General features: G+C 74.8%; 54 protein-coding genes and 2 pseudogenes. 39 read left to right on the top strand and 17 right to left on the bottom strand.

Annotated elements, in window-relative coordinates:
- Nucleotides 1–329: transposase (locus Ae331Ps2_RS07160; protein WP_139319239.1), on the top strand; the 329-nt coding region annotated here is incomplete at its 5' end.
- Nucleotides 330–452: 123 nt separating this feature from the next.
- Here the strand turns inward: Ae331Ps2_RS07160 and Ae331Ps2_RS07155 are convergent.
- The gene (locus Ae331Ps2_RS07155) at nt 453–890 is read right to left on the bottom strand and encodes an SMI1/KNR4 family protein (protein ID WP_075309950.1); all 438 of its coding nucleotides are present in this window, start codon (nt 888–890) and stop codon (nt 453–455) included.
- A gap of 30 nt (nt 891–920) precedes the next feature.
- On the bottom strand, nt 921–1,907 hold the full coding sequence (locus Ae331Ps2_RS07150) for an AraC family transcriptional regulator (RefSeq protein ID WP_075333925.1): 987 nt from the start codon (nt 1,905–1,907) through the stop codon (nt 921–923).
- 113 nt (nt 1,908–2,020) lie between these two features.
- Here Ae331Ps2_RS07150 and Ae331Ps2_RS07145 point away from each other — a divergent pair, with 113 nt between their 5' ends.
- Complete coding sequence (locus Ae331Ps2_RS07145; protein WP_075309954.1) at nt 2,021–2,464, top strand: VOC family protein; 444 nt, start codon at nt 2,021–2,023, stop codon at nt 2,462–2,464.
- Nucleotides 2,465–2,583: 119 nt separating this feature from the next.
- Here Ae331Ps2_RS07145 and Ae331Ps2_RS07140 read toward each other — a convergent pair whose 3' ends face one another.
- Nucleotides 2,584–3,543: an FAD-dependent oxidoreductase gene (locus tag Ae331Ps2_RS07140; protein WP_075309956.1), complete on the bottom strand. Its 960-nt coding sequence runs from the start codon at nt 3,541–3,543 to the stop codon at nt 2,584–2,586.
- Between the two features lie 83 nt (nt 3,544–3,626).
- On the opposite strand from Ae331Ps2_RS07140, the gene Ae331Ps2_RS07135 reads away from it, so the two are divergent.
- Nucleotides 3,627–4,061 carry a hypothetical protein gene (locus Ae331Ps2_RS07135; protein ID WP_075309958.1) on the top strand — a complete coding sequence of 145 codons (435 nt, stop codon included), beginning with the start codon at nt 3,627–3,629 and terminating at the stop codon, nt 4,059–4,061.
- Here the strand turns inward: Ae331Ps2_RS07135 and Ae331Ps2_RS07130 are convergent.
- Nucleotides 4,049–4,681 (bottom strand): TenA family protein, encoded by a 633-nt coding sequence (locus tag Ae331Ps2_RS07130; protein ID WP_020626639.1) that lies wholly within the window; start codon nt 4,679–4,681, stop codon nt 4,049–4,051. The two genes, Ae331Ps2_RS07135 and Ae331Ps2_RS07130, sit on opposite strands and share 13 nt — an antisense overlap.
- A gap of 123 nt (nt 4,682–4,804) precedes the next feature.
- On the opposite strand from Ae331Ps2_RS07130, the gene gabP reads away from it, so the two are divergent.
- Together gabP and Ae331Ps2_RS07120 are read left to right on the top strand one after the other, a co-directional pair.
- Nucleotides 4,805–6,208, top strand: a complete 1,404-nt coding sequence (gabP, locus tag Ae331Ps2_RS07125) for a GABA permease (protein ID WP_075309960.1) — start codon at nt 4,805–4,807, stop codon at nt 6,206–6,208.
- Between the two features lie 46 nt (nt 6,209–6,254).
- Complete coding sequence (locus tag Ae331Ps2_RS07120) at nt 6,255–7,019, top strand: GntR family transcriptional regulator (protein WP_060710434.1); 765 nt, start codon at nt 6,255–6,257, stop codon at nt 7,017–7,019.
- 114 nt (nt 7,020–7,133) lie between these two features.
- Here Ae331Ps2_RS07120 and Ae331Ps2_RS07115 read toward each other — a convergent pair whose 3' ends face one another.
- Both Ae331Ps2_RS07115 and Ae331Ps2_RS07110 read right to left on the bottom strand, forming a co-directional pair.
- Nucleotides 7,134–7,646 carry a VOC family protein gene (locus Ae331Ps2_RS07115; RefSeq protein WP_075312749.1) on the bottom strand — a complete coding sequence of 171 codons (513 nt, stop codon included), beginning with the start codon at nt 7,644–7,646 and terminating at the stop codon, nt 7,134–7,136.
- Between the two features lie 63 nt (nt 7,647–7,709).
- Nucleotides 7,710–8,150: an Lrp/AsnC family transcriptional regulator gene (locus Ae331Ps2_RS07110; protein WP_020624976.1), complete on the bottom strand. Its 441-nt coding sequence runs from the start codon at nt 8,148–8,150 to the stop codon at nt 7,710–7,712.
- 29 nt (nt 8,151–8,179) lie between these two features.
- Here Ae331Ps2_RS07110 and ddaH point away from each other — a divergent pair, with 29 nt between their 5' ends.
- The 15 genes from ddaH (at nt 8,180) to Ae331Ps2_RS07035 (ending at nt 21,718) form a co-directional block, all read left to right on the top strand.
- Nucleotides 8,180–9,064 (top strand): dimethylargininase, encoded by an 885-nt coding sequence (gene ddaH, locus Ae331Ps2_RS07105; RefSeq protein WP_369804882.1) that lies wholly within the window; start codon nt 8,180–8,182, stop codon nt 9,062–9,064.
- On the top strand, nt 9,061–10,281 hold the full coding sequence (rocD, locus tag Ae331Ps2_RS07100; RefSeq protein WP_075309962.1) for an ornithine--oxo-acid transaminase: 1,221 nt from the start codon (nt 9,061–9,063) through the stop codon (nt 10,279–10,281). Before ddaH ends, rocD begins: the two co-directional genes overlap by 4 nt.
- 17 nt (nt 10,282–10,298) lie before the next feature.
- The gene (locus tag Ae331Ps2_RS07095) at nt 10,299–11,033 is read left to right on the top strand and encodes a phosphoglyceromutase (RefSeq protein ID WP_075309964.1); all 735 of its coding nucleotides are present in this window, start codon (nt 10,299–10,301) and stop codon (nt 11,031–11,033) included.
- A 199-nt stretch (nt 11,034–11,232) separates the two neighbouring features.
- On the top strand, nt 11,233–12,495 hold the full coding sequence (locus tag Ae331Ps2_RS07090) for a cell wall metabolism sensor histidine kinase WalK (RefSeq protein WP_060710437.1): 1,263 nt from the start codon (nt 11,233–11,235) through the stop codon (nt 12,493–12,495).
- 1 nt (nt 12,496) lies between these two features.
- On the top strand, nt 12,497–13,186 hold the full coding sequence (locus tag Ae331Ps2_RS07085) for a response regulator transcription factor (RefSeq protein WP_075309966.1): 690 nt from the start codon (nt 12,497–12,499) through the stop codon (nt 13,184–13,186).
- 46 nt (nt 13,187–13,232) lie between these two features.
- On the top strand, nt 13,233–14,240 hold the full coding sequence (locus tag Ae331Ps2_RS07080; protein ID WP_075309968.1) for a Ppx/GppA phosphatase family protein: 1,008 nt from the start codon (nt 13,233–13,235) through the stop codon (nt 14,238–14,240).
- Nucleotides 14,240–15,784 (top strand): hypothetical protein, encoded by a 1,545-nt coding sequence (locus Ae331Ps2_RS07075; protein WP_139318913.1) that lies wholly within the window; start codon nt 14,240–14,242, stop codon nt 15,782–15,784. Before Ae331Ps2_RS07080 ends, Ae331Ps2_RS07075 begins: the two co-directional genes overlap by 1 nt.
- 2 nt (nt 15,785–15,786) lie before the next feature.
- The gene (locus Ae331Ps2_RS07070) at nt 15,787–16,671 is read left to right on the top strand and encodes a sugar phosphate isomerase/epimerase (protein WP_139318914.1); all 885 of its coding nucleotides are present in this window, start codon (nt 15,787–15,789) and stop codon (nt 16,669–16,671) included.
- 9 nt (nt 16,672–16,680) lie between these two features.
- Nucleotides 16,681–17,526 carry a thioesterase family protein gene (locus Ae331Ps2_RS07065; protein WP_075309972.1) on the top strand — a complete coding sequence of 282 codons (846 nt, stop codon included), beginning with the start codon at nt 16,681–16,683 and terminating at the stop codon, nt 17,524–17,526.
- A gap of 20 nt (nt 17,527–17,546) precedes the next feature.
- A complete protein-coding gene (proC, locus tag Ae331Ps2_RS07060) occupies nt 17,547–18,347 on the top strand; it encodes a pyrroline-5-carboxylate reductase (RefSeq protein WP_075309974.1) in 801 nt (266 codons plus the stop codon).
- A 186-nt stretch (nt 18,348–18,533) separates the two neighbouring features.
- Nucleotides 18,534–18,746, top strand: a complete 213-nt coding sequence (locus Ae331Ps2_RS07055) for a helix-turn-helix domain-containing protein (protein WP_020625776.1) — start codon at nt 18,534–18,536, stop codon at nt 18,744–18,746.
- Between the two features lie 210 nt (nt 18,747–18,956).
- Nucleotides 18,957–19,058 carry a 30S ribosomal protein bS22 gene (locus Ae331Ps2_RS07050; protein ID WP_010241351.1) on the top strand — a complete coding sequence of 34 codons (102 nt, stop codon included), beginning with the start codon at nt 18,957–18,959 and terminating at the stop codon, nt 19,056–19,058.
- A gap of 175 nt (nt 19,059–19,233) precedes the next feature.
- Entirely contained in the window at nt 19,234–20,280 is a 1,047-nt protein-coding gene (locus tag Ae331Ps2_RS07045; protein WP_060710443.1) for an NAD-dependent epimerase/dehydratase family protein, read from the top strand.
- A 77-nt stretch (nt 20,281–20,357) separates the two neighbouring features.
- Nucleotides 20,358–21,323, top strand: a complete 966-nt coding sequence (locus Ae331Ps2_RS07040; RefSeq protein WP_020625774.1) for a lysophospholipid acyltransferase family protein — start codon at nt 20,358–20,360, stop codon at nt 21,321–21,323.
- On the top strand, nt 21,320–21,718 hold the full coding sequence (locus Ae331Ps2_RS07035; protein ID WP_075309976.1) for a DUF5313 family protein: 399 nt from the start codon (nt 21,320–21,322) through the stop codon (nt 21,716–21,718). The genes Ae331Ps2_RS07040 and Ae331Ps2_RS07035 overlap by 4 nt, the downstream gene beginning before the upstream one ends.
- Before the next feature lie 13 nt (nt 21,719–21,731).
- On the opposite strand, the gene Ae331Ps2_RS07030 is transcribed toward Ae331Ps2_RS07035, so the two are convergent.
- The 3 genes from Ae331Ps2_RS07030 to Ae331Ps2_RS07020 all read right to left on the bottom strand — a co-directional run bounded on the left by Ae331Ps2_RS07030 (nt 21,732) and on the right by Ae331Ps2_RS07020 (nt 25,121).
- Complete coding sequence (locus Ae331Ps2_RS07030; RefSeq protein WP_139319081.1) at nt 21,732–22,652, bottom strand: HAD family phosphatase; 921 nt, start codon at nt 22,650–22,652, stop codon at nt 21,732–21,734.
- A 221-nt stretch (nt 22,653–22,873) separates the two neighbouring features.
- A complete protein-coding gene (locus Ae331Ps2_RS07025; protein WP_075329705.1) occupies nt 22,874–24,292 on the bottom strand; it encodes a DUF5667 domain-containing protein in 1,419 nt (472 codons plus the stop codon).
- 190 nt (nt 24,293–24,482) lie between these two features.
- On the bottom strand, nt 24,483–25,121 hold the full coding sequence (locus Ae331Ps2_RS07020) for a sigma-70 family RNA polymerase sigma factor (protein WP_043280249.1): 639 nt from the start codon (nt 25,119–25,121) through the stop codon (nt 24,483–24,485).
- A gap of 728 nt (nt 25,122–25,849) precedes the next feature.
- Here Ae331Ps2_RS07020 and Ae331Ps2_RS07015 point away from each other — a divergent pair.
- The 16 genes and pseudogenes from Ae331Ps2_RS07015 to Ae331Ps2_RS34170 all read left to right on the top strand — a co-directional run.
- Entirely contained in the window at nt 25,850–27,451 is a 1,602-nt protein-coding gene (locus Ae331Ps2_RS07015; RefSeq protein WP_337819450.1) for an AMP-binding protein, read from the top strand.
- 1 nt (nt 27,452) lies between these two features.
- Nucleotides 27,453–27,689 carry a glutaredoxin family protein gene (locus Ae331Ps2_RS07010; RefSeq protein WP_060710448.1) on the top strand — a complete coding sequence of 79 codons (237 nt, stop codon included), beginning with the start codon at nt 27,453–27,455 and terminating at the stop codon, nt 27,687–27,689.
- Nucleotides 27,686–29,380 (top strand): molybdopterin-dependent oxidoreductase, encoded by a 1,695-nt coding sequence (locus Ae331Ps2_RS07005; protein ID WP_083695305.1) that lies wholly within the window; start codon nt 27,686–27,688, stop codon nt 29,378–29,380. Before Ae331Ps2_RS07010 ends, Ae331Ps2_RS07005 begins: the two co-directional genes overlap by 4 nt.
- 494 nt (nt 29,381–29,874) lie before the next feature.
- On the top strand, nt 29,875–30,603 hold the full coding sequence (locus Ae331Ps2_RS07000) for a redox-sensing transcriptional repressor Rex (RefSeq protein WP_075309984.1): 729 nt from the start codon (nt 29,875–29,877) through the stop codon (nt 30,601–30,603).
- 4 nt (nt 30,604–30,607) lie between these two features.
- Nucleotides 30,608–32,044 carry a glutamyl-tRNA reductase gene (locus tag Ae331Ps2_RS06995; protein WP_075309986.1) on the top strand — a complete coding sequence of 479 codons (1,437 nt, stop codon included), beginning with the start codon at nt 30,608–30,610 and terminating at the stop codon, nt 32,042–32,044.
- Nucleotides 32,041–32,997 (top strand): hydroxymethylbilane synthase, encoded by a 957-nt coding sequence (gene hemC / locus Ae331Ps2_RS06990; protein ID WP_020626099.1) that lies wholly within the window; start codon nt 32,041–32,043, stop codon nt 32,995–32,997. Before Ae331Ps2_RS06995 ends, hemC begins: the two co-directional genes overlap by 4 nt.
- A gap of 16 nt (nt 32,998–33,013) precedes the next feature.
- Nucleotides 33,014–34,555: a uroporphyrinogen-III synthase gene (locus Ae331Ps2_RS06985; RefSeq protein WP_075309988.1), complete on the top strand. Its 1,542-nt coding sequence runs from the start codon at nt 33,014–33,016 to the stop codon at nt 34,553–34,555.
- A 114-nt stretch (nt 34,556–34,669) separates the two neighbouring features.
- The gene (gene hemB, locus Ae331Ps2_RS06980) at nt 34,670–35,650 is read left to right on the top strand and encodes a porphobilinogen synthase (protein WP_075309990.1); all 981 of its coding nucleotides are present in this window, start codon (nt 34,670–34,672) and stop codon (nt 35,648–35,650) included.
- Nucleotides 35,651–35,894: 244 nt separating this feature from the next.
- On the top strand, nt 35,895–36,584 hold the full coding sequence (locus tag Ae331Ps2_RS06975) for a hypothetical protein (protein ID WP_139318915.1): 690 nt from the start codon (nt 35,895–35,897) through the stop codon (nt 36,582–36,584).
- 49 nt (nt 36,585–36,633) lie between these two features.
- A complete protein-coding gene (gene hemL, locus Ae331Ps2_RS06970) occupies nt 36,634–37,947 on the top strand; it encodes a glutamate-1-semialdehyde 2,1-aminomutase (protein ID WP_075309994.1) in 1,314 nt (437 codons plus the stop codon).
- Nucleotides 37,948–37,949: 2 nt separating this feature from the next.
- The gene (locus Ae331Ps2_RS06965; protein ID WP_075309996.1) at nt 37,950–38,609 is read left to right on the top strand and encodes a histidine phosphatase family protein; all 660 of its coding nucleotides are present in this window, start codon (nt 37,950–37,952) and stop codon (nt 38,607–38,609) included.
- On the top strand, nt 38,606–39,205 hold the full coding sequence (locus Ae331Ps2_RS06960; RefSeq protein ID WP_075309998.1) for a TlpA disulfide reductase family protein: 600 nt from the start codon (nt 38,606–38,608) through the stop codon (nt 39,203–39,205). The genes Ae331Ps2_RS06965 and Ae331Ps2_RS06960 overlap by 4 nt, the downstream gene beginning before the upstream one ends.
- 96 nt (nt 39,206–39,301) lie before the next feature.
- Nucleotides 39,302–40,165, top strand: coding sequence for a cytochrome c biogenesis CcdA family protein (locus Ae331Ps2_RS06955; protein WP_075310000.1), 864 nt, complete (start codon nt 39,302–39,304; stop codon nt 40,163–40,165).
- On the top strand, nt 40,165–41,811 hold the full coding sequence (locus Ae331Ps2_RS06950; protein WP_075310002.1) for a cytochrome c biogenesis protein ResB: 1,647 nt from the start codon (nt 40,165–40,167) through the stop codon (nt 41,809–41,811). Before Ae331Ps2_RS06955 ends, Ae331Ps2_RS06950 begins: the two co-directional genes overlap by 1 nt.
- Nucleotides 41,812–41,817: 6 nt before the next feature.
- The gene (gene ccsB, locus Ae331Ps2_RS06945; protein ID WP_075310004.1) at nt 41,818–42,774 is read left to right on the top strand and encodes a c-type cytochrome biogenesis protein CcsB; all 957 of its coding nucleotides are present in this window, start codon (nt 41,818–41,820) and stop codon (nt 42,772–42,774) included.
- Between the two features lie 1,432 nt (nt 42,775–44,206).
- Nucleotides 44,207–45,082: pseudogene (locus Ae331Ps2_RS34170) on the top strand (MinD/ParA family protein); the annotation flags it as partial.
- Between the two features lie 129 nt (nt 45,083–45,211).
- On the opposite strand, the gene Ae331Ps2_RS06935 reads toward Ae331Ps2_RS34170, so the two are convergent.
- Nucleotides 45,212–45,445, bottom strand: a complete 234-nt coding sequence (locus tag Ae331Ps2_RS06935; protein ID WP_020622554.1) for a hypothetical protein — start codon at nt 45,443–45,445, stop codon at nt 45,212–45,214.
- Nucleotides 45,446–45,530: 85 nt separating this feature from the next.
- The gene (locus Ae331Ps2_RS06930) at nt 45,531–45,743 is read right to left on the bottom strand and encodes a BldC family transcriptional regulator (RefSeq protein ID WP_043276768.1); all 213 of its coding nucleotides are present in this window, start codon (nt 45,741–45,743) and stop codon (nt 45,531–45,533) included.
- A 300-nt stretch (nt 45,744–46,043) separates the two neighbouring features.
- Between Ae331Ps2_RS06930 and Ae331Ps2_RS06925 the strand changes: the two genes are divergently transcribed.
- A complete protein-coding gene (locus tag Ae331Ps2_RS06925) occupies nt 46,044–46,571 on the top strand; it encodes a DUF4229 domain-containing protein (protein WP_075310006.1) in 528 nt (175 codons plus the stop codon).
- Between the two features lie 163 nt (nt 46,572–46,734).
- Here the strand turns inward: Ae331Ps2_RS06925 and Ae331Ps2_RS06920 are convergent, their stop codons facing one another.
- The 3 genes from Ae331Ps2_RS06920 to menE form a co-directional block, all read right to left on the bottom strand.
- A complete protein-coding gene (locus tag Ae331Ps2_RS06920) occupies nt 46,735–47,607 on the bottom strand; it encodes a 1,4-dihydroxy-2-naphthoate polyprenyltransferase (RefSeq protein ID WP_075310008.1) in 873 nt (290 codons plus the stop codon).
- Nucleotides 47,608–47,742: 135 nt separating this feature from the next.
- Nucleotides 47,743–49,497, bottom strand: coding sequence for a hypothetical protein (locus tag Ae331Ps2_RS06915; RefSeq protein ID WP_075310010.1), 1,755 nt, complete (start codon nt 49,495–49,497; stop codon nt 47,743–47,745).
- A gap of 226 nt (nt 49,498–49,723) precedes the next feature.
- On the bottom strand, nt 49,724–50,947 hold the full coding sequence (menE, locus tag Ae331Ps2_RS06910) for an o-succinylbenzoate--CoA ligase (RefSeq protein WP_170917009.1): 1,224 nt from the start codon (nt 50,945–50,947) through the stop codon (nt 49,724–49,726).
- 176 nt (nt 50,948–51,123) lie between these two features.
- Here menE and Ae331Ps2_RS06905 point away from each other — a divergent pair, with 176 nt between their 5' ends.
- Nucleotides 51,124–51,405 carry a hypothetical protein gene (locus Ae331Ps2_RS06905; protein WP_075310014.1) on the top strand — a complete coding sequence of 94 codons (282 nt, stop codon included), beginning with the start codon at nt 51,124–51,126 and terminating at the stop codon, nt 51,403–51,405.
- Nucleotides 51,406–51,409: 4 nt separating this feature from the next.
- Here Ae331Ps2_RS06905 and Ae331Ps2_RS06900 read toward each other — a convergent pair whose 3' ends face one another.
- Both Ae331Ps2_RS06900 and Ae331Ps2_RS06895 read right to left on the bottom strand, forming a co-directional pair.
- The gene (locus tag Ae331Ps2_RS06900; RefSeq protein WP_075329704.1) at nt 51,410–52,312 is read right to left on the bottom strand and encodes a 1,4-dihydroxy-2-naphthoyl-CoA synthase; all 903 of its coding nucleotides are present in this window, start codon (nt 52,310–52,312) and stop codon (nt 51,410–51,412) included.
- A 17-nt stretch (nt 52,313–52,329) separates the two neighbouring features.
- Nucleotides 52,330–53,223 carry an aminoglycoside phosphotransferase family protein gene (locus Ae331Ps2_RS06895; protein ID WP_075329703.1) on the bottom strand — a complete coding sequence of 298 codons (894 nt, stop codon included), beginning with the start codon at nt 53,221–53,223 and terminating at the stop codon, nt 52,330–52,332.
- 155 nt (nt 53,224–53,378) lie between these two features.
- On the opposite strand from Ae331Ps2_RS06895, the gene Ae331Ps2_RS06890 reads away from it, so the two are divergent.
- On the top strand, nt 53,379–54,218 hold the full coding sequence (locus Ae331Ps2_RS06890) for a helix-turn-helix domain-containing protein (protein WP_083695302.1): 840 nt from the start codon (nt 53,379–53,381) through the stop codon (nt 54,216–54,218).
- Here the strand turns inward: Ae331Ps2_RS06890 and Ae331Ps2_RS30275 are convergent.
- Nucleotides 54,219–54,422 (bottom strand): annotated as a pseudogene (locus tag Ae331Ps2_RS30275) (IS5/IS1182 family transposase); the annotation flags it as partial. It abuts the gene before it with no gap.

Raw genomic sequence — 54,422 nt, 5'->3', positions numbered from 1 at the left:
TCGGCCCGCTGCCCGACGACATCACCGTGCACCTCGACGCCGGCTATGACTCCGGTAAGACCCGCGACACACTCACCGAACGGGGCCTGCACAGCGAGATCGCGCGCAAGGGCGAGAAAGCACCGATCCAGGCCACCCAACGCTGGCACATCGAGCGCACCAACGCCTGGCACAACAGCTTCAACCGGCTGCAGCGCTGCTACGAACGCCGCGAAACCGTCGTCGACGCGTTCTTCGACCTCGCCGACACCATCATCACACTCCGTAGCCTGATCCGGCAGGCCTGGACCACGCACCGCTGGGACAGCCGACCACACCGCCGCCCATGATCATCCATCAATCCGCGCGACCTCTTAGTGCTGTCGAGGGCTGCCCGGACAGCGCTCATGTACTGATCGACGTCGTCCGGGCGGTCGGGGCGGCGGGTGACCACTTCTCCGAGGGGTGGTGGGTCAGCGGCGGTACCAGTCGTCGCCGTCGCCGCCCGCCCGACGGGTGAGGTAGTCCCGCAGCGATCCGGCGACCCGGTGGCGCGAGTCGGTCTCGTGGTCCCACACGACCACCTCCGGGCGGTTCGGCAGTGCCGGGAAGCCGAACAGGTCGCCCCCGCCGTTGTCGGCGAAGAAGATCAGCTGGTCGAAGGGCAGGTAGAGTTCGGCGAGGCCGGGGTCGCGGCGCAGGGCCAGGTTGTCGTCGACGATCCGACGGGCCGGATGGACCAGGGCGGCGCCGTGGCGGCCGTGCAGTCCGTCGGTCTCGAGGAGCAGTGCCCGCAGGTCCGGGGGCACCTCGTGGCCCAGCTCGGTGCCGATGGCATCGACGTCGTCCGGGGAGGCCGGCCGGGCAGGCTCGACGACGTCGAACAGCCGCTGCGCCAGCTCGATCCACACCCGGCGACCGTACCGGTGCGACGGGGCGGGTCAGCGGCCCGCGGTCTCCTCCGGGGTCTCGCCGAAGGCGCGGGTGTATGCCACCCGGAACCCGCCGGGCCGGACGAAGCCCCACCGGCCCGCGATGCGCTCCACCGCCGTCGCGTCGCCCGTCGCGCGCAGGTCGTCGCGCACGCCGTGGAGCCGGGCGCGCCACAGCACGGTGGCCGGGTCGGTCCCGGCCCGGCGCAGCCCGGCCAGCACGGTCCGGGCCGGGGCCCCGGTCAGCCGGGCCAGCTCCGTCGGGTCGACGGGACGGTGCGCGTGCGCGCGCAGGTGCTCGGTGACGCGGCGGACCAGGCGGGCGGGCAGCGCCGGGGTGCGGGCCGGCCCGCGGCGGGTGACCTCGTCGAGCACGGTGTTCGGGAACGTCTCCAGGAACCGGGACGCCAGCAGTCCGAACGCCTCGTCCAGCGCGACGGACCCGTCCAGCAGCATCGGGTTGCCGAGCACCCGGTCCCGCACGTGCACCACGGTGGCGGCCCAGCGGCGCGCGTGTTCCTCACTCAGCGGGGTGATCCCGGTCAGCCGCACCCGGTCGGTCGCGACGCCGTGCACCTGCCCCGCCCAGCGGGCCAGGGCCGCCGGGTCGAGGCCCACGACGTCGAGGTCGATGTCCTCGGCGAGGTCGCGGAAACGGCCCTCGGGCGGGAGCACCCCGACGTCACCGGGCTGCAGCAGCACGGTGCCGTACGCCTCGGTGTCCAGGCGCATGCGTCCGCCCTGCACCAGATCGACGACGAACTCGTTCTCGACCGGGTCGACCATCGCGTCGATCTCGGCGGTGACCCACAGGTCGCTCAGTGAGAACCCCGGGGCGGCGACGGTCTCGTTCCCCACCTCGAAGTCGCGGCCGTCGCCCGCCGGCAGCACCACCGCGCCCCCGTAGAACTCCGCGACGAACCGTTCGACGTCGGCCGCCGACTCCATGCGGAAGCTCAGGCGTCGCACCCCGTTGCCGGGAGGCTGACCGTTCACTCGCCCTCCACCGGTGCACCGGGTGATCGGAAGCGGAAAGCTACCCCGTGACCGGGCATCGGCGCGACTCGCGCGGCCGCGGAACCGTCGGGGTCCGGCCGTAGCCTCCACCCATGGCGACTCCCTGGACGATCACCGTCGACTGTGCCGACGCACACCTGCTCGCGGAGTTCTGGAGCGCTGCGCTCGGCTACGCCCCCGCCCCGCCACCGACCGGGTTCGCGACCTGGGAGGCGTGGCTGGCCCACCACGAGGTGCCCGCCGACGAGTGGGGCGACGTCGCCGCGATCAGCGACCCGGAGGGCGCGGGCCCGCGGATCTCGTTCCTGCGGGTCGACGAGCCCCGCACGGTGAAGAACCGACTGCACCTGGACCTGCAGGTCTCCGGGGGCCGGCACCTGCCGGACGAGCTGCGCGGCGAGCGGCTGGGCGCGGAGGCGAGGCGGCTCTGTGCGCTGGGCGCGCGGGTCGTCGAGGAGCACCTGTCCCCAGGTTCTCCCCATGTGGACCACCTGTGGATGGCCGACCCGGAGGGCAACGACTTCTGCATCGTGTGAGGGCCCCCGATCATCACCCGGCGGGCTCGGGCGCCGGTTCCGTGCCGGTTCGCCGCGGCCTGCCCGTCGACGGCGGGTCGTCCGCCTCGAGCGGGCGTCCGCGGACGTCCGGACCGGGGTCAGGCGGCGTCGGCGAGATCCGCGACGTCGTCGGCGCAGCCCCAGGACAGGGTGATGCCGGAGCCGCCGTGCCCGTAGTCGTGGATCACCCGCGGGCGGGTCGCGGTGGCGGGCTCGGCCTCCAGCCGCACCTCGGGGCGGGCCGGGCGCAGGCCCGCGAGATGCTCCAGGACCTCGGCGTCGCGCAGGGCCGGGACGATGTCGCGGCAGCGCCGCAGGATCGCCTCGCCGGCGGCCGGGTCGGGTGTCGCGTCCCAGACGCCGTCGTCGAGCGTGCCGCCGAGGACGCAGTCGTGCGCGCGGGGGTGCACGTACGCGCGGCCGCCGGGGTGCATCTCGTCGCGGACCGACATCGTCAGCCCGGGGTTGGTGACGCGCACGATCTGCCCGCGCACCGGGGTCACCGTGGTGTCGCCGACCAGGGTGCGCGCGCCCAGCCCGGAACAGTGCACGACGAGGTCGGCGTCCCGCCCGGCCTCGTCGAGCGCGGTGACGCGCCGGCGTTCCAGGGCGATCCCGCGCCGCCCCGCCTCGGCGGCCAGCCATGGCAGGTGCACCGGCATCTCGACCAGTGGCACCGCGAAGCGCAGGCCGTGGGCGTAGCCGGGCGGCAGCTCGTCGGGCCGGGCCGGCCGGACCTCGCCGACGGCGTCGGCCCACCACTGCGGCTCCGGCTCCGCCCGGTAGAGGGTCAGCGACTCCCGCATCACGACGCCGGGGACGCCGTCGGCCGCCTGACGGGCCAGCTCGGCGAAGGTGCGCCGTCCCCAGTCGAGGACCTTGTCCCGCGGCCCGGCCCGGGTCGGGAACCACACGGCCGCGGCCAGGTGCGACGTCGACGCCTCCACCGGCACGTCGGCCAGCACCCGGACCGACCAGCCCCGCTCCCGGAGCCGGAGCGCGCAGCTCAGGCCCGCGATCCCGGCGCCGACCACCACGGCCCGTCGGTTGCCTCCCATGCCGGCGATCCTCGCAGCCGCTCTCCCCGGATCGTCATCCGGACGTCGACGCCCGATCACCCCCGGCGCGCAGACTCGGACCGGTGACCGCACCGCTGCTGACCGGCCCGGCCCTGGCCCACCGGGTCGCACTCGTCCTCGCCGTCCCGCTGCAGGCCGCGCTCGGCGCCCGGCCGGTCGACGACGCCGACCCGGCTGCCGGGGTCGCGTTCGAGATCGGTGAGCTCGCCGACGGCGGCGCGGGCGGTGCGCACGCCGGTGCGCTGGCCGTCGGGCTGGAGGTGGGGGCGTTGCTCGCCGTCCTGCCGCACCTCACCGAGGCCGAGCACGCGGTGTCGGTGTCCACCGCGGTCACGCTGCCCGCTCAGGCCCCGCGGGGCGGGGAGGTCGCGTTCCGCGGAACGCTCGACCGGCGCACCGGCCGGTCCGCGTTCACCTCGGTGACCGCCGTCTGCGCCGGCGTCGTCGTCGCCAGGGCGCAGATCGTGAAGGCCGTCGTCCGCGTTCAGCCGGCGTAGGCGGCGTCGAAGAACGCCAGTTCCAGGTCGACCGCGCGCACGAACAGCGCCGCGACCCGCTCGCGGTGGGCGGGGTCGAGCCGGTCGGCGGCACGGTCGAGCTCGTCGCGCAGGAACGCGACCCACTCCTCGAACTCGACACCGCGGTGCAGCTCGATCCACTCGCGGGAGATCCGGTCGTCGGGGGTGGCCGCGCCCGGCCGGGTCGCCCAGTCCAGGTACAGCCACTCGGCGACGACCAGCACCGCCAGGGTCTCGGCGTACCCGGCGTCGCGGGCCTCGCCCATCAGGTCGACGAACCCGACGGTCGGCGCGGCCCGCTCCGGTTCGGCGTTCCCGTCGAGCTCACCGAGCGAGCGCTCGAAGTAGTCGTTCTCCGGGCCCGCGACCAGCCCGAGCTGACGGGCCAGCCGGACCCGCGGACCGGGCCGGTCGGCCGTCGCGACGGCGGCGCCGAGCAGCGCGAGGAACGAGTCCACGAACTGCAGGTCCTGCTCCAGGTAGTGCCGGAGCACGCCGCGGTCCAGGGCGCCGGACCACAGCTCCTCGACGAACCGGTGCCCCACCGCCGCGTCCCAGGTCGCGGCCGTCGACTCCCGCAGCTGCGCGCTGAATCCCATGCCGCCCAGGCTAGGCGTCACCCCCGGAGACCTCCCCGGGGTGTGACAACGGGCGACGCCCGGGTGACCATTGCGCATCGCACCGGCCACCGCCGGCTGTGGCACCGAGGAGGGGGAGGCGCCATGACGGAGACCGCGCACCGGCCGGAGGCCGGTGGCGAGCTGAGGGCGGGGCTGCGCGACCGGCACGTCACCATGATCAGCATCGCCGGGGTGATCGGCGCCGGGTTGTTCATCGGCTCCGGCAGCGCGATCGCCACCGCGGGCCCCGCGGTGCTGCTGGCCTACCTCTTCGCCGGGACGCTGGTCGTGCTGGTGATGCGGATGCTCGGCGAGATGGCGGCCGCGCAGCCGGACTCCGGCTCGTTCTCCACCTACGCCGACCGGGCGATCGGGCCGTGGGCCGGGTTCACCGTCGGCTGGCTGTACTGGTGGTTCTGGGTCCTCGTCATCCCGGTCGAGGCGACGGCCGCCGCACTCATCCTCAACTCGTGGCTGCCCGGGGTGCCGCAGTGGGGCTGGGCGCTGGCCGTCACCGTGCTGCTGACGGTGACCAACCTGTTCTCCGTCGCCAACTACGGCGAGTTCGAGTTCTGGTTCGCCCTGCTCAAGGTGGTCGCGATCATCGCGTTCATCGTCGTCGGGGTGCTCGCGGTGCTGGGCCTGCTGCCCGGGTTCGTCGGCGACGACTCGTCGGTGTCGGGGCTGTCCCGGCTGGTGTCCGAGGGCGGGTTCCTGCCGAACGGGCCGGGCGCGGTGGTCGCCGCGGTGCTGGTGACGATGTTCAGCTTCATGGGCACCGAGATCGTCACGATCGCGGCGGCGGAGTCCGGCGACCCGGCGCGCGGGATCGGCCGGGCCACCCGCTCGGTGATCTGGCGGATCGCGGTGTTCTACCTGGCCTCGATCCTGCTCGTGGTCGCGATCGTGCCGTGGAACGACCCGCGGCTGCCCGCGGTCGGGTCGTACCAGGCGGCGCTGGAGGCGCTGGACGTGCCGTCGGCCAAGCTCATCGTCGACGTGGTGGTGCTCGTCGCCGTCGCGAGCTGCCTGAACTCGGCGCTGTACACCGCCTCGCGGATGCTGTTCTCGCTCGGCCGCCGCGGGCAGGCCCCTGGCCTGGTCAACCGGACCACCTCGCAGGGTGTGCCGCGGTTCGCGGTGCTCGGGTCGACGCTGGTCGGGTTCGTCGCGGTGATCGCGAACTACGCCTTCCCCGAGGAGGTCTTCACGACCCTGCTCGCGACCTCCGGCGCGATCGCGCTGTTGGTCTACCTGGTCATCGCGGTGTCCCAGCTGCGGATGCGCCGGGTCCTGGAGCGCGACGGCGTCGCGATGCCGGTGCGGATGTGGGCCTACCCGGTGCTCACCTGGGCGGTGATCGTCGTGATCCCGGTGGTGCTCGTCTACATGGCCGCCCGCGAGGGCTCGCGCTTCGAACTGGGCATGACCGGGCTCATCGCGGCCGTCGTCGTGGGTGTCGGCGTGCTGCTCACCCGGCGTCACACGCGGGCCGCCGTGCGGTGAGCCCGCGGCGCTCGCCTACGGTGATCACGCGCGAAGGGGGTGGGCGATGACGGCGCGAGCACTGGTCCGCAACGGCGCGATGCCGCTGTGGCAGCAGCTGCTGGCGGACCTGCGCCGCCGGCTGTCCGACGGCGAGTTCGACGAGGCACTGCCCGGCGAGTTCGCGCTGGCCGCCGACTACGCGGTCAGCAGGCACACCGTGCGGGAGGCGCTGCGCCGGCTGCGGGAGGACGGCGCCGTCGTCGCCGGGCGGGGGCGGGTCGCCCGCCCGACGGTGCGCTCGGAGATCGAGCAGCCGCTCGACGAGCCGTACTCGCTCTACGTGGCGGTCGAGTCGGCCGGGCGCACCCAGCGCAGCGTGGTGCGGACCTTCGAGGTCCGCGCGGACGGCGTGGTCGCGGCCCGGTTGGGACTGGAGGAGTCCACGCCGCTGGTGCACCTGGAGCGGCTGCGGCTCGCCGACGCCGAGCCGCTCGCCGTCGACCGGGTGTGGTTGCCCGAGGAGCTGGCGGCGCCCCTGCTCGACGTCGACTTCACCCACACCGGCATCTACCCCGAGTACCGGCGCCGCTGCGGGATCCGTGTCGACGGGGGCATGGAGAACATCCGGGCGGTGCTGCCCGGGCGCGGCGAGCGGGAGCTGCTCGGCATCGACGAGGGCGTCGCCGCGCTGTCGATCGAGCGGCTCGGCCTGTCCGCCGGGCGTCCCGTGGAGTGGCGGCACACCCTGGTCCGCGGCGACCGGTTCTCGGTCACCGCCCAGTTCTCGGCCCGCTCGGGCTACCGGGTGGACCTCAACGAGCCGAACTGACCAGGGCGCCTCGGACCGGGGCCGGAACGCCGCACCCGGAACCGGAGCGCCGTGGGCCGGGATCGGAACGCCGCACGCCGGAACCGGAGTGACCCGGGCCGGGGTCGGAGGGCCTCAGGCCGGGACCGAGACGCCGATCCCGCCGCGGGTGTCCGCGCCGTAGCGGGCGATCTCGGCCGCGAGGTCGAGCGGCTCGATGCGCATGTCGTGGTCGTCGGCGCCGTCGACCAGGGCGGCCGGGACCAGCCAGCAGACCTCGAACTCCAGCCCGTCGGGGTCCCGCGCGTAGAGCGCCTTGGTGGTGCCGTGGTCCGAGGCGCCGACCAGCGCCCCGGCCGCCTGGAGCTGCTCACCGATCCTGGCGAGCTCGCCGAGCGTGTCGACCTCCCACGCCAGGTGGTAGAGCCCGACGGTGCCGCGACCCGCCTGCGAGGCCCCGGCCTGCGCGCCGATCCCGAACAGGGCCAGGTCGTGGTCGTTGGTCGACCCCTCGGCCTGCAGGAACGCGCCACGGCCACCGGGGAGCTCGACGACGGGGCGGAAGCCGAGCGTGTCGCGGTAGAAGTCGACGCTGCGTGCGACGTCGCGGACGTAGAGGACGGCGTGGTTGAGGCGCTGGACGGGCATCCCGGTCTCCATCGAAAGAAGTTGAACTCTCAACTCATACGGTACGCCCGTGCCCCGGCGAGTTCAACGGGTGACCAGCCACGTGAGGACGACGGCCGAGCGGGTGTGGTCGACGTTCGCCGCCAGTCGCAGCCGTTCCAGGGCGTCCTCCAGGGACTGCACGTCGCGCGAGCGCAGCAGGACCAGTGCGTCGGCCTCCCCGGTCACCGTGCCCGCCGTGACGACCTCGGGCACTGCGGAGAGCATCCGCTGCAGCTCGGCCGGTGCGACCGTGCCGCGGCAGAACAGCTCGACGTAGGCCGCCACGCCCGGGGTCCGTTCGGCGTCCGGGTCCACCTGCACGGTGAAGCCCTGCACCACGCCGCGGGCGGTCAGCCGGTCCACCCGGCGCCGCACCGCCGACGCCGACAGGCCCACCCGCCCGCCCAGGTCCGCCCAGCTCGCCCGGCCGTCGACCCGCAGGAGGTCCAGCAGCCTGCGGTCGATCGCGTCGATCCCGTCCACGACGCCGGATGCTAGCCCGGTGCGCCCGGATCCGGCTCAGAACCGATGCAGCACGCGCGGATCGTGCGCTCCATGCCGGGAAACGCACGGGGTGTGCGCGCCATGCTGTGCACATGACCTCTGTGCTGATGTGCCGCCCCGAGCACTTCACGGTGAGCTACCGGATCAACCCCTGGATGCGTCCGGAGCAGGCGACCGACACCCGGCTCGCGCTGGCCCAGTGGGAGACCCTCCACGCGGTCTACCGGGACCTCGGGTTCGACGTCCGGCTCGTCGACCCGCTGCCCGGCTACCCGGACATGGTCTACGCCGCCAACGGCGGCACCGTGATCGACGGGACCGCGCTGACCGCCCGGTTCCGGCACACCGAGCGCGCCGCCGAGGGGCCCGCGTACGGCGCGTGGTTCCGCGCCGCAGGGTTCGCCGTGCACGAGGCCCGCCACGTCAACGAGGGCGAGGGCGACCTGCTGCTCGTCGGCGACACCGTCTACGCCGGCACCGGGTTCCGCACCGACCCGCGTGCGCACGCCGAGGCCGCGGAGGTGTTCGGCCGCGAGGTCGTGTCCCTGCAGCTCGTCGACCCGCGCTACTACCACCTCGACACGGCGTTCGCGGTGCTCGACCCGGCCGGCGGGCCGGGCGCGGTCGCCTACCTCCCGGCGGCCTTCGACGACGCATCCCAGGAGGTGCTGCGGTTCCGCTTCCCGGACGCGGTGATCGTCTCCGACGAGGACGCGTCGGTGCTGGGTCTGAACTGCTTCTCCGACGGCCGCACCGTCGTCCACGCGCCGCAGGCCGAGAAGTTCGCCGCCGACCTCGCCGAGCGCGGGTTCGGCACCGTCGGCGTCGACACCTCGGAGCTGCGCCGCGGCGGCGGCGGGATCAAGTGCGCCACGCTGGAGCTGCGGTCGTGACCGCCGTGGTCGCGGGCACCGACCGGCAGATCGCCCTCGCCGAGGAGTTCGGCACGGCGAACTACGCGCCGTTGCCGGTGGTGCTGTCCCGCGGCGACGGCGCCTGGGTCACCGACGTCGACGGCGTCCGCTACCTCGACGCGCTCGCCGGCTACTCCGCGCTCAACTTCGGGCACCGCCACCCCGCGCTCACCGCGGCCGCGCACGCCCAGCTGGACACGCTGACCCTGACCGCGCGGGCGTTCCACAACGACCGCCTGCCCGGGTTCCAGCGCGACCTCGCCGCCCTGACCGGCACCGAGGCCGTGCTGCCGATGAACACCGGCGCCGAGGCCGTCGAGTCCGCGGTCAAGATCGCCCGCGCCTGGGGCTACCGGGTGAAGGGCGTGGCACCGGGGGCGGCCCGGATCGTCGTCGCCGCGGGGAACTTCCACGGGCGCACGACGACGGTGGTCTCCTTCTCCGACGACCCGGTCGCCCGCGACGACTTCGGCCCGTTCACCCCCGGCTTCGACCGCGTCCCCTACGGCGACGCCGACGCGCTCGCCGCCGCGCTCACCGACGACACCGTCGCGGTGCTGCTCGAACCGGTGCAGGGCGAGGCCGGGGTCCTGGTGCCGCCGCCGGGCTACCTGCGCACGGTCCGCGAGCTCACCGAGCGGCGGGACGTGCTGCTGGTCTGCGACGAGATCCAGTCCGGGCTCGGCCGGGCCGGGGCGACGCTGTGCACCGACCTGTCCGGGGTGCGCGCCGACCTCTACACCCTCGGCAAGGCGCTCGGCGGCGGGATCGTGCCGGTCAGCGCCGTCGTCGGGCGGCGCGACGTGCTGGGCGTGCTGCGCCCCGGCGAGCACGGCTCCACCTTCGGCGGCAACCCGCTCGCCGCCGCCGTCGGGTCCGCGGTGTGCGCACTGCTGGCGACGGGGGAGTACCAGGCCCGGGCCCGCGAGCTCGGTGCGCACCTGGACACGCGGCTGCGCGCGCTGCCCGGGATCACCGCCGTGCGCGGGGTGGGGCTGTGGTTCGGCGTCGACGTCGACCCGCGGATCGGCACCGGCCGCGACGTGTGCGTCGCGCTCGCCCGGCGTGGGGTGCTGGCCAAGGAGACCCACGGCGTGACGGTGCGGCTGTCCCCGCCGCTGGTGGTCACCCACGACGAGGTCGACGTGCTGGTGGACACGTTCGGGGACGTGCTCGGAGACCTTTCCCGCGGGTAGGTGGCAGGCTGTCCGCCATGCCGACCCTCGTACTGCTGCGTCACGGTCAGAGCGACTGGAACGCGAAGAACCTGTTCACCGGCTGGGTGGACGTGCCGCTCTCCTCCCAGGGCGAGGCCGAGGCCCGCCGCGGCGGCGAGCTGCTGGCCGAGGCGGGCGTCGCGCCGGACGTCGTGCACACCTCCCTGCTGCGTCGTGCCATCTCCACCGCGAACATCGCCCTCGACGCCGCCGACCGGCACTGGATCCCGGTCAGGCGCGACTGGCGCCTCAACGAGCGCCACTACGGCGCCCTGCAGGGCAAGGACAAGAAGCAGACCCTGGAGCAGTACGGCGAGGAGCAGTTCATGCTCTGGCGCCGCTCCTACGACACCCCGCCGCCGCCCATCGAGCAGGGCTCGGAGTTCTCCCAGGACGCCGACCCGCGCTACGCCGGTGTCGACGCGCCGCTGACCGAGTGCCTGGCCGACGTCGTCGACCGGTTCCTGCCGTACTGGACCGAGGCCGTGGTGCCGGACCTGCGCGACGGGAAGGTCGTGCTGCTCGCCGCGCACGGCAACTCGCTGCGCGCGCTGGTGAAGTACCTCGACGGGATCTCCGACGCCGACATCGCCGGCCTCAACATCCCCACCGGCATCCCGCTCGTCTACGACCTCGACGACGACCTGGCGCCGACGAACCCGGGCGGGCGCTACCTCGACCCGGCCGCGGCGCAGGAGGCCATCGCCGGGGTGGCGAACCAGGGGCGCTGACCGCGCCTATCCCGTCGTGCTCCCAGGGTCACCCTCGTGGCGCTCTCAGCCTCCAAGGTGACCCTGGGGGTGTCGGGGCGGGGTTCGCTGAACCCACGGTGAACGGGGACCGAACAGTGTCGCGCGAAGGGGTCGCGGGCGTCACCATCCGGTGTCCGGCGCTGGTCAGGGGGTACCCCCGGCTGCCTACCATGCACCCGTGACCACGCTCGCGTGGCTGATCTCGGCCCTCGCCCTGCTCCTCGGTCTCGCCGCCGGGGTGGCACTGGCGCGACGGTCGTCGCACGGCCGGACCAGCCCCGGCACCGGCCGCCCTCCGGCGGACCCCGTTGCCGTCGACGGCCCGACCCTCGGCGAGCTGCTGCACCGCACGTTCCGGCAGTCGAGCTCCGGGCTCGCCGTCGTCGGGGCCGGGGGTGAGGTGCTCCTGCACAACCGGCGGGCCGCCGCGCTCGGCGCCGTCACCGGCGAGCGGCTCGACCCGCGCGCGCTCGCCGCCTGCCGACGGGTGCAGGGCGGGGACCGGCTGCTCGCCTCCGGCGACTACACCGTCGACCTCTCGCCGCTGGACCGCACGCCCCGCGGCCCGGTCGCGGTGCAGGCCCGGATCCGCTCCCTCGGCGACGGCTTCGCGCTCGTCGAGGCTGTCGACACCTCCGAGGTGGCCCGGCTGGAGGCGACCCGACGCGACTTCGTCGCCAACGTCTCGCACGAGCTCAAGACCCCCGTCGGCGCGGTCGCGCTGCTGGCCGAGGCCCTGCTCGACAGCCTCGACGGCCTGGAGCGCGCCGACGGCGGCGAGCCCGACCCGGACGCGGTCGGCGAGGTCCGCCGGTTCGGCGACAAGCTGCTGCGCGAGGCGACCCGGATGGGCAACCTGGTCTCGGAGCTGATCGCGCTGTCCCGGCTCACCGGTGCCGAACGGCTGCCCGCGCTGGCCGCCGTCGACGTCGACGAGGTCGTCTCCGAGGCGCTGGCCCGCAGCCGCAACTCCGCCGAGTCGCACGCCGTCGAGATCACCGCCGACGAGAACTCGGGGCTGGTCGTCGACGGCGACCGCACGCTGCTGGTCACCGCGCTGACGAACCTGCTGGAGAACGCGATCGCCTACTCCGCGGCGGACTCGTCGGTGTCGGTCAGCCGGCGCGCGGTCGACGGCTCGATCGAGATCGCCGTGACCGACCGCGGCATCGGCATCGCCCCCGAGCACCAGCAGCGGGTCTTCGAGCGCTTCTTCCGGGTCGACCCCGCCCGCTCGCGGGCCACCGGCGGCACCGGGCTCGGCCTGGCGATCGTCAAGCACGTCTGCGCCAACCACGGTGGCGAGGTGCGGCTGTGGAGCCGCCCCGGCACCGGATCGACCTTCACCATGCGCCTGCCCGCCCGGATGGGCATCGGCGGCGCCCCGCACGGTGAGGCTGCCGTCGGCAGCTCCCCCCAGACCGCCGGAACCGGAGGATGAGATGACCAGGGTGCTGATCGTCGAGGACGAGGAGTCCTTCGCCGACCCGCTCGCGTTCATGCTGCGCAAGGAGGGGTTCACCACCGCCGTCGCGGCCAACGGCAACGACGCGCTGAGCGAGTTCGAGCGCAACGGTGCCGACATCGTGCTGCTGGACCTGATGCTGCCCGGTATGAGCGGCACCGACGTCTGCAAGGCGCTGCGCTCCCGCTCCGCCGTGCCGGTGATCATGGTGACCGCCAGGGACAGCGAGATCGACAAGGTGGTCGGGCTGGAGCTCGGCGCCGACGACTACGTCACCAAGCCCTACTCGGCGCGCGAGCTCATCGCCCGCGTCCGCGCGGTGCTGCGCCGCGGCGGCGAGGCCGGCGGCGAGGCCGAGGGCGGCACCGGCGTCCTGGAGGCCGGCCCGGTGCGGATGGACGTCGAGCGGCACGTCGTGTCGGTCAACGGCGACGAGGTCGCGCTCCCGCTCAAGGAGTTCGACCTGCTGGAGTACCTGCTGCGCAACGTCGGGCGGGTGCTCACCCGGGCCCAGCTGATCGACCGGGTGTGGGGCGCGGACTACGTCGGCGACACCAAGACCCTCGACGTGCACGTCAAGCGGCTGCGGTCCAAGGTCGAGGGCGACCCCTCGGCGCCCAAGCACCTGGTCACGGTGCGCGGGCTCGGCTACAAGTTCGACGTGTGAGCCAGGGGTTGCCCGACGGTCGATAACGGCTCGGTAACCTGACCGGGTGCGCCTGGCCGTTCTCGACGTGGGGTCCAACACCGTCCATCTGCTGGTGGTGGACGCCCACCGGGGTGCCCATCCGAAGCCCATGTCGTCGGAGAAGGACCAGCTGCGTCTGGCCGAGCACCTCGACCGCAAGGGCGCCCTGAGCCGCGACGGGGTGAAGGCGCTGCTGGAGAGCGTGCACCGGGCCCGGGACACCGCCCGGGCCGCCGGCTGCGACGACCTCCTGGCGTTCGCCACCTCCGCGCTGCGCGACGCGACGAACTCCGCCGAGGTGCTCGCCCGGGTGCAGCGCGAGACCGGGGTGGCGCTGGAGGTCCTGCCCGGCGAGGACGAGGCCCGCTGGACCTTCCTCGCCGTCCGCCGCTGGTGCGGCTGGTCGGCCGGGCGGCTGCTCGTGCTCGACATCGGCGGCGGCTCGCTGGAGCTGGCCGTCGGGCGGGACGAGACTCCCGACGTCGCCGCGTCGGTGCCGCTCGGCGCGGGGCGGCTGACCCGCGACGCGTTCACCTCCGACCCGCCGTCGCGGGCGGAGGTCGCCGCGCTGACCGAACGGGTCCGCGACGAGATCGCCCCCATCGCCGGACGGCTGCGTGCCGCGGGCCGCCCGGACCGGGCCGTGGGCACCTCCAAGACCTTCCGGACGCTGGCCCGGCTGGCCGGCGCCGCGCCGTCCAGCGCCGGGCCGGGGGCCCGCCGCACGCTGACCGCGCAGGGTCTGCGCCAGCTGTCGGCGTTCATCACCCGGATGTCGGGCCCCGACCTCGCCGAGCTCGACGGCGTGAGCGCCAGCCGGGCGCACCAGCTCGTCGCCGGGGCGGTCGTCGCCCAGGCGGCGATGGACGCCCTCGGCGTGACCGAACTCGAGATCTGTCCGTGGGCGTTGCGCGAGGGAGTGATCCTCCGGCGCTTCGACATGCTCGATGGGACGAACGGGGACGACCGCTCGGCGCAGACAACCCCGGACGGGCTTGGACCCTTGACAACGCACAGGGCACGGTGGTCGTGATGAGTGTGGACAGCGGAGAGCCTCGCCAGCGGACGGTCGCGGAGCTCCTGGCCGCCAACGGCGGCCAGCAGCCCGGACGACGCCGCCGTCGTCGCGCCGCGGAGGACGACGAGGGCCCCGGCGCCCCGTCGTCCGCGGCACCCGCGCGGACCGACGTGGCGGCCCCGCCGCGACGCCCGGCGGCCGCCGACCGTGTCCGCCCGCCCGAGGGCGCGGGCGGGTTCGCCCCGCGCGGCGGCGACGGTCCGCCGCCCCTCGACCACCCCTCGTTCCCGCCCGCGCGCCGCCCCGACCCCTCCGAGGGCTCGACCGGGCGCGCGCCGGAGCCGTTCGTGCCGAACGGCAACGCGCCGAACGGCGGTGCCGCCCACGGTGGCACTCCGAACGGCAGCGGCCCGAACGGGGCCGCGGTCTTCGGCGGCGCCCCGCCCCGCAGGCCACAGGGCCCACCCCCCGGGCAGTGGGCCGCGGGCCCCGGACCGGCCACGCAGGCCCGTCCGTTCGCCCCCGAGCCGCAGGGCCCGCCGAACGGCCGCCCCTACGGCCGCGACGACGGCCCCGCCACCCAGGACTGGGGACCCCGCGGCGACGCCCCGCGCCCGTCCGCTCCGTACGGCCCCCCGCCCGGCACGGCCGACGGCGTCGCCGACGAGATCCCGACCAGCCGGCTCGGCACCCGCCGCCCGGCCCCCACGGCCGACGACGACGGTGGCCCGCCCACCCAGTTCGGCGCCCCGCCGCTGGAGGACGAGCACGACGGCCCCACCGGACGTGCGCGTCCGGCCGACGCGGGCCCGCCCACCGGCGCCTACGACCCGTTCGCCGACGACTACGACGACCGGCAGGGCTACGACGACCGGCAGGGCTACGACGACCGGGGCTACGACGACCGGGGCTACGACGTCCGGCAGGGCTATCAGGACCGGGACCAGGGCCACGACGACCGGGGCTACGACGCCGACCCCCGCTACGACGGCCGGCACGGCCCCGCCGGGTACGACGACGGGCCCGGCTCCGCCGACGGCGGTCGCACCGGTGTGCTGGCCCCCGAGCGCCCCCAGGACGACCGCGACCACGACGACTACACCGACCACGACGACTACACCGACCACGACGACTACGAGAACTACGACGACTACGAGGACCACGGCGAGCTCGCCGCCGGCGCGGTCGAGGACGACGAGCCCCCGCGCCGCCGCTCCGGGCGCCGCGACGCCGTCACCGACAGCGGTGCGCAGCCGCCCGCGGGCCTCGACGACGACGCCCCGGCCGGTGCGGCGGGGACCGGCCAGGCCTGGGCGGTCGTCATCGCCCAGTGGATCGGCGGCGCCGTCGCCGGTGCGGCGATCTGGGTGCTGTTCCGCTACCTGTGGAGTTCGCTCGCCTTCGTCGCCATCGCCGCGTCGGTCCTGATCACCGTGGGCCTCGTCCTCGGTGTGCGGGCCCTGTTGCGGCAGGACGACCTGAAGACCACGTTGTTCGCGGTTCTCGTCGGACTGCTGCTGACCGTGTCCCCGGCGATCCTGGTGTTGCTGGACCGGTAACGATGAGCGACGGCGCGACGACTCCACGCTTCGTGACACCGTCGCGCCCGCCCGTCGCCGACCCGACCGGGTCGGCACCCGTCGCGCTGTCCACGGCCTCGGTCTACCCGGAGGGAGTCGCCGCCGGGTTCGAGATCGCCGCCGAGCTGGGCTACGACGGCGTCGAGCTCATGATCTGGACCGACCCGGTCAGCCAGGACCCCCGAGCGGTCGAGCGTCTCGCCCACCGACACGGGGTGCCGATCCTCGCGGTGCACGCGCCCTGTCTGGCCGTCACCCAGCGGGTCTGGGGCGCCGACCCGGTGCACCGGCTGCGGCGCACCGTCGAGGTCGCCGCCCGGCTGGGCGCGCGCACCGTGGTGGTGCACCCGCCGTTCCGCTGGCAGCGCCGCTACGCCGGGGTCTTCGCCGACGAGGTCGCCCGCGCCCACGAGGTCCACGACGTCACGCTGCCGGTGGAGAACATGTTCCCGGTGACCCGCGGCGCGATCAGCACCGTGCCCTACGCGCTGGGCCACGACCCGACGGAGATCGGGTTCGGTGCGTACACCCTGGACCTGTCGCACACCGCCGCGGCCGGGGTCGACGCGCTCGACCTCGCCGAGCGGATGGGCGACCGGCTCACCCACCTGCACCTCACCGACGGCTCCGGAGCCCCGCGCGACGAACACCTGGTCCCCGGCCGCGGGACGCAGCCGTGCGCCGAGGTGTGCGAGCGCCTGGCCGACTCCCGGTTCGCCGCGGACGGCGGCACCGTCGTGCTGGAGGTGTCGACCCGGCGCTGCCGGACCCGCCAGGAACGCACCGGGCTGCTCGCCGAGTCGCTGCTGTTCGCCCGGCTGCACCTCACGCCGACGATGTCCGCCATCGCTCCTACCCGTGGGTAACATGCTCGCATGAGCAGTACGACGGTCCGGCCGTTCGCCGACGCGCACGACATCGAGCACCTCGGGGACGGCCGGTTCCGCGCCCGGCTCGACGGGACCTGGGCGATCGGGGACAAGGCGTTCGGCGGCCTGCTGATGGTGCTCATGGCGAAGTCCGGGCTGGCCCGCCTCGCGGCCGACGAGGCCCCCGCACCCGACCCGCTCGCCGTCGCCGTGGACTTCCTGCGCGCGCCCGACCTGGGGTCGGTCGAGATCACGACCGACCCGCTCAAGATCGGGCGGACGGTGTCCACGGTCGCCGTCCGCCTGCACCAGCAGGGCCGGCTCATGCTGCACTCCACGGTCACCGCGGGTGTGCTCCCGACCGACGCCCCGCGCCTGGACGACGGCTCTGCGCTCGCCGTCGAACCGGACCCGGACGCGCTCGACCCGGCCTCGGCCGAGGGTGGCGCGCGCGGCCTCGCCGCCGCCTGCGAGCTGCGCTGCCCGCGCGGTGCCCTGCCGTTCCTGCGCGGCGAGACCGGGCCGCCGGAGATGGCCGGCTGGGTCCGCCCGCGCGGGGAGGAGCCCGACGTGCTGTTCGCGCTGATGTCCGGCGACATCCTGCCCCCGACGGTGTTCAACCTCGGCGGCTCCCTCGGCTGGGCGCCGACGGTGCAGCTCACCGCGCTGCTGCGGGCCCGCCCGGCTCCGGGCTGGCTGCGGGTCGAGTCCCGCTCCGGCGCCGTGGCGAGCCCGTCCGCCGGTGGCGGGGTGTCGAGCGCGCAGTTCGACGAGGACGTCACCGTCGTCGACGCGCACGGCCGCACCGTCTGCCAGGCCCGCCAGCTCGCCCTGGCCCCACAGGCCGGCTGAGGGGTTCCTACGCTCCTCCCATGACGAGGATCGCGGTACTGGGTGGGGGACGGATCGGCGAGGCGCTGCTCGGCGGGCTGCTGGCGGCCGGGCGGTACGCCGGTGACCTGGTGGTGGCCGAGCGGTCCCCGGCCCGGGCGCAGGAGCTGACCGCGTCGCTGGGGGTGACCGCGGCCCCGGTCGACGAGGCGGTGCGCGGGGCCGGGACGGTGGTCGTCGCCGTCAAGCCGCAGGACGTCGTCACGCTGCTCGGCGAGGTCGCCGGAGTGCTGGAGCCTGGCGCGCTCGTCGTGTCGCTGTGCGCGGGCCTGCCGACCTCGCTGTTCGAGGGCGCCCTGCCCGAGGGCACGCCGGTCGTGCGGGTCATGCCGAACACCCCGATGCTGCTGGGCGCGGCGATGTGCGCGATCTCCCCGGGTGCGCACGCGACCCCCGCGCACCTCGACGAGACCGAGACGCTGCTGTCCACCGTCGGCGCGGTGCTGCGCCTGGACGAGGCGAAGCAGGACGCCGCGACCGCCCTGTCCGGCTCCGGGCCCGCGTACTTCTTCCTCGTCGCCGAGGCGATGATCGAGGCCGGGGTCCGGCTGGGCCTGACCCGCCCGGACGCGACCGAGCTGACCGTGCAGACCGCGCTCGGCGCCGCGCGGATGCTGCGCGAGACCGGCGAGCACCCCGCGGTGCTGCGGGAGAACGTCACCTCGCCCGCCGGGACCACGGCCGCCGCCCTGCGCGAGCTGGAGCGGCACGGGCTGCGCACGGCACTGGCCGACGCGGTCACCGCAGCGTACGACCGCTCGGTGGCGCTCGGTCGCGGCTGACCGGACCAGCGGTACCTCGTTCAGCGCATCGTATGACGCAAAGTCACTCGGACGCGCCGTGCCGTAGCACGATCGAGCCCCCCCTCTGGCGGACCGATCGTCACATCCGCCCCGGTAGACTGCACCTGCATCCCCCACCACCGGGCGAACCGGGGAACCCCTCTCGGGGGAGGAAGGCGGTGCCCCATGGCGGCGGAACGACCCGAGCCCCTGCGGTCGTCCCAGGTCCAGTTCCTGACGGTGGCCGAGGTCGCGTCGATGATGCGCGTCTCCAAGATGACCGTGTACCGGCTCGTCCACTCGGGCGAGCTGCCCGCTGCGCGGGTCGGTCGCTCGTTCCGTGTGCCGCAGCGCGCGGTGGAGGACTACCTGCGCAACGCCTACTTCGACGCGGGCTGATCCCCCGTGGGGTGACGGCCGGTACGCCCGGGTAGACTGGTGAACCGGCTGCCGACCCCCACCGGTCGCATCGCGTCGTCGCCCGCTCCGGCGGGCGTCGCCCGGCCCGCGCCTCGTGTCCACGTGCACGGATCGTGCGGGCGGCCCACTCCGAGGTCACCCGGTGGAGCGGTCGCTGACGATCTGCGTCGACACAGGAGGAGCACCCACATGGGCTCGGTCATCAAGAAGCGCCGCAAGCGGATGTCGAAGAAGAAGCACCGCAAGCTGCTGCGCAAGACCCGGGTGCAGCGCCGCAAGCTCGGCAAGTGACTCGCGCACCGGCCGCGTGCCCGCCCTCCGGCGGGTGCGCGGCCGGTGTCGTTGTGGCGGTCCGTACCCCGGTCGGACGCGTCGCGCACCTCACGTGTCCGCGTACCTGCCCGGTGTGACGGGGCGGGTCTACGATCGGACGATCTCGCGTCAGCCCCCGGTGAACGGAGCGCCCATGGACCGGCCGACCCCGAACGTCGTGCTGGTCACCGGGGTCAGCGGCTTCCTCGGCGGGCACCTCGCGGCCCGGCTGGCGGCCGACCCGTCCATCGACCGGGTGCTCGGTGTGGACACCGTCCCGCCGCCCCGGGACCTGCTGAAGCGGATGGGCCGCGCCGAGTTCGTGCGCGCCGACATCCGCAACCCGCTCATCGCGAAGGTCATCTCCTCCGGAGGCGTCGACACGGTCGTGCACGCGTCGCTCTCGGCCAGCCCCGCATCGTCGGGCGGCCGCGCGACGATGAAGGAGATGAACGTCATCGGCACGATGCAGCTCCTCGCCGCGTGCCAGAAGGCGCCGAGCGTCCGCCGCGTCGTGCTCAAGTCGACGACCGCGGTGTACGGCTCCAGCCCGCGCGACCCCGCCGTGTTCGACGAGGCCATCGGGGCCAAGGACCTGCCGTCGGGCGGCTACGCCAAGGACGCCGCCGAGATCGAGGGCTACCTGCGCGGGTTCAGCCGTCGCCGCCCGGACGTCACCACCACGGTCCTGCGGTTCGCCAACTTCATCGGCCCGCGGATGGACACCGTGCTGTCGCGCTACTTCGCGCTGCCGGTCGTCCCCACCGTGCTGGGCTACGACGCGCGGATCCAGCTGCTGCACGAGGAGGACGGCCTCGCCGTGCTGGAGCGTGCCGCCACCCACGAGCTGCCGGGCGTGTTCAACGTCGCCGCGCACGGGGTGCTGATGCTGTCCCAGGCCATCCGCCGTGCCGGCAAGATCGCCGTCCCGGTGCCGAGCGGTGCGGTCGGGCCGGTCAGCCGGGTGCTGCGGGGCGCGCGCGTCGTGGACTTCTCCCCGGAGCAGATGCGCTTCCTCAACTTCGGCCGGGTCGTGGACCTCACCCGGCTGATCAACGACTTCGGCTTCGAACCACGGTGGACCACCACCCAGGCGTTCGACGACTTCGTGCGCGGCAAGGCGCTGGCGCCGGTCCTCGGCCCGGAGCGGATCGCCTCCATCGAACGGGGCGTGCTCGGCCTGGCCCGGGCGCTGCGGTGACGGGCCGGGACGGCGGCATGCGGGCACACGAGCAGGGACGGCCGGGCGGCCGCGGTGGCACGAGGAAGGGCGACGGCATGGCCGAGGCGCGGGTGATCCCGATCCGGGGCAACCGGGGGCCTGCCCGGCCTGCGCGGGCGGAGGAGCCGTCACGACCCGCGCCGGTCCCCTCCGCGGCCGAGCCCGAGGAGACCGAGGGCCCGGCCTGGGAGGCCGCGCTGGAGCAGGTCCTGGAGTTCCTGCGCCGCAGGCTCGCGGGCGACTACCCGATCGACGAGTTCGGCTTCGACCGCGAGCTCACCGACGCGATGGTGCTGCCCGCCCTGCGCCCGCTCTACAAGCGCTGGTTCCGGGTCGAGACCATCGGCACCCACCACATCCCCGAGACCGGTGGCGCGCTGATCGTCGCCAACCACTCCGGGACGCTGCCGCTCGACGCGGTCATGACCACCGTCGCGGTGCACGACGACCACCCGTCGCACCGGCACCTGCGGCTGCTCGGCGCCGACCTCATGTTCACCATGCCGGTGTCCGGCTCGCTGGCCCGCAAGGCCGGCGCGACGCTGGCCTGCAACCCCGACGCCGAGCGGCTCATGACCTCCGGCGAGCTCGTCGGGGTGTTCCCCGAGGGGTTCAAGGGCATCGGCAAGCCGTTCCGGGACCGCTACAAGCTGCAGCGGTTCGGCCGCGGCGGGTTCGTCTCCGCCGCGTTGCGGACCGGGGTCCCGATCATCCCGTGCTCGATCGTCGGCGCCGAGGAGATCTACCCCAAGATCGGTGACCTGGCGCCGCTGGCCCGGCTGTTCGGCGCGCCGTACTTCCCGGTCACGCCGACCTTCCCGCTGCTCGGCCCGGCGGGGCTGATCCCGCTGCCGTCGAAGTGGTACATCGAGTTCGGCGAGCCGATCCGCACCGACGACCACGCGCCGTCCGACGCCGACGACCCGATGCTCGTGTTCAACCTGACCGACCAGGTCCGGGAGACGATCCAGCACACGCTGTACCGGCTGCTGTCCCAGCGCCGCAACGTGTTCCTGGGATGATCCGACGGCCGGACCCGCTGCGGTGGCTGTGGTACGCCGCCGGCGGGCGGCTGCCCGCGCGGTACCGCGAGTGGGTGCTGCACGACACGACCTGCCGGACCTGGCACCTGCGCCACTTCGCGCGCACCGCGGCGGTGCTGACGCTGCTGTCGGTGCCGCTGGCCCTGGTGATCCCCGGCCCGCTGTGGCTGCGGCTCAGCGCCCTGCTGCTCGGCTGGCTGGTGTCGCTGCAGTACGCGCTGTTCGTGATGGAGGAGTCCGTCGAGCACCGGGTGGTGAAGGCCGGCTACCCCGCGGGCACCGCCCGCGCGACGCGGCTGGAGGCCACCGCCGACGAGCGGGCCGAGGCCGCCCGCCGCTACGCCGAGCGCTATCGCGGGGCCCCGCCACCCTGAGCGGCCGGGCGGGTCAGCGCTTGCGGTAGGCCATCCCGGCCGCGACCGCACCGGCGACGGCGCCCGCACCGAGCACCGAGGGCACCCCGATCCTGGCGGCCTTGCGGCCGGTCCGGAAGTCGCGGATCTGCCAGTTGCGGGCCTTCGCGACGTCGCGCAGCTCCGAGTCCGGGTTCACCGCGACCGCGGTCCCGACCGCCGACAGCATCGGGACGTCGTTCACCGAGTCCGAGTACGCGGTGCAGCGACGCAGGTCCAGACCCTCCGACGCGGCCAGCGCGCGGACCGCGTGCGCCTTCGCCGGACCGTGCAGGATCTCGCCGACCAGCCGCCCGGTGTAGAGCCCGTCGACGGACTCCGCGACAGTGCCCAGCGCCCCGGTCAGCCCGAGCCGCCGCGCGATGATGCGGGCCAGCTCGATCGGCGTCGCGGTGACCAGCCACACCCGCTGGCCGGCATCGAGGTGCATCTGGGCCAGCGCCCGGGTCCCGGCCCAGATCCGGTCCGACATCAGCTCGTCGTAGATCTCCTCGCCGAGCGCGACGACCTCGTCGACCGGACGGCCCGCGACGAACGACAGCGCGGTGTCGCGGTGCCCCGCGATGCCGCCCTTGTCCTCCCGGCCGCCGACCCGGAACTTGATCTGCTGCCAGGCGAACCCGGCCAGGTCGGAGGTGGTGAAGAACTTGCGCGCGGCCAGCCCACGGGCGAAGTGGAAGATCGACGCGCCGACCATCATCGTGTTGTCGCAGTCGAAGAACGCGGCGGCGGTGAGGTCCGGCGGGGCGCCGTCCCCGCCCTCCGGGCCGTCGGGGTGGTCGTCGGCCTCGGCGGCGACGGCCGCAGCGGCGGAGGCCTGCCCCGCCCGCTGCGCGGAGTCGAGCGCGGTCGCCCGCTCCAGCACCCCCGGCTCCTCGGAGAGCCCGGTGTCGATGGGCGGGTGAGACTCGCGGGTCCCGCTCTGGTCGAGAGGGGGGACGGACCCGGGATCACTCACCACGGCGGCCTTCCTGGTGCGACGGCGTCTCGCGTCCCGAGGGGATCGGGGCGCGGCCCCAGCCTACTGCCGGAACGCGGGAGCGGGCCCGGCCTCCGGTACGTGACACGTGTCGACGTACCGGGCGCCGGGCCCGTCCCCGTGGTCTCCGGGCTGGATCAGCCGAGGGTGACCGGGCCGAGGCCCGGCAGCAGCGGCGGGATCGTGATCGGCGGCAGCAGGCGGTTCTGCTCCGCCGACGGCTCCGACGAGCTGCTCGACCCGCTCTCGGAGGTGGCCGAGCCACCGCCGTCCAGCAGCGGCAGCCCACCGCCGTCCTGCGAGGACCCCGAGGTGGTCGGGGTCTGGGAGGTCGAGGTGGCCGGACCGGAGGTCGGCGACGGCGTGCCGGTCGCGGACTCCGACGGCGTCACCGGTGCGGACTGCTCGACGGCCTGGGCCGCGGAGGGCCCACCCGCGGTGCGGCACTCGCCGGGCACCGGGCCGAGGTCGTCGACCGTGCCGCCGCTGTCCGCGGCGCAGCCGGTGCCGGCCCGCAGCGCCTCGGCCCGGGTCAGCACCCGGTCCAGCAGGCGGATGGCCTCCGAGGTCTCCCCGCGGCTCTCGGCGGGCAGGTCGGACTGCAGACGGGTGATGCGCCCGGACTGGGCGGCCGCCCAGGTCCGCAGCTCGGCCAGACGCGAGGTGTCCGCGCCGTCGGTGCCCGCGCCGGCCAGCATCAGCCTGCTGCCGGTGCTGGTGGCCCGGTCGAAGTCGCCCATCGCGGACGCCACCGCGTCCGGCGACGGCGGCGTGGACCGCGCGACCAGGCTCTCCAGCTCGTCGACCCGGGAGCGAGCCAGGTCGAGCTGGCGGGCGGCCTCGGCCTGCTGGCCGACGGTGAACACCCCGCCGACGCTCTCGCTGGCGCGCTTCATGCCGTACATCGCGTCGCCGGGCAGGGCGTCGCGGCTGACGGTCGAGGTCACACCGGCGATCACCGCGAGCGCGGCGAACCCGCCGACGACGACGCCGAAGCGCTTGCGCACGCTCGGGCGACGGCGGTCCAGCATCCGGGCGCCGGACGACGCCGGACGGGCGGAGTCGTCGCGGCCGGGCCCCGCCTCGGCGTCGCGGGCCGGTCCGGCCGGGGCACTCACCTGCTCGGGGTGGTCCGGGTGGTCCGACGGCAGCACGTGGCGGCCACGCCGCGGACGGCCGCCGCGACCGGTCGGGTCGTCCGCGGCCGGGGCGTGCTCGCCGGCGGCGCGGCGGTTGGACACCGCGTCCCAGTCGAGGTCGTCGGCGATCGGCGGGCCGATCGGCGCGGTGAGGTCGGCCGGGTCGACGCGGTCGAACCGGCCGCCGAACGAGGGCCCGACGGACTGCTGCCCGACGCCCTCCTGGGCCAGCACCTCGAACAGCCGTGCCCGCATCCGGGCCGAGGCGTGCGGATCGGGCGAGAGGTCACGCCGCGAACGGTCCAGCGCGGCGGCCAGCGCGATCTCGTGCGCCAGCTCCTCCGATGCAGGGGCACCCGCCGGCGCGCGGTCGAAACCGTCGTCGCCGGGATACCCGTCGTCCCATGCCCTGGGCATGCCGTCCGTCCTCACTGCAGTCTCGCGCTGCTCGTCGGCGCGTGTGGCGCCGTCAGTGCGCGCCGGTCGGTACAACGACCGACTGCGGACGAGGTTACGGCCTTCCAACCGTTCACCGCATCGAGTAGTGCGTTCGGCGCAGTGATCGACACACCCTCTCGCGTTCCGGCTGTTCCGGCGGGAGACCCGCTCACCGCAGGCCGTCCGGGAGGAGCTGTGCGAGGCGACGCACCGCGCGGTGCTGCAGCGCCTTGACCGCACCCTCGTTGCGGTCCATCAGCTCGGCGGTCTCGGCGACCGAGAGGCCCTTGAGGAACCGGTACTGGATGCATTCGCGCTGGTCGGAGTTGAGCTTGGCGATCGAGGCCAGCAGCTCGTCGTTGGTGGCCATGTCGAGCACCTGCTGCTCGGGGCCACCGGTGCTGGGCGACAGCTCGACGATCTCCGAGGTCGTCTGCTCCAGCCGGAAGCGGCTGGACTTGACGTAGTCGAAGATCAGGTTCCGGGCGATGGTGACGAACCAGGCCCCGATGTCGCGGCCCTGGTAGCTGACCGAGGAGATCCGGCGCAGGGCCCGGACGAAGGTCTCCTGGGTCACGTCCTCGGCGAAGGACCGGTCGCCCATCCGGAACAGCACGTACCGGTAGACGACGTCGTGGTAGCGCTCGTAGAGCTCGCCGAACGCGGCCACGTCGCCGGCCTGGCAGGCCTCGACCAGTGCCCAGGAGCTGTTCGCGTCCTCGACGGCGCGGGCGGCCTCGTCGGCCGGGTCGGCCTCCGGTCGCTGCAGCTCCTGCGAGATCTGCGGTGCCCGTCGTGGCATCGGCATGTCCTGCTCGGTACGGCCCGGCGGACCCGACCGGGTGGTCCGGCCGTCCGGGCGGTGTAGCGCAGGGCCTGCGGGGTACGTGGGGGGAGCGTCGACCAGGGGAGCGGACGCGATCGGCCCCGTCGGCTGGGACGGCGCAGAGGTCGCTGAAGTCACGGACACCTCCCCGTCCGGCTGGGGGCGGACGGTGTCGGGTCTGTCCTCGCCGGGTTCGGGGGCCCGGGGCGGACGGACGGTCTCGGGGATGGTCTCGGAGCGCTGCTGTCGGAGCAGCCGGTGCGGTCGCGTCGGCCGGGTCATGGATCCCGGGGGGTCGGACGGGGTACGGCTCGGCGGGCGACCCGGCGGGCGGGGACCGCCGGCGCGTCCCGCGCGGCGCGGCACGGTGTGCACCGTGGCGCGCTGGCGTCGAGCTGCATGCCACTCCCTCGGGTGAGTCGCGCGACGAACCGGCGGTTCACGCGTTGAACTACATGTAGCGGCGGAGCATAGACGTCTGTCGAGTGGCGCAGCGCACTCGCCGCCTCTCGTCGCGTGCCGTTCCGGCGAGCGGCCCGATACGCGCGGTGGACGAACCGTGCGCGAAGCGTGTCCGAATCGACACGTGGCGTACACAGCGGTGAGCGGTCCCTCGGGGCGCGACGGTCCCGGCCGGGTTTGGAACACTGGCCGTGACGCGTGCCGACGAGCCGACCCCGCCCCGGCGGGGTCCGAGGATGGAGACCGCCGTGCCGAGTTCCGACCCCGCGCCGGGCCACCGTCCCGAGCGGCCCACCCACCTCGCCGACCTGGTGGCGCGCAACGCCTCCGAGCGCCCCGGGCACGACGCCGTCCGCGACCTGTCCGGCGCGGCACCGCTCACCCTGACCTGGTCGGCGTTCGACGCGGCGGTCTCCGCCGAGGCCGCCCGGCTGCGTGCGGCGGGCGTCCGCCACGGCGACCGGGTCGCGATCGGCCTGCCCGACGGGGCCGACTACTGCGTGGCGTTGTTCGGAGCGCTGCGGGCCGACGCGGTCGTCGTACCGTTCGGCGCAGGCGCGGTGACCCGCGAGCTGGAGGTCGTGCTCGACCAGGCCCGGCCGGTCGCGGTCGTCACCCGCCCCGACGACGCCGTCGCGGCCGGCTGCGCCGAGGGCGTCGGCGCGACGCTGCTGGGCCCGCCGGACCTGGCCGCCCCGGTCCCGGACGCCCCGGTCGACCGGGCCCCCGCCGACCCCGAGCGGATCGCGCTGGTCGTGTTCACCTCCGGCACCACCGGGCGTCCGCGCGGGGTGCGGCTGTCGCACCGCGCGCTGCTGGCCAACCGCGAGCAGGCGGGGGAGCTCCGCCCGGCACCGGTCAACGCGGTCGACCGGGTCCTGCTGGCGCTGCCGCTGTTCCACGTCTACGGGCTCGCCGCCGGGTTGCTGCAGGTCTGCTGGACCGGCGCGACCGTCGTGCTGCCCGGCCGGTTCTCCCCGGACCGGCTGGCCGAGGCGGTCGTGCAGGAGCGGGTCAGCGTCGTGGCCGGGGTGCCGTCGATGTTCCGGATGCTGCTCGACCTCGGGCCCGAGCGGCTGCGCGCCGCGATGGCGGGGGTGCGGCTGTGCACCTCCGGCGGCGCCCCGCTGCCCGCGAGCTGGCTCACGGACTTCCGCGCGGCGAGCGGGCTGGACCTGCACGAGGGCTACGGCCTCACCGAGGGCGGGCCCGTCGTCACCAGCAACGACCTGGGCCGCCCGGCCAAGCCGGGCTCGGTCGGCCGGCCGCTGCCCGGGGTGGAGCTGCGTCTGGTCGACCCCGCGGGGCAGCCGCTGCCGCGGCGCGACCCGGAGCCGGCCCCGCGCGGCGAGGACCCGCTCGACGACCTCGACTACGACGACGACTCCGACCCCGCCGACGACACCGGCCTGATCGCGCTGCGCGGCCCCAACCTGTTCTCCGGCTACTGGCCCGACGGCTGCGGCGGCCCCGGTGAGGACGGCTGGTTCGTCACCGCCGACGTCGGCTACCTCGACGCCGACGGCGACCTGCACCTCGTCGACCGGTCCTCGGACCTGGTCATCGTCAACGGCTTCAACGTCTACCCGCGCGAGGTGGAACAGGTCGTCGCCGAGCTGGACGCGGTGGCCGAGGTCGCCGTCGTCGGGGTGCCCGACGACCGGACCGGCGCCGCGGTCAAGGCGGTCGTCGTGCCCGTCGCGGGCGCCGAGCTCACCGAGGAGACGGTCGCCGAGCACTGCGCGGCCCGGCTCGCCCGGTTCAAGCGGCCCGCCGTCGTCGCGTTCGTCGACGAGCTGCCCCGCACCCCGACGGGCAAGATCGCCCGGAGGACACTGGCGAGGATGTGAGATGCGGGTACGACTGCTGACCCGGGTGGGCTGCCACCTGTGCGACGACGCCGCCGAGGTGCTGGCCCGGGTGTGCGCCGAGACGGACACCGGCTGGGACACCGTCGACGTCGACTCCGACGACGAGCTGCGCGCCGAGTACGGCGACCAGGTGCCGGTGGTGCTGCTCGACGGCCGTGAGCACGACTCGTTCCGGGTCGACGAGGAGCGCCTGCGCGCGGACCTGGCCCGGCGGTGAGCCCGGCCCCGGGCGGTCCGGCCTCCACCGTCGACGGTCGGGCCTTCCCCGACGGAGGCCCGGCCGGCAGGGGGACGCGGCCGGCCCGTCCCGCGCCGCCCGCCCGCACCGCCCTGGCCGGGCTCGCCGCGGCCGCGCTGGGCGTCGGCGCCGGGCAGGCGCTCGCGCTGCTGGTCGCCCCGGCCGCCGGGCCGGTGAACGCCGTCGCCGAGCAGGTCGTGGCGCTCACCCCGCCCGCGCTGGCCGGTGCGGCGACGGTCGGGGCCGGGATCGGCAGCCGCCACACCGTCGTCGCCGGGGTGCTCGTCGTCCTGGCGCTCGCCGCGGCCGGGCTCGGGGCGCTGTCGCGCCGCTCACCGTGGCCCGGTGCGTGGGGGCTCGCGGTGCTCGGGCTGGCGGGCGTGGTCGCCGCGGCGACGGCGTCGGGCGCCGGTCAGCTCGACATGGTCCCGGCGGGTGCCGCCGCGGTCGTCGCGGTGACGGTGTTCCGGAAGCTGCACGCGCTGGCGGCCCGGATCCCCGCCCCGACCGCGGACGGGACGCTGCCCGACGGGCGGCCGGTCCGGTCGTCGCTGACCCGGCGGCGGTTCCTGCGCACCACCGCGCTGGCGGGGGCGGGCGGGGTCGTGCTGGGCACCGGGGCCACGGCCGCCGCGCCGCTGCTGCCCTCGGGCCGGATCGGGCCCGCACGCGAGGCGCTCACCGCCCGGATCCGGACGCTCGCCGCGCAGGGCCGCATCGCGGCCGCACCGGCGCTGCCCGCGGGGGCACAGGTGCCCGGCGCGGCCGCGTTCACCACCGCCGTCGACGACTTCTACCGGATCGACACCGCGCTGCGGGTCCCGTCGGTCGACCCGGCGTCGTGGAGCCTGCGGGTGCACGGGCGGGTCGGGCGCGAGCTCACCCTCACCCTCGACGACCTGCTGGCCCGCCCGCTCGTCGAACGCTGGGTGACGATGGCGTGCGTCTCCAACGAGGTCGGCGGCGACCTCGTCTCCACCACCCGGTTCACCGGCGTCGAGCTCGCGCCGCTGCTCGCGGCCGCGGAGCCCGACCCGGCCGCGGACCAGGCGCTGTCCACCTCCACCGACGGCTGGACGGCGGGCAGCCCGTCGTCGCTGCTGCTCGACCCCGCCCGCGGCGCGCTGCTCGCGGTCGCGATGGCCGGCCCCGACGGCCCGGTCGCGCTCCCGCCCGAGCACGGCTTCCCGGTGCGGATCGTCGTCCCCGGGCTCTACGGCTACGTCTCGGCCACCAAGTGGGTCACCGACATCGAGTTCACGACGTTCGGCGCGCGCGCCGACTACTGGCGCGCCCGCGGGTGGGCCCCGCCCGGACCGATGGAGACGGCCGCGCGGATCGAGTCGCCCGCCTCGTACGCGAGCGTGCCCGCCGGCCGGGTCGTGGTCACCGGCACCGCCTGGGCGGTGCCCCGGGGGATCCGCCGGGTCGAGGTCGGGGTGCAGGACGGCGGCGGGTCCGGGTCCTGGGTGACCGCCGAGCTCGCGCCGGTGCCCGCCGGCGGGGCGACCTGGCGGCAGTGGCGCGCCGAGCTGGAGCTGCCGCCGGGCGGGTACACCCTGGTGTGCCGGGCCACCGACGGCGACGGCGTCGTCCAGACCGCCGAGCGCCGCTCCCCGCTGCCGGGGGCGGCGACCGGCTGGCCGACCCGCACGGTCACCGTGACCTGAGAGACGGCGAAGGGCGGCGCCGACCTGGATCCCGGTGGGCCCCCTCCGCGCGGAGAGCTGTGTCACGAGCGGTCGTCAGGACTGCGTGACGGTGGTGTCGTGGGGAACGACGTGGCGGTCGTCGCACGACGAGCGGTTCCTGCCCGTCGATCACCGGTAGCTCCAGGTCAGGGGCGGGGTCGAGCACGGAGAGGACCAAGATCGCAACTTTGTGCGTGCCTTCACAAGCGGCTACCGTGGGTTCCCGTCGCCGGTCCCGGTGGCACGGTGCCCCTGCGGCGCCGAGGACGCCGGGTCTCGTCCGTCCGCAGCCCGTCCGGCCCGCCCGGCCGGTTCGCGGGCGTGCCGCGAGCACGCCGACGACCGGCCCCTGTACATCCCCGAACGGAGCACGCCCAGTCTCGATGACCGACCGCCCGCGGACAAGCCCCCGTGAGCAGGACGGCCACCGGGACCCCGGCCGCCCGCCGACCGACGCCCGAGGAGGACGGCCCGTGACCCTGCCGCCCGAGTCCGGCGTCGCCGCGCCCGACGGCACCGGCGAGCGCCCCGCGCGCCCGGTGCCCGAGGCGACCGTGTCCCGGCTCGCGGTGTACCTGCGCGTGCTCGGTGAGCTGCGCGACGCGGGCGTCGAGACGGTGTCGTCCGAGGAGCTCGCCGGTGCCTCCGGGGTCAACTCGGCCAAGCTCCGCAAGGACCTGTCCTACCTGGGTTCCTACGGCGTGCGCGGCGTCGGTTACGACGTCGCCTCGCTGCAGGGTCGGCTGCAGGGCGAGCTGGGCATGGACCAGCGGCAGTCGGTCGCGCTGGTCGGCGTCGGCAACCTGGGCCACGCCCTGGCCGGCTACTCCGGCTTCGCGGGCCGGGGCTTCCCGGTCAGCTCCCTGTTCGACGTCGACGACAACCTCGTCGGCAGTGAGATCAACGGCATCCGGGTGCGGCACGCGCGCGAGATCCCGGAGGTGTGCGCCGGTGACGGCGTCACCATCGGGATGATCGCGACGCCGGGGCCGGCTGCCCAGAAGGTCTGCGACCTGCTCGTGGCGGCGGGTGTGCAGTCCATCCTCAACTTCGCTCCGGTGCTGCTCACGGTCCCGGACGACGTCGAGGTCCGCAAGGTCGACCTGTCGGTCGAGCTGCAGGTCCTCGCGTTCCACGTGGCGCGACGGCACACCGGTGCCGCCGCGGTGACGGACAAGACGAACGAATCGGTGGTGTCGTAGAGCCATGAGCGTCCTCGTGGTCGGCCTGTCGCACCGCAGCGCTCCGGTCGAGGTGCTGGAGCGCCTCGCGGTCGCTCCGGGTGACGTGCCCAAGCTGCTCGAGGAGATGCTCGACCGCTCGCACGTGGAGGAGGCGGTCGTCCTCTCCACGTGCAACCGGATCGAGATCTGCGCGGTCGTGGACGCGTTCCACGGCGGCCTCGGCGACGTCACCGACGTGCTCGGTGCCCATGCCGGGTTCCCGATCGGCGAGCTGTCCGAGCACCTGTTCGTGCACTACGCGGGCTCGGCGGTCCAGCACCTGTTCGCGCTCGCGGCGGGCCTGGACTCGATGGTGGTCGGCGAGTCGCAGATCCTCGGCCAGCTGCGCGGGGCCTACGCCGCCGCGGACAGCGCGGGCGCCGTCGGCAAGGTCCTGCACGAGCTGGTGCAGCAGGCGCTGCGGGTCGGCAAGCGGGTGCACGCCGGGACCGGTATCGACGAGGCGGGTGCCTCGGTCGTGTCGGAGGCCCTGCGCGACGCCGACCGCGAGCTCGGCGGGGACGGTCTGGCCGGGCGCCGCGCCGTCATCGTCGGGGCGGGCGCGATGGGCGCGCTGGCCGCGGCCCACCTGCGTCGCGCCGGGGCAGGCGAGATCGTCGTGCTGAACCGGTCGGCCGAGCGCGGCGAGCGGCTCGTCGAGAAGATCCTGGAGCACGCGGACCCGGGCACCACGGCGCGCTTCGCGGTGATGGACGACCTGGCCGCCGAGCTGCGCGACGCGGACCTGCTGCTGGCCTGTACCGGCGCGATCGGCCACGTCGTCGACGTCGAGCCGGTCGCGCAGGCACTGAACGGCCGCACCTCCCCCCTGGTCGTGTGCGACCTGGGCCTGCCGCGCGACGTCGACCCGGCCGTCGGAGAGCTGGCCGGCGTGCGCATGGTCGACCTGATCACCCTGCAGCGTCGGCTGCTCGACGTCGCCGACGGCGGTTCGGTCGCCGTGGCCCAGAAGATGGTCGACGCCGAGGCCCAGCAGTACCTGGCCGGGCAGCGCTCGGCCGAGGTCACGCCGACGGTCACCGCGCTGCGCCGGCGCGCCTCGGAGGTCGTCGACGCCGAGCTGCTGCGCCTCGACTCGCGGCTGCCCGATCTGGACGCCCGGGTCCGCGAGGAGCTCTCCCGCACCGTGCGCCGGGTCGTCGACAAGCTGCTGCACACCCCCACCGTCCAGGTGAAGCGCCTGGCCGAGGGCCCGGACGGGGACAGCTACGCCGCGGCGCTGCGCACCCTGTTCGAACTCGACCCGCAGGCCGCCGCCGCGGTCGCTGCCCCGGTCCGTGGCGCCGACGCCAGCGTCGACGGCGGCGACGTCGCCGCCGCCCTGCGCTTCAGCGACCCCACCGTGCCGTTCGACGTCACCCCGTCGATCGGGTCCCGTCCCCCGGAGCAGATCTCGTGAGCGTCCTGAAGATCGGCACCCGGCCGTCGAAGCTGGCGGTCGCGCAGTCCACCACCGTGGCCGACCGGCTCGTCGCCGCCGGCCACCCGTGCGAGCTGGTCACCATCTCGACCAGCGGTGACCGCTCGTCGGCGCCGATCCCGCAGATCGGGGTGGGGGTGTTCGTCTCGCAGCTGCGCGACGCGCTCTACGCCGGCGAGATCGACGTGGCCGTGCACTCGTACAAGGACCTGCCGAGCGCGCAGCCCGAGGGGCTGACGATCGCGGCGGTCCCCGAGCGCGAGGACGTCCGCGACGCGCTGGTCACCGGCGGTCGGGTGCTCGGCGAGCTGGGCCGTGGTGCCCGGGTCGGGACGGGGTCCCCGCGCCGGACCGTGCAGCTGCACGCGCTCGGCCTGGGGCTGGAGGTGCTGCCGATCCGCGGGAACGTGGACACCCGGATCGGGAAGGTGCGGTCCGGCGAGCTGGACGCGGTGGTCGTGGCCGCCGCGGGACTGCGCAGGCTGGGCCGCGTCGACGAGGCGGACGAGCTGATCGACCCGCTGCAGATGCTGCCCGCCCCGGCCCAGGGCGCGCTGGCGATCGAGTGCCGCACCGCCGACACCGACCTGGCGGCGGTGCTGGCCGCGGTGCTGGACGACAGCGGTGTGCGCTTCGCCGTCACCGCCGAGCGTGCGGTGCTGGCGGGGCTGGAGGCCGAGTGCACGACCCCCGTCGGCGCGCTCGCCGAGGTCGTCTCCGACCTCGACGACGACGGCCGCGCGGTCGACCGGCTGTCGCTGCGCGGCGCGCTGGGGATCGGGGACATCGCGGGGGGCGACGTGGTGCGCGCCTCCGCCACCGGAGACATGGACGACGCAGAGAAGATCGGGGCCGCGGTCGCCCTCGAGCTTCTCGACCTGGGAGCCGAGGACCTGCGCCCCGCAGGTCCCGGTGGTCCCGCCAACCGCTGATTCGGGAGTTTCTTCAATGACAGGACCTGCCAACACCTCGGGGCGGATCGCCTTCGTGGGCAGCGGACCGGGGGACCCGGCGCTGCTCACCGTGCGTGCCCGGGACGTGCTCGCCGGCTCGCCGCTGGTCATCACCGACCCGGACGTGCCCGAGGGCATCCTCGCCCTGGCCGCGGACGGCGCCGAGGTGCGCCCGGCCGTCGGGCAGCCCGCCGACATCGCGAGCGACCTGCTCAGCGAGGCCGGCCAGGGCCGCTCGGTGGCCCGGTTGGTCTCCGGTGACCCGCTGACCAACGACGCCGTCGTCGCCGAGGCGATGGCCGTGTCCGCCTCGGGCACGCCGTTCGACGTGGTTCCGGGCGTCCCGTCCTCGACCGCGGTCCCGGCCTACGCCGGTGTCGCGCTCGGGTCGGCGCACGTCGAGGCCGACGTCCGCGCGGGCGTCGACTGGGCCGCGCTGGCCGCGAGCCCGGGTCCGGTCGTGCTGCACGCGACGAGCGCGCTGCTCGGCGACGTCGCCGCCGGTCTGACCGCTCAGGGTGTCCCGGACGAGACGCCGGTCGCGATCACCGCGGGCGGCACCACCTCCACCCAGCGGACCATCTCGTCGTCGGTCGGGCGGATCGCCGCCGACGGCGGTGACCTGGAGGGCGCGCTCGTCCTCACCGTCGGCGAGGCCGCCGGTCGCCGTGGCGAGCTGTCCTGGTGGGAGTCGCGCGCGCTCTACGGCTGGCGGGTCCTGGTTCCGCGCACCAAGGACCAGGCCGGCGTGATGAGCGAGCGGCTGCGGATGCACGGCGCCATCCCGGAGGAGGTGCCGACGATCGCCGTCGAGCCGCCCCGGTCGCCCGCGCAGATGGAGCGCTCGGTCAAAGGCCTGGTCGACGGCCGCTACCAGTGGGTCGTGTTCACCTCGACCAACGCGGTCAAGGCCGTCTGGGAGAAGTTCGGTGAGTTCGGCCTCGACGCCCGCGCCTTCTCCGGCGTGAAGATCGCCTGTGTCGGCCGCTCGACCGCGGAGAAGGTCCGCGAGTTCGGCATCGAGCCCGAGCTCGTCCCCGACATCGACGAGGCCCAGTCCTCGACGTCCGAGGGCCTGCTGGACATCTTCCCGCCGCACGACGACGTCCTCGACCCGGTCGACCGGGTGCTGCTCCCGCGCGCCGACATCGCCACCGAGACGCTGTCGGCCGGGCTGCAGGAGCGCGGCTGGGAGGTCGACGACGTGACGGCCTACCGGACCGTCCGGGCCGCCCCGCCGCCCGCGCCGATCCGTGAGGCGATCAAGACCGGCGGCTTCGACGCGGTGTGCTTCACCTCGTCGTCGACGGTGCGGAACCTGGTCGGCATCGCCGGCAAGCCGCACGCCAGGACCCTGGTCGCCTGCATCGGCCCGGCCACCGCGGAGACCGCGCGCGAGTTCGGCCTGCGGGTCGACGTGCAGCCCGAGGAGTCCCGCGTCCCGACCCTGGTCGACGCGCTGGCCAGCCACACCGCGAAGCTGCGCGCCGAGGGCAACCTGCCGCCGCCGAAGAAGGTGAAGGCTCGCCGCCGCTGAGCGTGCGAAGGGCGCATCGGCACTGCCGCTGAGCCGTCCCCGTCCGGCCCCGTACCGCCTCTCCGAGGTGGTGCGGGGCCGACGTGTGTCCGGGGCGGTCGTAGCCTGGTCCGCATGGGTTTTCCGGCGCAGCGTCCCCGACGGTTGCGGACCACCCCCGCGATGCGGCGGCTGGTCTCCGAGACCGAGGTCCGTCCGCGGCAGCTGGTGCTGCCGATGTTCGTCCGTGAGGGCGCGACGGAGCCGGTCCCGATCGGCTCGATGCCCGGGGTCGTGCAGCACACCCGCGACTCGCTGCGCAAGGCGGCCGCGGAGGCGGCGGCCGCGGGCGTCGGCGGCGTGATGCTGTTCGGCGTCCCCGAGCACCACGACGCGACCGGCTCCGGCGCCGTCGACCCGGACGGCATCCTCAACGTCGGCCTGCGCGACGTGCGCTCCGAGGTCGGCGACGACCTGGTCGTGATGTCCGACCTGTGCCTCGACGAGTTCACCGACCACGGCCACTGCGGCGTGCTGGACGCCGACGGCGGCGTCGACAACGACGCGACGCTGGACATCTACGCGCGGTTGGGTGTCGAGCAGGCCCGCGCGGGCGCTCACCTGGTCGGGCCCAGCGGCATGATGGACGGCCAGGTCGGCGTCATCCGCGCCGCGCTCGACGAGGCCGGGTTCACCGACACCGGCATCCTCGCCTACACCGCGAAGTACGCCTCGGCGTTCTACGGCCCGTTCCGCGAGGCGGTGAACTCGCAGCTCACGGGCGACCGCAAGACCTACCAACAGGACGGCGGCAACGCGCGCGAGGCCCTGCGCGAGCTCGCGCTCGACCTCGACGAGGGCGCCGACATGGTGATGGTCAAGCCCGCCCTGGCCTACCTCGACATCCTGGCCCGGGTGGCCGACGTCGCCGACGTGCCCGTCGCGGCGTACCAGATCTCCGGTGAGTACGCGATGGTCGAGGCCGCCGTCGCCCGGGGCTGGCTCGAGCGCGAGCGGACCATCATGGAGACGCTGACCTCGATCCGCCGCGCCGGCGCGGACGTGATCCTGACCTACTGGGCCACCGAGGTCGCGTCCTGGCTCGACCGGGGCTGATCCCGCCACCGTCGGGACGATCTTCTGTTCGCGCGGTGGAGAGCGTGTCCGCCGTGGGCGGCCCGGGGAAGCGCCGGCGAGGCCACCTTTCTCCGAATTCGCTTACCCGGTAAGCGAGTTCGCAGACCCTGGGCCCCGATCCCGAGCTCGGCCCCGGCGCCGGGCGTCCGGCGAAGAGTGAATCGCGCCGTCGGGTACCGCCGAACGTGGCAAACCGGACACCGGCACGGCTACCGTGGACGACGTGAGCAGCGACCCCGGACAGCACGACGCCCCGCAGTACTACCGGCCCGGGCCGTCGACGGGGCGCTACCCGCAGTACCCGCAGAACCCGTACCCGAACGGCTGGCACGGCGGCTCCATGCCGCCGCCGTCGCCGCAGCAGGCACCCGCCGCGCCGGCGAACACCGCGTCGGGCTGGGGACCGCCCCCGGCGGGTCTCGGCAGCGGGCCGCAGGGCCGTCCGGCCCGGCCTCGTCAGGTCGTGACCGCGCTCGTCGCGTTGATCGCAGCGGCGGTGCCGTTCGTGGTCACCGGAATCGGTTCGTTGTTCGTGACCGTCAACGAGTCGCTGCTGAACGACTCCGGTATCCCGCGCGGGGAGTTCGACGCCGCGCTGGCCGCGTCCGGGATGACGATGGCCCAGTTCGGCCAGGCGGTGCGGGTCATGGGCGTGGTCTTCCTGGTGCTGGCACTGGTCTGGATCGCGCTGGCGGTCGCCGCGTTCCTCGGTGCTGCCGGGGCGCGGATCGCGCTGATCGTGCTGCTCGTGCTCTACGGGATCCCACTACTGCTGATCATGTTGATCGGCGGACAGCCCGTGTTCGCGGTGCTGGTCGTCGGCGTCGCCGCTGCCGGGGTCGCGCTGCTGTTCGGTCGCCCGGCGAAGGAGTGGTACGCCGCCCGCAAGCTCGGGGCCGCGAGCCGGTCCTGACACCGGCTGCGAGACTGGGCCCGTGAGCACCGGAAGCGCAGGGACCACCGTGAGCAACCCGGAACCGAAGGAGTCGGCCCGCCTCTTCGAGCGGGCGACCGAGCTGATCCCCGGCGGGGTGAACTCCCCGGTGCGGGCGTTCAACTCGGTCGGCGGCACCCCGCGGTTCATGGTCTCGGGCGAGGGCTGCCGCCTCACCGACGCCGACGGCGCCACCTACGTCGACCTCGTCTCCTCCTGGGGGCCGATGATCCTGGGGCACGCGCACCCGGCCGTCGTCGAGGCGGTGCGGTCCGCGGCGTCGCAGGGGCTGTCGTTCGGCACCCCGACCCCGGGCGAGATCGATCTCGCCGCCGAGATCGTCGACCGCACCCCTGTCGAGCAGGTCCGCCTGGTCAACTCGGGCACCGAGGCGACGATGAGCGCCATCCGGCTCGCCCGCGGCATCACCGGTCGCACGGGGATCGTGAAGTTCTCCGGCTGCTACCACGGCCACGTGGACGCGCTGCTCGCCGACGCGGGCTCCGGCATCGCCACCCTCGGCCTGCCGACCAGCCCGGGTGTCACCGGCGCCCAGGCCGCCGACACCGTGGTGCTGCCCTACAACGACCTCGACGCCGTCCGCACCGTGTTCGAGCAGCGCGGCCCGGAGATCGCCTGCGTGATCACCGAGGCCGCCGCCGGGAACATGGGGGTCGTCCCGCCGGTCCCCGGGTTCAACGCCGCGCTGCGCGACCTCGCGCACGAGCACGGCGCGCTGCTGGTGATCGACGAGGTCATGACCGGCTTCCGGGCCTCGCGTCAGGGCTGGTTCGGCTGCGACGGCGTCGCCGGGGACCTCTACACCTTCGGCAAGGTCATGTCCGGCGGCCTGCCCGCCGCCGCGTTCGGCGGGTCCGCCGAGCACATGTCGTACCTGGCCCCGGCCGGGCCGGTCTACCAGGCGGGCACGCTCGCCGGGAACCCCGTCGCCGTCGCCGCCGGGCTCACCACGCTGCGCCACGCCGACGAGGCCGTCTACGCCACCCTGGCGGCCAACGCCGACCGGATCGGCGCGATGGTGACCGCGGCGCTGGACCGGGAGGGCGTCGCCCACACGATCCAGTACGCGGGCACCATGTTCTCCCCGTTCTTCACCGCCGATCCGGTCACCGACTACGCGGGTGCCAAGGCCGCCGAGACCTGGCGTTACCCGGCGTTCTTCCACGCCATGCTCGACCACGGGGTCTACCTGCCGCCCAGCGCCTTCGAGGGCTGGTTCGTCTCCACCGCGCTGGACGACGAGGCCTTCGAGCGGATCGAGACCGGCCTCGCCGCCGCCGCGGGCGCCGCGGCCGCCGCCACCCGACCGGACGGGGTCTGACCATGGGTGACCGGACCAGCCCGCCCGCGTCGGGACCGGTGACCGTGGTGCACGTGCTGCGCCACGGCGAGGTGCACAACCCCGAGGGCGTCCTCTACGGCCGCATCCCCGGCTACCACCTGTCCGACCACGGCCGGGCCCAGGCCAAGACCGTCGCCGCGTACCTGGACGGCAACGACGTCGCGGCCGTCGTCGCGTCGCCGCTGCAGCGCGCGCAGGAGACCGCCCGCCCGATCGCGGACGCCCACGGCGTCGACATCCACACCGACGAGGGACTGATCGAGTCCGGCAACCTCTTCGAGGGCAAGCGGTTCGGCGTCGGCGACGGCGCGCTCAAGCGCCCGCAGGTGTGGCGGCAGCTGCGCGACCCGTTCACCCCGTCCTGGGGCGAGCCCTACATCGCGATCGCACACCGGATGCTCGGCGCCGTGCACGCCGCACGGGCGCTCGCCCCCGGCCGCGAGGTCGTGTGCGTGTCGCACCAGCTGCCGATCTGGACGCTGCGCCGCTACCTGATGGGCCAGCGGCTCTGGCACGACCCGCGCCGCCGCCAGTGCGCGCTCGCCTCGTTGACCAGCATCGAGTTCATCGGCACCCGGATGACCGGGCTGCGCTACGCCGAGCCGGCCGGCCCGAGCGGCGCGATGGTGACCGGCGCATGAGCCGCCTGCTGCCCGCCCTGCTCGGGCTGCTGCTGCTCGTCGCCGGCTGCGGTGTGGGCCGCGACGCCGCGGGCGGGGGACCGGGCCAGGACTTCCAGTTCGTCGCCCCGGGCGGCCAGGTGCGCATCACCTACGACCCGCCGGAGAGCCGTCAGACGATCACCGACCTGCGTGGCGAGAGCCTGCTGCGGGAGGGCACCCAGGTCGGCATCGGCGACTTCCCCGACACGGTGCGGGTCATCAACATCTGGGGTTCCTGGTGCGGCCCGTGCCGGACCGAGGCCCCCGAGCTGCAGGCGGTGGCCGAGGCGGCGAAGGGCAAGGCCGTCGTCCTCGGGATCGACGTCCGCGACGACCGACAGGCCGCCCTGGACTTCGTCACCGACCGCGGCATCACCTACGACTCGATCTACGACGCGCCCGGCCGCACCCTGGCCCGGCTCGACGGCTACCCGCGCAACGTCGTCCCCTCGACGATCGTGCTCGACCGCGACTCCCGGGTGGCCGCGGTGTTCCTGGTCCCGGTCGGCAGCTCCGACCTGCTGCCGCTCATCACGCGGCTGGCCGCCGAGCCGCGGGCCGGTTCGTCCCGCTGACCCCTGGTGACCGGCCGGTCGCGCGCCGCGCGGTGAACTACACGCTGTAGAACCCGCCGCGCGGCACCCCGAGCAGGGCTTCTACCCTGGGATGCGATGGACGCGACGACGACGCTGGCGATCTCGGGGCCGCTGCTGCTCGCAGTGCTGGTCTCGGTCGCCGCGGGCCTGGTGAGCTTCGCCTCGCCGTGCGTCGTCCCGCTGGTCCCGGGCTACCTCGCCTACCTCGCCGGGCTCGTCGGAGCGCAGTCCCCGCCGGTCACCCCGGCCGAGGCGGGCGACCGCGCCGCCGCCCGCCGGGGCGGGGCCGCGACCGTGCCCCGGGACGGCGGGCAGGACGGCGCCGTGGCCGCCGCCGTCGCACCGGCCCGGGACGACGGCCGCTGGCGGGTCGCCGGGGCCGCGCTGCTGTTCGTCGGCGGGTTCACCGTCGTGTTCGGCGCGATCATGGTCGGCGTCGTGTGGCTGTCCGACGTCCTCATCGACAACGAGGCGCTGCTGCAGCGCATCGGCGGCGTCGTGATGATCGTGATGGGGCTGGCGTTCGCCGGGGCCATCCCCGCGCTGCAGCGCGAGTACCGCTCGCACTGGACGCCGCGGGTCGGCCTCGCGGGCGCCCCGCTGCTGGGAGCGGTCTTCGGCCTGGGCTGGGTGCCCTGCATCGGACCGACGCTGGCCGGGGTCGTCGCCGTCGCCGCGGGCACCGGGGGCGGCTCGGTGCGCGGGATCGTGCTGATCCTGGCCTACTGCGCCGGGCTCGGGATCCCGTTCGTGCTGATCGCGCTGGGCGCGACCCGGGCGGTGCGCGCGCTGGGCTGGCTGCGCCGCCACACCCGGGTGGTGCAGATCGCCGGGGGAGCGCTGCTGGTCGCGGTCGGGGCGCTGCTGGTGTCCGGTCTGTGGTCCCAGTGGCTGGTCGCGCTGCAGGTCTCGATCGCCGGATTCACCCCGCCGATCTGATGAGCTCCCCGCCGCAGGCCCCACCGCAGCCGTCCGTGTCGACACCGGACGGCGGACCGCCGTCGTCGCAGCGGCCCGGGCCGCTGGTCCGCGCGCTGGCGTTCCTGCGCAACACCTGGCGCGGGCTGACCAGCATGCGCACCGCGCTGGTGCTGCTGTTCCTGCTCGCGCTGGCGGCGATGCCGGGGGCCCTGCTGCCGCAGCGCTCGCTGAACGCGTTCCTCGTGGACGACTTCTACCGCGACAACCCGACCATCGCGCCGGTGATCGACGCGGTCGGTGGGTTCGAGGTGTTCGCGAGCCCGTGGTTCGCCGCCATCTACCTGCTGCTGATGATCTCGCTGGTCGGCTGCGTGTTCCCGCGCACCGGCGAGTACCTGCGCTCGGTCCGCCAGCCCCCGGTGATGACCCCGCGCAACCTGGCGCGGCTGCCGCACCACGCCGAGGGCGACACCACCGCCGGCGTCGACGACGAGCTGGCCAGGGCCCGGCGGCTGCTGCGCGGCTGGCGCACCGTCGAGCGCACCGAGGACGACGGCTCCCGCACGATCTCGGCGGAGAAGGGGTTCCTGCGCGAGACCGGCAACCTCGTGTTCCACCTCAGCCTGATCGGCATCCTGCTCGGCCTGGCCGGCGGGAAGATGTACGGCTACGAGGGCGACGTCATCGTGCGCGCCGACGGCAGCGAGTTCTGCAACAGCTCGATCCTCGGCTACGACAGCTTCCGCGCCGGGCTGCGCGTCGACGGCACCGACCTCAACGACTTCTGCGTGAAGGTCGACCGGTTCGACGGCACCTGGCTGCCGAACGGCCAGCCGTCGACCTTCGGCGCCTCGGTCGGGTACCAGACCGGGCAGGACGTCCGTGACGGCGTCAGCACCTGGCGTCCCTACGAGATCGCGGTCAACCACCCGCTGCGCACCGACGGCGACCGCGTCTACCTGACCGGATACGGCTACGCCCCGGAGTTCACGGTGACCTGGCCGGACGGGCAGAGCCGCACCGGCGAGGTCCAGTGGCGTCCGGTCGACCAGTCCGGCACCCAGCTGTCGGAGGGGGCGACGAAGTTCGAGCGCCCCGGCATCACCGACCCGGAGCAGCGGCGCACCACGCAGATCGCCGTCACCGGGACGTTCGCGCCGACCGGCGCGGTCGACCCCGAGGGCAGGCTGGTGTCGGTGCACCCGGACCTGCGGTCGCCGACCGCCGACATCGACGTGCTCCTCGGCGACCTCGGCATCGACGACGGCCGCGGCCAGTCGATCTTCAGCGTCGACCAGAGCAAGATCGACGACGGCGAGCTGCGCTCCGTCGCCACCGCGCGGCTCGGGATCGGCGACACCACCCGGCTGCCGGACGGCACGGTCGTCCGGTTCGACGGCGTCACCCCGTGGGTGAACCTGCAGGTGGGCCACGACCCCGGCCAGTCCTGGGTGCTGGCCGCGGCGGTGCTGATGGTCGGCGGCCTCGCGCTGTCGCTGTCGGTCACGCGTCGCCGGTTCTGGGTGCGGGTGACCCCGCGCGACGGTGGGGGCGCGCGCATCACCCTCGGTGGTCTGGCCCGGACCGACCGGGCAGGCTACGGCGAGGAGTTCGACCGGCTCGCGACCGAGCTGCTCGACCCGACGGACAAGAAGGACGGTTAACCGGAGATGCTCGTCGACCCGATCACCGCGATGTGGAGCGACCGCCTGTTCCAGGCGACGCTCGTCGTGCTGCTGCTGGCGCTGGTGTTCGCGTCGCTGGAGTACGCGGCCCGCCGCGTCGCCAGGGCCTCCGCCCGGCAGTCGGAGCCCGCCCCGGTCGGGGCCGGGTCCACGGCGGTCGCCGCGCCCGAGGAGCCCCCCTCCGACGACGGCCGCCGCTCCCGCGCCGACCGCTACGGCCGGATCGGCATCTCGCTGATGGTGCTGGCGTTCCTGACCCACCTCGGGTCGATCGTGCTGCGCGGCTTCGCCGCCTACCGGTGGCCGCTGGGCAACATGTACGAGTTCACCTCGGCGCTGTGCCTGATGGCCGTCGGGGCGTGGCTGGTGCTCGTGCGCCGGCACCCGGGGCTGCGCCCGGCCGGGGTGTTCGTGCTGCCGCCGGTCGTGCTGCTGATGTTCGTCACCGGCACCGTGCTCTACCTCGACGCGGCGCCGGTCGTCCCGGCCCTGCAGTCGTACTGGATCATCATCCACGTCACGACGATCACGCTGGCCTCCGGCCTGCTGCTCGTCCCCGGTGTGGCGAGCCTGCTGTTCCTGGTCAAGCGGAACGGGAAGCCGGCGTCGTGGGCCGCGAAGCTGCCGTCGGCGGAGTCGCTCGACCGGCTGGCGTACCGCGTGACGGTGCTCGCGTTCCCGCTCTACACCTTCGGGATCATCACCGGCGCGGTGTGGGCCGAGGCGGCCTGGGGCCGGTTCTGGGGCTGGGACCCGAAGGAGACCGTCGCCTTCGTCGCCTGGGTGCTCTACGCCGCCTACCTGCACGCCCGGGCCACCGCGGGGTGGAAGAACTCCGTCGCCGCGGCGTGGATCAACACGGCGGGCTTCGCCACGATCGTGTTCAACCTGTTCTTCATCAACATGGTGGTCGCCGGGTTGCACTCGTACGCGGGGGTGTGAGGCGCCTCGACCACCGGGTTCCGCCCGGCTACCGTCGTTTCCCGTGAGTGAGAACGGTTCCGGCGAGCAGCCCGACGGGTCGGTGGGCCGCTACGTGCGGGAGCGCTGGGCCACGACGGAGTCCCCCGGCCGGTCCTTCGGACGGCGCAGGCGGACCGGCGGTGACGACGCTGCGGAGCCGGCCGCCGAGCCCGGTGACACGCCGCCGCGGACCCCGACGGCCGCCGAGCGCGCCGCGTCGGCGCCCGCCCCGGGCCGCGCGGCCATCGGCACGCAGACCCCGCCGGCGGGCTCGGCGTGGGGCAGCGAGCTGCCCGAGATCGACGACGACCTGGTCGACGAGATCGACCCGTCCACCCCGCCGCACGGGATGGACCTGTCCGCCCTGCGAGAGACCCCGCGCCCGACCTCCCCCGCCGGCTCCTCGGCGGCCGCGGATGCCGAGGAGGAGCCCGCCCAGGCCTCCGCGGGCGACCCCCGGCACCGGCGCGACGACGCCTCCCCGGACCCGGGCGTGCACGACCACGGCCCCGACGACACCGGCCTCTACCGGGCCGGGGGCACCGACTCCGAGCCGTGGTGGGCGGTGCCCGCCTCCGCGGTGCCCGACGACGACCCCGACGCGGACCTCATCTGGCGTGCCGACCGGTCCGGGGGGCGCACGGCCGCCGACGCCGGCGACCGTGCCACGACGTCCGGGGACGACTCCCCGGCGGCCGCGCCCGACTCCCCGGTCCGCTCCTCGGCGGCCGACCCGGACTCCCCGGACCGCTCCTCGGCTGCTGCAGCCGACTCCCGGGACCGCTCCTCGGTCGCTGCATACGACTCCTCGGACCGCTCCGCGCCCGCCGGGTACGACGGACCGGTCGTGCCCACCGCCGTGGCGCACCCGGACCCCACAGGGCGGTCGCACCCGGATCCCACGGCTCGGTCGCTCCCGGATCCCGCGGGTCCGGCGCCCGCGGATCCTGCGGGTCCGGGGCCCGCGGACCCCACGGAGAGCGGTGGCCGCGCGGCGCGGGGCGGGTATCAGCCGTACGCCGAGCCGGCAGCACCCGGACGTGGTGCCGCGGCTCCCACCGAGGGGACACGGGAGCCCGCCGGAGCCGCCCCGACGCCCCCCGCCCGGCCCGGGACCCCACGGACGGATCGTTCCCGTGACGACCGGTCCCGTGACGACCGGTCCCGCGACGACCGCCGCCCCCGTCAGACGGACCGTCCCTGGCGCGCGGCGTGGGACGACGAGTCCGCGGAGACCGGACCCCAGCGCACCCTGACCCCGCCGCGCGGCCGCCCGCAGACGGGGGTGAAGCGGCCTCGCTGGACGGCCCCCGAGGCGATCGAGGCCCGGGCCGCGCAGCACCGCCGCGGCGACGAGCCGCACGGCGGGCTGGACCTCGCGCCGTCGCGCATGGGGCACGGCGGCGCGGGGCGTCCGCCGACGAGCGGATGGCGGCGCTGGGTCTACGTGCTCACCGGCGGCCTGGTGAACCCGGGGGAGAGCCCCGCGGAGCTGCACCGGCGCGACCTCGTGGCCCGCGCGAACCGCCCGCTGATCAGCTCGCACAAGATCGCGATGCTGAGTCTCAAGGGCGGGGTCGGGAAGACGACGGTCACCGCGACCCTCGGGGCGACGTTCGCGTCGCACCGTGGCGACCGGGTGGTGGCCGTCGACGCCAACCCCGACCGCGGGACGCTGAGCCAGAAGATCCCGTTGGAGACCACCGCGACCGTCCGCCACCTGCTGCGCGACGCCGACCGCGTCCGCCGCTACAGCGACGTCCGGGCCTACACCTCACAGGGTGTGTCCCGGCTCGAGGTGCTCGCCAGCGAGCAGGACCCGGCGGTGTCGGAGGCGTTCAGCGAGGACGACTACCGGCGCGCGGTCGACCTGCTGGAGCACTTCTACAACCTCGTCCTGACCGACTGCGGCACCGGCCTGATGCACTCCGCGATGTACGGCGTGCTGGGGATGGCCGACCAGATCGTCGTCGTGTCGTCGGGCTCGATCGACGGGGCCCGCAGCGCCTCGGCGACCCTGGACTGGCTCGACGCGCACGGCTACGGGGCGCTGGTACGCAACGCCGTCGTCGTCATCAACACCGTCTACCGGCCGGGTACCGGTGGCGGGGTGGACCTCGACCGCGTCGCCGAGCACTTCTCGGGACGGTGCCGGGCCGTGGTCAAGGTGCCGTTCGACCCGCACCTGGAGGAGGGCGCGGAGATCGACCTGGACCGCCTGGAGGAGGCGACCCGCACGGCGTTGCTGGAGCTGGCGGCGGCCGTCGCCGACGGCTTCCCGGTCTGATCCCGGGCCACGGACGGGCCTGGCGACGCCCGATATGTGAGCGGAGACACCGAAGGGCGGTCCGCCCGGTCAGGGGGACCGCCCTTCGGTAAAGGCGTCTTGGTGGAGGTGCCGGCCGTGCGAACCCGCTCAGGGACGCTCGGGCGGGTCCTCCTGGTTGCGGACCTTCTCGTCGAGCTCACGCAGGAAGTCGGGGTCGTCGTCGGGGCCGGTCGCCCGTGGCTTCTCGGGTCGCTGGCCCGATGACCAGGGGAACTCCGCGCGCGGGATGCGGTCGGAGACCACCTGTTCGGACCGCAGGGTCCGCACGAGCAGCACCGCGACCACGGCCGCGCCGACGAGAAGGATCAGGAAGAACAACATCAGGCCACCTCCGCTGTCCAGCCTAGCGAAGGTGGCCTGACGTACGGGTGAAGTCGAGACCCTCACCCCATGTGCGTGGTCCGGATCAGCGCAAGCCGCTGTTCGCCTCGCTGGTGAGGTCGGCCAGCAGGCCACGGACCTCGGACTCGCGGAACCGGCGGTGTCCGCCCGGCGTACGGATCGAGCCGATCCGCCCGGCCGACGCCCAGCGGGTCACGGTCTTGGGGTCGACGCGGAAGAGCGTGGCCACCTCACCCGGGGTGAGAAGTCGCTCGGGTGCCTGAGTCGGAGCTGCCATGGGGATCCTCCCGAAGTGCACGTGGAGTATGTGTCACGGTGCTCGCCGGAGGCATCCGGCCGGGTACCGCTCTCTCTTTCCGGGCCATCGTGACACCACAGACCCCGGGTACTCGAACGGTGTTGTGTGGGTAAAGGGTTCTTAAAGGGCAAAGCCGGTGAACGAGTCGAACCGGACAGCCGGGGGCATCCGGGGAGGGACCGCCACCCGGTGGGGTGGCGGCGATCCGGACGTCCGTGCCGGGCCCGGGCGGAACCGGGCAGCCGCGGCCCGGCCGGTCCGGCCCGTACCCTGGTGGCCATGACGTCTCCGACCCCGCCGCAGGCCGCGGCGCGGGAGCGTGCCGGTGAGCCCGGGCTGGCCACCACGGTGGCGCTCTACACGCTCGCGCGGCTCGGTCTGCTCGCCGTGATGACGGTCGTCCTCGCGCTGATCGGCGTGCCGTGGCTCGTCGCGCTGCTCGTGGCGCTCGTCGTCGCGCTGCCGCTGTCGATGGTGCTGTTCCGCGGGCTGCGGGAGCGGCTGGACCGGGCGATCGCCGCGTCGACGGCCCGCCGGTCGTCCGAGCGGGCGTCGCTGCGTGCCCAGCTGCGCGGCGACGTCGGCCCGCCGCCGACCCCGGTCACACCCGCCGAGCCGGCCTCTCCGTCGGCCGACACGTCCCCGTCGGCGACCGGAGCACCCTCCACCGCGTCTCCGTCCACCGCGTCTCCGTCGGGCGCTTTCCCGTCTGCCGCGTCGCAGTCGGTCGCTGACGGCGCTGACGGCGCTGAGGCGTCCGCCGGGTCCGACCCGGCCCCGTCGGCGGCCGACGGCCCGGCCCGCTGACGGTCGGACGCCCCGGCCCGCCTGCCGGTCGCGCTCCGGCGTGTGGGCCCGCGGGCCCCCCGGGACGGATCGACCCGGCACGGCCGACGGCCGTACTCCGACGTGCGGACGGCGCGCCTCGGTCCGGGGACGGATCGATCCGCCGGCGGTGCCGGGACCGGTCTCAGCCGAACGCGAGCCCGACCGCCACGGCCACGCCCCAGGCCAGCAGGAGCAGGCCGGTGTCCTTGAGGACGGGGATGAGCGCGGGGCCCTGTGCCCCGCCGAGCACGATCCGCACCGGCCGCACGGCCGCGGGCAGTGCGAGGAGCGCCAGCAGCACGCCGGGCCGGTCGAACGCGGCACCGACCGCGACGACGAACGGCACCAGCACCAGCGCGAGATAGAGCATCCGGGTGCCGCGGTCCCCGAGCCGCACCGCGAGGGTGCGCTTGCCGACGACCCGGTCGCCCGGGATGTCCCGCAGGTTGTTCGCGACCAGCACGGCGCAGGTCAGCAGCCCGGCACCGACCGCGGCCCCGACGGCGGCGGCGTCGACGCGCCCGGCCTGGGTCACCATGGTTCCCAGCACCGCGACCGGGCCGAAGAACACGAACACCGCGACCTCGCCGAGCCCGGCGTAGCCGTAGGGCCGCGATCCGCCGGTGTAGTACCAGGCCCCGACGATGCACAGGGCCCCGACGAGCAGCAGCCACCACTGGCCCGAGACCGCCGTGAGCACCAGACCGGCGACGGCCGCGATCCCGAAGCAGGCGAACGCCGCGGTCTTCACGGTGGCCGGGTCGGCGGCCCGGGAGCCGACCAGGCGCTGGGGGCCGACGCGCTCGTCGTCGGTGCCGCGGATGCCGTCGGAGTAGTCGTTGGCGAAGTTCACCCCGATCACCAGCGCGACCGCCACCAGGAGGGCGAGCAGTGCGGAGCCGGGAGCGACGGCGCCCGCGCCGAGCGCGGCGCCGGTCCCGACGAGGACGGGGGAGATCGCGGTGGGAAGGGTGCGCGGCCGCGCGCCCTCGACCCACTCTGCCGTGGTGGCCACCCCGGAAACCTATCCCGCCGCGCCGCCGTCCCGCCGGAACCGTCCCACCTCACAGCCACACCCCTGGGCCGGTCGCCACACCCGCTGCAACGGGTGTGAGGACCGGCCCAGGGGGGTGGCTGCGGACCCGGGAGGTCAGGGGGTGCCGGAGGGCGCCCGTTGGGCCGAGCCGGGCATCACGCGGGCGGCCTGGCTGGCGCCGTCGGGGACGTCGCTCGTGGGCGCTGGCGTGGGGGTGGGCCCGGGCGAGGGGGTGCCCGCCGTGGACCCGCCGGCGGCCGGAGCCCCGGTGCCCGGCCGGTCCGCCCCGGAGGGCGACGGTGCGGGGGAGGCCGGTGCGGCGCCTGCCGGGGCGGAGGGAGCGGCCGGAGCCGGTGAGCCGGCTGCCCCGGCGGACCCGCCGGGTGCCGGGGAGGTCGCGGACCCGCCGGGCGCGGGGGAGGCCGCGGGCCCGGCGGGCGCCGCCGGAGCAGCGGAGCCGGCGGCCGCCTGAGCGGCGGTGCCGCCGGACGCCGCGGGAGCAGCGGTGCCGCCGGACGCGGCGGGAGAAGTGGAACCACCCGACGCGGCGGGCGCAGCAGACCCACCAGGCGCAGCCGAGGCGCCGGGCGCGGACGGCGCAGCGGGCGTGGGCCCGGCGGCAGAGGCGTCGGACGGAGTGGGCGCGGCCGGGGCGTCGCAGGCCGGGACGTCGCCCGGCAGCCCGGCGAACGCCGTCGTCGGGAGGTACTGGCCGTCGCCGATCCGGACGAACGCGCCGGAGGTGCACTGCACCGGCACCTCGGTGGCGTCGACGGCGATCCCGACCGACTCCGCGCCGGTCTCGGGCCGGGCGAGGATCTGCACGTCCGGGGCGCCCTCGGTGCGGATCGCGGACAGCCGCTGCGACCCGGTCCACAGGTAGTCGACCTGGACCTGCGAGTTGTCCTTCAGTCCCAGGACGTCCCAGAAGATGCCGTCGCCCAGGTCGATGCCCGCCGGGTTGGCGACCTTGCGGCCGAACTGGTCCTTGCCGCCGTTGTGCCCGTTGCGCGCGGCCGCGGCCTGCGGCACGCCCTGGGGCAGGTCCTTCCACATCTGGCGCTCGTTCGACGGGTTCCAGTAGTCGTCCTTGGTGTTCCACGGGCCGATGTCCCACACCGGGGCGATCGCGCAGCGGCCGTTGGGGGCGCAGACCTTCACCGAGTAGTCGGTCTTGCCGTTGGCCGAGAGCGCCCGACGCGACGGCAGCGCGACGAAGCGGTCCCGGTTGACGATCTTGTGGCCGTTCGCGGTGGTGCCGCCGACGAGCCCCTCGCGGGTCGCGAACACCGAGTAGCTGCGCGGAGCGGCCTCGGTGAGCGGCTCGCCCTCGGCGCCGGCGCTCGGCGTCGCGGTGAGGGTGACCTCCCGGACGGTCGGATCGGCCGCGCCGGTGGCGGTGAGGACCAGGCGTCCCTGCACCTCGGTGACGGCCTCCGGCAGCTCGGTGCGGGAGCCCTCGGCGGGGATCCACTCGGTCCAGCCGCCGCCTGCCCGCTTGCCCCGGACGTCGACCGACGCCGTCGAACCGTGAGGGGTGTCCGCGACCAGCCGGGAGTCGACCTCGCGGGTCGGGGTGTCCAGGGTGTGCGGAGCGAGGGTCAGCAGCCCGGTGGGGACGACCTCGGCCGGGTCCGCGGAGGACTCCGTGTCCCCCTCGTCCGCCGGGGCCCCGAAGGCCGTCGACCGGTCGAACCGGGCCCCGTCGGGCGAGACGACGACACCGTTGCCGGTGCCCTCGCTCAGCTCCGGCTGCCACGTCGTGCCCGGCTCGTCGGCCATCGCCGGGACCGTGGCGGCGGCACAGAGCGCGCCGGTCGCGGCGAGCAGACCGATGGCCCGCAGCCCGGCCCGCGTGATGCTGCGCATGGACAACCCCCGCTGATAGCTGTGACTCGTGTGACGACGGGGAACCCTGTGATGGGTGTGGGTTCTGAGTCGCCAGTGGTCGTAGCACACTCGATTTCACGGGCGCACGCAACGCACTCTGTGTGAACCAACTCCAAGGTGTGTACGCGGATCGGGTGGTGGAGACCGTGACGCAACGGCGCGATCCCACTGCTGAACGTGACCGACAACTCCGCTGGGTGAGCGGTCAGGCGGAGCGTGCCCGCATCAGGAGATCCGCGACGGCGGTGCGGTCGGGCTTGCCGATCCCGCGCTCGGGCACGGTGTCGGCCCGCAGCAGCAGCCGCGGTACGGCGGCACGACCGCAGGCCGCGCGGACCGCGGCGCGCAGGGCGTGATCGTCCGGGGCGGCCGCGGCGGGCACCACGAGTGCGGCCACGATCTGACCCCACTCGTCGTCGGGAAGGCCGACGACACACGCCGCGCGGACGCCGTCGACCGCCAGGAGCGCCCGCTCCACCGCGGCCGGCGCGACCTTCTCGCCCCCGGTGTTGACGACGTCGTCGGCCCGGCCCAGGACGGTCAGCGTCCCGTCCGGCGCGAGCGCGCCGAGGTCCCCCGTCCGGAACCGGCGGACGCCTCCGTCGGACACGAAGGCCTCCGCGGTCGCCTCCGGTGCCCCCAGGTACCCGCCGGCGACGACCGGCCCGCCCAGCACCACCCGACCGTCGGCCGGGTCGAGGGTGACCTCGACGCCGTCGAGCGAGACGCCGTCGTAGACGCAGCCGCCGCAGGTCTCGCTCATCCCGTAGGTGGTGACCACCCGCACCCCCGCGGCGAGCGCGCGCTCGCGCAGCCGCGGGTCCAGCGCCGCCCCGCCGACGAGCACGGCGTCGTACCCGGCCAGGGCGTACAGCGGGGCGGCGCCGTGGTCGAGGACCCGTGCCAGCTGGGTCGGGACGAGGCTGGTGTAGCGACGGGTGCCGTGCGCCATCCGCCCGGTCGCACGGGCCAGGCCGTCGGGCCGGAAGCCGTCGCGGACGTCCTGGACCACACAGGCCGTGTCCGCGAGCAGGGCCCGCAGCACCACCTGGACCCCGGCGACGTGCTCGGCGGGCAGCGTGAGCAGCCACGACCCCGGGCCGCCGAGACGGGCGTGCGTTGCCGCGGCCGAGGCCCGCAGCGCGTCCGCGGTGAGCGCGACGTACTTGGGCTCCCCGGTCGATCCCGACGTGGCGACGACGGCGACCAGCCCGTCGGGCAGCTCCCCGGCGGCTGCTGCCCGCGCCACCGGCCCCGGCAGCGCGGCGGCGTGCCCAATGTCGGCCTGCCCGGCGCCCACATCCGGACCGGGCCCGGATCGCACGGGCAGCACCGCGGGCCCCGTGCCGTGGAGGGCGGCCCGCAGCGCGGCGGCCAGCCGGGTCACCGACTCCGCGGAGCCGTCCACCGGAAGTGCGCGCACAGTCATGCTGTCAACCCTGTCTGCCGTGACGCACGCAACCGGAAGCAGCGTCCGAACGGCCTCTTTCATCAGATTCGGGGAACGGTGTAGGGCACGTGCAACGCGGACGGCCTCCCGCCCGACTCAGGGGGTGAGAGCGGCGGCGCACCCGCCCGCCGGTCACGGGTTCGAAGGAGCTCACCATGCCGTACACCGCCTCCGCCGACGCGTCCCCGACCGGGAGCCCGCGCTCGCTGCGCTGCCGTCGGCCCGCCGGCTCCGGGCACCGTGCGGACGCCGGTGAACTCGCGGCACTGGCCTTCGAGCTGCCGTCCGGCCCGGTCGGCGCTCCGGCCCCGGTGCCGGCCCCCGCCCCGGCCCCGGTGCCGCAGCACCCGGCGGTCGCGGTCCCGCAGCAGAGCGGCCCGCGGGGCGCCGCGGCGCGGCCGGTCCCCGTGCCCCGGCCGCGCCCGACCGCGGAGTGAGGACCTAGTAGTGCCAGGGGAAGGGCGACCAGTCCGGGTCGCGCTTCTCCAGGAACGAGTCCCGGCCCTCCACCGCCTCGTCGGTCATGTAGGCCAGCCGGGTCGCCTCGCCGGCGAAGAGCTGCTGGCCGACCAGGCCGTCGTCGGCGAGGTTGAACGCGTACTTCAGCATCCGCTGGGCCTGCGGCGACTTGCCGTTGATCTCCCGGGCCCACTGCAGGGCCTCGGTCTCCAGCTCGGCGTGGTCGACCACGGCGTTGACCGCGCCCATGTGGTGCATCTGCTCGGCGCTGTAGGTCCGGCCGAGGAAGAAGATCTCCCGGGCGAACTTCTGGCCGACCTGGCGGGCGAGGTAGGCCGAGCCGTAGCCGCCGTCGAAGGAGCCGACGTCGGCGTCGGTCTGCTTGAAGCGGGCGTGCTGCGCCGAGGCGATCGTGAGGTCGGCGACGGCGTGCAGCGAGTGCCCGCCCCCGGCGGCCCAGCCGTTGACCACGGCGATGACGACCTTGGGCATGAAGCGGATCAGCCGCTGGCACTCCAGGATGTGCAGCCGCCCCGCCCGCCCGGCCTGCACCGTGTCGGCGGTGTCGCCGTCGGCGTACTGGTAGCCGGTGCGGCCGCGGATGCGCTGGTCGCCGCCGGAGCAGAAGGCGCGCTTGCCGTCCTTGGGGGAGGGGCCGTTGCCGGTCAGCAGGACCGCGCCGATGTCGGCGCTGGTCCGGGCGTGCTCCAGGGCGCGGTACAGCTCGTCGACGGTGCCCGGCCGGAAGGCGTTGAGGACCTCGGGGCGGTCGAACGCGATCCGCACCGCGCCGGTGCCCCGGGCGCGGTGATAGGTGATGTCGCGGAAGTCGAACCCGTCGACCGGCGTCCACGCGTCCGGATCGAAGGTCTCGGAGACGGTCATGGCCGCACTGTAAGGACTCAGTCCGCGACGAGCGGCGCCAGCCGCCGTGCGACGGCGAGCGCGGGGCCGGGGCCGGCCCACCCGGCGTCGCCGTCGGCGTCCCAGACCTCCGACAGCACGCACACCGCGAACCCCCACGCCACCGCGCGGTCCCACCCGATCCCGACGGCGTCGGCGAGCCGCTCCAGCCGGCCCGGGGCGCGGCGGGCCAGCTCGGCCGGGTCGGCGTCCAGGGGGTTGTACAGCAGCTGCCCGCAGTCGTAGCCCGGGTCGCCGACCCGGCCGTGCGGGTCGATCGCCAGCCACGGCTCGCGGGTCGCGGCCAGGACGTTGTGCTGGTGCAGGTCCCCGTGCAGCAGCACCTCGCGCTCCGCGGAGCCGCACAGCTGCGTCCACACCGCCGCCGCCCGTTCCACAAGCGGCCGGGGCAGGACCGCGTCGGGGCGGGCCAGGTGCGCGTCGAACGCCGCCCGCTCGACCGCGACGTGGTCGAGCCCCGCCGGGACGGGTGCGCGGTGCAGCCGGGCGAGCAGCCCGCCGATCACCTCGACGGCCCGGTCGTCGGGCACGGCCGTGAGCTCGGTGCCGGGCTCGGCGCGCTCCAGCAGCAGCGCCCCGCGGGCCGGGTCGGCCCACAGCAGCCGGACCGCGCCGTCGCCGTCCCAGGCGCGCAGCGCGGCGGTCTCGGCGTCGAGGTGGCCGTCGGGCACGCCGGCCTTCAGCACGGCCGGGGTGCCGTCCGCGCAGGTCACCGCGCGCACCGCGTGGAAGGTCTGCGGCAGCGTCGCGCCGAGCTCCAGGTCCAGCTCGCCCGCGAGGTCGCCGAGCAGCCGGTCCCGGGCGGCCAGCCAGGTCGCGCCCGCCGGGCCCCAGGTACGCACCACGGTGTCGGCGAGCTCGTCACGGGGCATCGGCGCAGCGTGCCGAGGCGATCCGGATCACGCAACCGGGTTCCCGTCGACGGCGGGAGGGGCTCCGACGGGAGCTCGTCGACAGCGAGCCGCTCCACTTTTGCTGCTACTTTTGGTGAACTACCCATGGGTGGTTCACCAAAAGGGAGACGAAAGTGGCGGACGAGGTAGAGCAAGCCCTCCGACGAGTGCGGTCCGGAACGACTGCTCGCAAGCTCGAGACCTCGACCCTGGACTTCAAGCAGGCGTCCGGGAAGCTGAAGGACACCCTGGTGAACTTGTCCGAGGCAGCTGTCTGCTTCGCAAACGCCACCGGCGGGACTCTGGTCCTCGGAGTGGCTGACGACATCGCCGGCCCAGCCGGGATCGTGGGAACGAGTATGGACCCGGACACGGTCCGGCACGGAATCTACGAACGGACAACGCCCTCGTTGGACGTCGTGGTGACTCGTCTGACGTTCGAGGGCGTCGACCTGCTTCGGGTCGACGTGCCCGAGGGCATCGAGGTCGTCAGTACATCGACGGGACGCTACTGCTGGCGCCGAGGAACGGACTGCCCGCCGATGACGGCTGAGGACGTCGGCCGGTTACGGGAGGAACGCCGAGGGGAGGACTGGTCATCCCGCTCCAGCAGGGTGGCCGCAGGGGTGGCGGATCCGTCGGCCCTGGTCCGGGTGCGAGAGTTGTTGCAGGCAGTGCCGACCGACGGCGCCACCGCATTGCGCGCGTCCGACGACCGCGAGCTGTTGTCTGGACTTGGTCTGCTGACTGCTCGCGGACGACTGTCAAACGCCGGAGTCGTACTCCTCGGCAGGCGGGAGGCCTCTGCGCAGCCGGAGATCGTCTATCAGCACCGCAAGGCCGCCTCCGGCGAGGCTGACACGATCTTGCACCTGCACGGACCGCTGTTGGTGGCCATGCAACGGTTGCTCGAGGCCATCGAGCTGCGGCTCACAGCTACACCGCTCAATGAGGTGTTCTCAGTAGCGGGTTGATCATGTCGTGCGGTCGTACTCGGTGTGGAGTAGTACGAGCGCAGCTGCGGTGATCGCGCCGGTGCGCCAGGGACATAGCGTGACTCGCCGCAACGCGGCGAAGGTGGTCTTGAGCAGGGCGTTTCCGCGTTCGGCCAGAGCACGAAGGGCTGAGTGCAGGGTGTTGACGGTGCGCTGGTTGACCGTCTGCCCGCGGCCGGGGGC

Origin of the sequence: Pseudonocardia sp. Ae331_Ps2, from assembly GCF_001932405.1 — a bacterium.
Lineage (GTDB): Bacteria > Actinomycetota > Actinomycetes > Mycobacteriales > Pseudonocardiaceae > Pseudonocardia.
Note: the sequence above shows the minus strand (reverse complement) of the source record. Positions and strands in the feature narration are given on the sequence as shown.

Excerpts from the sequence above, each read along its gene's own strand:
- Ae331Ps2_RS07145 (WP_075309954.1), top strand. The coding sequence starts at position 2,021 with ATGGCGACTCCCTGGACGATCACCGTCGACTGTGCCGACGCACACCTG.
- Ae331Ps2_RS07140 (WP_075309956.1), bottom strand. The coding sequence starts at position 3,543 with ATGGGAGGCAACCGACGGGCCGTGGTGGTCGGCGCCGGGATCGCGGGC.
- Ae331Ps2_RS07130 (WP_020626639.1), bottom strand. The coding sequence starts at position 4,681 with ATGGGATTCAGCGCGCAGCTGCGGGAGTCGACGGCCGCGACCTGGGAC.
- gabP (WP_075309960.1), top strand. The coding sequence starts at position 4,805 with ATGACGGAGACCGCGCACCGGCCGGAGGCCGGTGGCGAGCTGAGGGCG.
- Ae331Ps2_RS07120 (WP_060710434.1), top strand. The coding sequence starts at position 6,255 with ATGACGGCGCGAGCACTGGTCCGCAACGGCGCGATGCCGCTGTGGCAG.
- Ae331Ps2_RS07115 (WP_075312749.1), bottom strand. The coding sequence starts at position 7,646 with ATGCCCGTCCAGCGCCTCAACCACGCCGTCCTCTACGTCCGCGACGTC.
- Ae331Ps2_RS07095 (WP_075309964.1), top strand. The coding sequence starts at position 10,299 with ATGCCGACCCTCGTACTGCTGCGTCACGGTCAGAGCGACTGGAACGCG.
- Ae331Ps2_RS07085 (WP_075309966.1), top strand. The coding sequence starts at position 12,497 with ATGACCAGGGTGCTGATCGTCGAGGACGAGGAGTCCTTCGCCGACCCG.
- Ae331Ps2_RS07075 (WP_139318913.1), top strand. The coding sequence starts at position 14,240 with ATGAGTGTGGACAGCGGAGAGCCTCGCCAGCGGACGGTCGCGGAGCTC.
- Ae331Ps2_RS07070 (WP_139318914.1), top strand. The coding sequence starts at position 15,787 with ATGAGCGACGGCGCGACGACTCCACGCTTCGTGACACCGTCGCGCCCG.
- Ae331Ps2_RS07065 (WP_075309972.1), top strand. The coding sequence starts at position 16,681 with ATGAGCAGTACGACGGTCCGGCCGTTCGCCGACGCGCACGACATCGAG.
- proC (WP_075309974.1), top strand. The coding sequence starts at position 17,547 with ATGACGAGGATCGCGGTACTGGGTGGGGGACGGATCGGCGAGGCGCTG.
- Ae331Ps2_RS07055 (WP_020625776.1), top strand. The coding sequence starts at position 18,534 with ATGGCGGCGGAACGACCCGAGCCCCTGCGGTCGTCCCAGGTCCAGTTC.
- Ae331Ps2_RS07050 (WP_010241351.1), top strand. The coding sequence starts at position 18,957 with ATGGGCTCGGTCATCAAGAAGCGCCGCAAGCGGATGTCGAAGAAGAAG.
- Ae331Ps2_RS07045 (WP_060710443.1), top strand. The coding sequence starts at position 19,234 with ATGGACCGGCCGACCCCGAACGTCGTGCTGGTCACCGGGGTCAGCGGC.
- Ae331Ps2_RS07040 (WP_020625774.1), top strand. The coding sequence starts at position 20,358 with ATGGCCGAGGCGCGGGTGATCCCGATCCGGGGCAACCGGGGGCCTGCC.
- Ae331Ps2_RS07035 (WP_075309976.1), top strand. The coding sequence starts at position 21,320 with ATGATCCGACGGCCGGACCCGCTGCGGTGGCTGTGGTACGCCGCCGGC.
- Ae331Ps2_RS07025 (WP_075329705.1), bottom strand. The coding sequence starts at position 24,292 with ATGCCCAGGGCATGGGACGACGGGTATCCCGGCGACGACGGTTTCGAC.
- Ae331Ps2_RS07020 (WP_043280249.1), bottom strand. The coding sequence starts at position 25,121 with ATGCCGATGCCACGACGGGCACCGCAGATCTCGCAGGAGCTGCAGCGA.
- Ae331Ps2_RS07010 (WP_060710448.1), top strand. The coding sequence starts at position 27,453 with ATGCGGGTACGACTGCTGACCCGGGTGGGCTGCCACCTGTGCGACGAC.
- Ae331Ps2_RS06995 (WP_075309986.1), top strand. The coding sequence starts at position 30,608 with ATGAGCGTCCTCGTGGTCGGCCTGTCGCACCGCAGCGCTCCGGTCGAG.
- Ae331Ps2_RS06985 (WP_075309988.1), top strand. The coding sequence starts at position 33,014 with ATGACAGGACCTGCCAACACCTCGGGGCGGATCGCCTTCGTGGGCAGC.
- hemB (WP_075309990.1), top strand. The coding sequence starts at position 34,670 with ATGGGTTTTCCGGCGCAGCGTCCCCGACGGTTGCGGACCACCCCCGCG.
- Ae331Ps2_RS06965 (WP_075309996.1), top strand. The coding sequence starts at position 37,950 with ATGGGTGACCGGACCAGCCCGCCCGCGTCGGGACCGGTGACCGTGGTG.
- Ae331Ps2_RS06960 (WP_075309998.1), top strand. The coding sequence starts at position 38,606 with ATGAGCCGCCTGCTGCCCGCCCTGCTCGGGCTGCTGCTGCTCGTCGCC.
- Ae331Ps2_RS06955 (WP_075310000.1), top strand. The coding sequence starts at position 39,302 with ATGGACGCGACGACGACGCTGGCGATCTCGGGGCCGCTGCTGCTCGCA.
- Ae331Ps2_RS06950 (WP_075310002.1), top strand. The coding sequence starts at position 40,165 with ATGAGCTCCCCGCCGCAGGCCCCACCGCAGCCGTCCGTGTCGACACCG.
- ccsB (WP_075310004.1), top strand. The coding sequence starts at position 41,818 with ATGCTCGTCGACCCGATCACCGCGATGTGGAGCGACCGCCTGTTCCAG.
- Ae331Ps2_RS06935 (WP_020622554.1), bottom strand. The coding sequence starts at position 45,445 with ATGTTGTTCTTCCTGATCCTTCTCGTCGGCGCGGCCGTGGTCGCGGTG.
- Ae331Ps2_RS06930 (WP_043276768.1), bottom strand. The coding sequence starts at position 45,743 with ATGGCAGCTCCGACTCAGGCACCCGAGCGACTTCTCACCCCGGGTGAG.
- Ae331Ps2_RS06925 (WP_075310006.1), top strand. The coding sequence starts at position 46,044 with ATGACGTCTCCGACCCCGCCGCAGGCCGCGGCGCGGGAGCGTGCCGGT.
- Ae331Ps2_RS06915 (WP_075310010.1), bottom strand. The coding sequence starts at position 49,497 with ATGCGCAGCATCACGCGGGCCGGGCTGCGGGCCATCGGTCTGCTCGCC.
- menE (WP_170917009.1), bottom strand. The coding sequence starts at position 50,947 with ATGACTGTGCGCGCACTTCCGGTGGACGGCTCCGCGGAGTCGGTGACC.
- Ae331Ps2_RS06905 (WP_075310014.1), top strand. The coding sequence starts at position 51,124 with ATGCCGTACACCGCCTCCGCCGACGCGTCCCCGACCGGGAGCCCGCGC.
- Ae331Ps2_RS06900 (WP_075329704.1), bottom strand. The coding sequence starts at position 52,312 with ATGACCGTCTCCGAGACCTTCGATCCGGACGCGTGGACGCCGGTCGAC.
- Ae331Ps2_RS06895 (WP_075329703.1), bottom strand. The coding sequence starts at position 53,223 with ATGCCCCGTGACGAGCTCGCCGACACCGTGGTGCGTACCTGGGGCCCG.